This is a genomic window from Micromonospora sp. NPDC047793 (assembly GCF_040642635.1).
Lineage (GTDB): Bacteria > Actinomycetota > Actinomycetes > Mycobacteriales > Micromonosporaceae > Micromonospora.
Genome location: NZ_JBEYSG010000006.1, coordinates 283,645 through 341,315 on the forward strand (window position 1 = coordinate 283,645; position 57,671 = coordinate 341,315).

At 71.8% G+C, this 57,671-nt stretch carries 44 protein-coding genes (2 of these 44 only partly in view); 13 read left to right on the forward strand and 31 right to left on the reverse strand.

All coding sequences use genetic code 11. The annotated features are described in order from the left end of the window. Window positions 1–150: the 3' end of a DUF6351 family protein gene (locus ABZ738_RS15795; RefSeq protein WP_357213788.1), read on the forward strand. 1,947 nt of this gene lie to the left of the window's left edge; 150 of the gene's 2,097 nt are visible here — the last part of the coding sequence; its start codon lies off the left edge, out of view; it ends in the stop codon at window positions 148–150. Window positions 151–227: 77 nt separating this feature from the next. On the opposite strand, the gene ABZ738_RS15800 is transcribed toward ABZ738_RS15795, so the two are convergent. Further along, the gene (locus ABZ738_RS15800) at window positions 228–689 is read right to left on the reverse strand and encodes a MarR family transcriptional regulator (protein WP_131052760.1); all 462 of its coding nucleotides are present in this window, start codon (window positions 687–689) and stop codon (window positions 228–230) included. 83 nt (window positions 690–772) lie between these two features. Here ABZ738_RS15800 and ABZ738_RS15805 point away from each other — a divergent pair, with 83 nt between their 5' ends. Genes ABZ738_RS15805 through ABZ738_RS15820 form a run of 4 tightly spaced genes read left to right on the forward strand, consistent with a single transcriptional unit; the run spans window position 773 to window position 4,670 of the window. Next, window positions 773–1,699 carry an SDR family NAD(P)-dependent oxidoreductase gene (locus tag ABZ738_RS15805; protein ID WP_176094032.1) on the forward strand — a complete coding sequence of 309 codons (927 nt, stop codon included), beginning with the start codon at window positions 773–775 and terminating at the stop codon, window positions 1,697–1,699. Window positions 1,700–1,723: 24 nt separating this feature from the next. After that, the gene (locus ABZ738_RS15810) at window positions 1,724–2,605 is read left to right on the forward strand and encodes an amidohydrolase family protein (RefSeq protein WP_131054554.1); all 882 of its coding nucleotides are present in this window, start codon (window positions 1,724–1,726) and stop codon (window positions 2,603–2,605) included. 16 nt (window positions 2,606–2,621) lie between these two features. Further along, window positions 2,622–3,074, forward strand: a complete 453-nt coding sequence (locus ABZ738_RS15815) for a MaoC family dehydratase (protein WP_131054555.1) — start codon at window positions 2,622–2,624, stop codon at window positions 3,072–3,074. 54 nt (window positions 3,075–3,128) lie between these two features. Next, window positions 3,129–4,670: a long-chain fatty acid--CoA ligase gene (locus ABZ738_RS15820; RefSeq protein WP_131054556.1), complete on the forward strand. Its 1,542-nt coding sequence runs from the start codon at window positions 3,129–3,131 to the stop codon at window positions 4,668–4,670. Here the strand turns inward: ABZ738_RS15820 and ABZ738_RS15825 are convergent. From ABZ738_RS15825 to ABZ738_RS15905, 17 genes are all read right to left on the reverse strand, one after another. After that, window positions 4,576–5,463, reverse strand: a complete 888-nt coding sequence (locus ABZ738_RS15825; RefSeq protein WP_176094031.1) for a PaaX family transcriptional regulator C-terminal domain-containing protein — start codon at window positions 5,461–5,463, stop codon at window positions 4,576–4,578. The genes ABZ738_RS15820 and ABZ738_RS15825 overlap by 95 nt on opposite strands. Before the next feature lie 36 nt (window positions 5,464–5,499). Then, the gene (locus tag ABZ738_RS15830; protein ID WP_201272434.1) at window positions 5,500–6,300 is read right to left on the reverse strand and encodes an ABC transporter ATP-binding protein; all 801 of its coding nucleotides are present in this window, start codon (window positions 6,298–6,300) and stop codon (window positions 5,500–5,502) included. Then, window positions 6,293–7,117 carry an ABC transporter permease gene (locus ABZ738_RS15835; RefSeq protein ID WP_131054558.1) on the reverse strand — a complete coding sequence of 275 codons (825 nt, stop codon included), beginning with the start codon at window positions 7,115–7,117 and terminating at the stop codon, window positions 6,293–6,295. The genes ABZ738_RS15830 and ABZ738_RS15835 overlap by 8 nt, the downstream gene beginning before the upstream one ends. Next, entirely contained in the window at window positions 7,114–7,914 is an 801-nt protein-coding gene (locus ABZ738_RS15840; RefSeq protein WP_131054559.1) for an ABC transporter permease, read from the reverse strand. Before ABZ738_RS15840 ends, ABZ738_RS15835 begins: the two co-directional genes overlap by 4 nt. A gap of 66 nt (window positions 7,915–7,980) precedes the next feature. Further along, on the reverse strand, window positions 7,981–8,952 hold the full coding sequence (locus tag ABZ738_RS15845) for an ABC transporter substrate-binding protein (RefSeq protein WP_131054560.1): 972 nt from the start codon (window positions 8,950–8,952) through the stop codon (window positions 7,981–7,983). Window positions 8,953–9,105: 153 nt separating this feature from the next. Beyond that, window positions 9,106–11,907 (reverse strand): LuxR C-terminal-related transcriptional regulator, encoded by a 2,802-nt coding sequence (locus ABZ738_RS15850; RefSeq protein WP_357213797.1) that lies wholly within the window; start codon window positions 11,905–11,907, stop codon window positions 9,106–9,108. Between the two features lie 58 nt (window positions 11,908–11,965). Then, on the reverse strand, window positions 11,966–12,613 hold the full coding sequence (locus tag ABZ738_RS15855) for a TetR/AcrR family transcriptional regulator (RefSeq protein WP_131052916.1): 648 nt from the start codon (window positions 12,611–12,613) through the stop codon (window positions 11,966–11,968). Between the two features lie 120 nt (window positions 12,614–12,733). After that, entirely contained in the window at window positions 12,734–14,005 is a 1,272-nt protein-coding gene (locus tag ABZ738_RS15860; RefSeq protein ID WP_131052917.1) for an ABC transporter substrate-binding protein, read from the reverse strand. 14 nt (window positions 14,006–14,019) lie between these two features. Continuing rightward, window positions 14,020–15,066: a branched-chain amino acid ABC transporter permease gene (locus tag ABZ738_RS15865; RefSeq protein ID WP_357213887.1), complete on the reverse strand. Its 1,047-nt coding sequence runs from the start codon at window positions 15,064–15,066 to the stop codon at window positions 14,020–14,022. Between the two features lie 74 nt (window positions 15,067–15,140). Continuing rightward, complete coding sequence (locus ABZ738_RS15870) at window positions 15,141–16,019, reverse strand: branched-chain amino acid ABC transporter permease (RefSeq protein WP_176094024.1); 879 nt, start codon at window positions 16,017–16,019, stop codon at window positions 15,141–15,143. A gap of 16 nt (window positions 16,020–16,035) precedes the next feature. Continuing rightward, window positions 16,036–16,761 (reverse strand): ABC transporter ATP-binding protein, encoded by a 726-nt coding sequence (locus tag ABZ738_RS15875; protein WP_176094023.1) that lies wholly within the window; start codon window positions 16,759–16,761, stop codon window positions 16,036–16,038. Further along, window positions 16,758–17,585 (reverse strand): ATP-binding cassette domain-containing protein, encoded by an 828-nt coding sequence (locus ABZ738_RS15880; protein WP_131052921.1) that lies wholly within the window; start codon window positions 17,583–17,585, stop codon window positions 16,758–16,760. The genes ABZ738_RS15875 and ABZ738_RS15880 overlap by 4 nt, the downstream gene beginning before the upstream one ends. Before the next feature lie 234 nt (window positions 17,586–17,819). Continuing rightward, window positions 17,820–18,713 carry a dienelactone hydrolase family protein gene (locus ABZ738_RS15885; RefSeq protein WP_131052922.1) on the reverse strand — a complete coding sequence of 298 codons (894 nt, stop codon included), beginning with the start codon at window positions 18,711–18,713 and terminating at the stop codon, window positions 17,820–17,822. A 133-nt stretch (window positions 18,714–18,846) separates the two neighbouring features. After that, entirely contained in the window at window positions 18,847–20,958 is a 2,112-nt protein-coding gene (locus tag ABZ738_RS15890; protein WP_131052923.1) for a cellulose binding domain-containing protein, read from the reverse strand. Between the two features lie 245 nt (window positions 20,959–21,203). Beyond that, complete coding sequence (locus tag ABZ738_RS15895; RefSeq protein WP_131052924.1) at window positions 21,204–22,832, reverse strand: acyl-CoA dehydrogenase family protein; 1,629 nt, start codon at window positions 22,830–22,832, stop codon at window positions 21,204–21,206. Window positions 22,833–22,894: 62 nt separating this feature from the next. After that, entirely contained in the window at window positions 22,895–23,785 is an 891-nt protein-coding gene (locus tag ABZ738_RS15900; RefSeq protein ID WP_176094020.1) for a bifunctional helix-turn-helix transcriptional regulator/GNAT family N-acetyltransferase, read from the reverse strand. Between the two features lie 49 nt (window positions 23,786–23,834). Next, the gene (locus ABZ738_RS15905) at window positions 23,835–25,043 is read right to left on the reverse strand and encodes an MFS transporter (protein WP_254876858.1); all 1,209 of its coding nucleotides are present in this window, start codon (window positions 25,041–25,043) and stop codon (window positions 23,835–23,837) included. Window positions 25,044–25,497: 454 nt separating this feature from the next. Between ABZ738_RS15905 and ABZ738_RS15910 the strand changes: the two genes are divergently transcribed. The 4 genes from ABZ738_RS15910 to ABZ738_RS15925 all read left to right on the forward strand — a co-directional run bounded on the left by ABZ738_RS15910 (window position 25,498) and on the right by ABZ738_RS15925 (window position 34,118). Next, window positions 25,498–28,239 carry a beta-L-arabinofuranosidase domain-containing protein gene (locus ABZ738_RS15910; RefSeq protein ID WP_131052926.1) on the forward strand — a complete coding sequence of 914 codons (2,742 nt, stop codon included), beginning with the start codon at window positions 25,498–25,500 and terminating at the stop codon, window positions 28,237–28,239. 251 nt (window positions 28,240–28,490) lie between these two features. Beyond that, complete coding sequence (locus ABZ738_RS15915; RefSeq protein ID WP_357213807.1) at window positions 28,491–30,941, forward strand: family 43 glycosylhydrolase; 2,451 nt, start codon at window positions 28,491–28,493, stop codon at window positions 30,939–30,941. A 95-nt stretch (window positions 30,942–31,036) separates the two neighbouring features. Next, complete coding sequence (locus tag ABZ738_RS15920; protein WP_236145670.1) at window positions 31,037–33,442, forward strand: family 43 glycosylhydrolase; 2,406 nt, start codon at window positions 31,037–31,039, stop codon at window positions 33,440–33,442. 43 nt (window positions 33,443–33,485) lie between these two features. After that, window positions 33,486–34,118: a hypothetical protein gene (locus ABZ738_RS15925; RefSeq protein WP_357213811.1), complete on the forward strand. Its 633-nt coding sequence runs from the start codon at window positions 33,486–33,488 to the stop codon at window positions 34,116–34,118. A 74-nt stretch (window positions 34,119–34,192) separates the two neighbouring features. On the opposite strand, the gene ABZ738_RS15930 is transcribed toward ABZ738_RS15925, so the two are convergent. The 4 genes from ABZ738_RS15930 to ABZ738_RS15945 all read right to left on the reverse strand — a co-directional run bounded on the left by ABZ738_RS15930 (window position 34,193) and on the right by ABZ738_RS15945 (window position 40,190). Continuing rightward, window positions 34,193–37,189, reverse strand: coding sequence for a glycoside hydrolase family 95 protein (locus ABZ738_RS15930; protein WP_176093838.1), 2,997 nt, complete (start codon window positions 37,187–37,189; stop codon window positions 34,193–34,195). Between the two features lie 391 nt (window positions 37,190–37,580). Beyond that, entirely contained in the window at window positions 37,581–38,168 is a 588-nt protein-coding gene (locus ABZ738_RS15935; protein ID WP_357213814.1) for a hypothetical protein, read from the reverse strand. A 238-nt stretch (window positions 38,169–38,406) separates the two neighbouring features. Continuing rightward, window positions 38,407–39,168 carry an SDR family oxidoreductase gene (locus tag ABZ738_RS15940; protein ID WP_131052576.1) on the reverse strand — a complete coding sequence of 254 codons (762 nt, stop codon included), beginning with the start codon at window positions 39,166–39,168 and terminating at the stop codon, window positions 38,407–38,409. Continuing rightward, entirely contained in the window at window positions 39,165–40,190 is a 1,026-nt protein-coding gene (locus ABZ738_RS15945; RefSeq protein ID WP_131052577.1) for an alcohol dehydrogenase catalytic domain-containing protein, read from the reverse strand. Before ABZ738_RS15945 ends, ABZ738_RS15940 begins: the two co-directional genes overlap by 4 nt. Window positions 40,191–40,414: 224 nt before the next feature. Between ABZ738_RS15945 and ABZ738_RS15950 the strand changes: the two genes are divergently transcribed. Further along, window positions 40,415–41,110: a FadR/GntR family transcriptional regulator gene (locus ABZ738_RS15950; protein WP_131052578.1), complete on the forward strand. Its 696-nt coding sequence runs from the start codon at window positions 40,415–40,417 to the stop codon at window positions 41,108–41,110. Between the two features lie 17 nt (window positions 41,111–41,127). Here ABZ738_RS15950 and ABZ738_RS15955 read toward each other — a convergent pair whose 3' ends face one another. The 5 genes from ABZ738_RS15955 to ABZ738_RS15975 all read right to left on the reverse strand — a co-directional run bounded on the left by ABZ738_RS15955 (window position 41,128) and on the right by ABZ738_RS15975 (window position 47,026). Further along, window positions 41,128–42,003, reverse strand: coding sequence for an amidohydrolase family protein (locus ABZ738_RS15955; RefSeq protein WP_131052579.1), 876 nt, complete (start codon window positions 42,001–42,003; stop codon window positions 41,128–41,130). Beyond that, window positions 42,000–43,322, reverse strand: a complete 1,323-nt coding sequence (locus ABZ738_RS15960) for an enolase C-terminal domain-like protein (protein ID WP_236145671.1) — start codon at window positions 43,320–43,322, stop codon at window positions 42,000–42,002. The genes ABZ738_RS15955 and ABZ738_RS15960 overlap by 4 nt, the downstream gene beginning before the upstream one ends. A 74-nt stretch (window positions 43,323–43,396) precedes the next feature. Next, window positions 43,397–44,434, reverse strand: a complete 1,038-nt coding sequence (locus tag ABZ738_RS15965) for an ABC transporter permease (protein ID WP_131052581.1) — start codon at window positions 44,432–44,434, stop codon at window positions 43,397–43,399. Continuing rightward, window positions 44,427–45,968, reverse strand: coding sequence for a sugar ABC transporter ATP-binding protein (locus ABZ738_RS15970; RefSeq protein ID WP_131052582.1), 1,542 nt, complete (start codon window positions 45,966–45,968; stop codon window positions 44,427–44,429). The genes ABZ738_RS15965 and ABZ738_RS15970 overlap by 8 nt, the downstream gene beginning before the upstream one ends. Next, window positions 45,965–47,026, reverse strand: coding sequence for a sugar ABC transporter substrate-binding protein (locus ABZ738_RS15975; RefSeq protein WP_131052583.1), 1,062 nt, complete (start codon window positions 47,024–47,026; stop codon window positions 45,965–45,967). The genes ABZ738_RS15970 and ABZ738_RS15975 overlap by 4 nt, the downstream gene beginning before the upstream one ends. 897 nt (window positions 47,027–47,923) lie before the next feature. On the opposite strand from ABZ738_RS15975, the gene ABZ738_RS15980 reads away from it, so the two are divergent. Then, complete coding sequence (locus ABZ738_RS15980; protein ID WP_176093837.1) at window positions 47,924–49,291, forward strand: PHB depolymerase family esterase; 1,368 nt, start codon at window positions 47,924–47,926, stop codon at window positions 49,289–49,291. A 597-nt stretch (window positions 49,292–49,888) separates the two neighbouring features. Then, the gene (locus tag ABZ738_RS15985) at window positions 49,889–51,262 is read left to right on the forward strand and encodes an endo-1,4-beta-xylanase (RefSeq protein ID WP_131055841.1); all 1,374 of its coding nucleotides are present in this window, start codon (window positions 49,889–49,891) and stop codon (window positions 51,260–51,262) included. Window positions 51,263–51,339: 77 nt separating this feature from the next. Here the strand turns inward: ABZ738_RS15985 and ABZ738_RS15990 are convergent, their stop codons facing one another. The 3 genes from ABZ738_RS15990 to ABZ738_RS16000 all read right to left on the reverse strand — a co-directional run bounded on the left by ABZ738_RS15990 (window position 51,340) and on the right by ABZ738_RS16000 (window position 55,717). Beyond that, a complete protein-coding gene (locus ABZ738_RS15990) occupies window positions 51,340–52,329 on the reverse strand; it encodes a LacI family DNA-binding transcriptional regulator (RefSeq protein WP_176093836.1) in 990 nt (329 codons plus the stop codon). A 412-nt stretch (window positions 52,330–52,741) separates the two neighbouring features. Beyond that, the gene (locus tag ABZ738_RS15995) at window positions 52,742–54,829 is read right to left on the reverse strand and encodes an RICIN domain-containing protein (protein WP_357213823.1); all 2,088 of its coding nucleotides are present in this window, start codon (window positions 54,827–54,829) and stop codon (window positions 52,742–52,744) included. A gap of 333 nt (window positions 54,830–55,162) precedes the next feature. Next, window positions 55,163–55,717, reverse strand: coding sequence for a MarR family transcriptional regulator (locus tag ABZ738_RS16000; protein ID WP_176093834.1), 555 nt, complete (start codon window positions 55,715–55,717; stop codon window positions 55,163–55,165). A gap of 42 nt (window positions 55,718–55,759) precedes the next feature. On the opposite strand from ABZ738_RS16000, the gene pip reads away from it, so the two are divergent. After that, the gene (gene pip / locus ABZ738_RS16005; protein ID WP_131052425.1) at window positions 55,760–56,728 is read left to right on the forward strand and encodes a prolyl aminopeptidase; all 969 of its coding nucleotides are present in this window, start codon (window positions 55,760–55,762) and stop codon (window positions 56,726–56,728) included. 90 nt (window positions 56,729–56,818) lie between these two features. On the opposite strand, the gene araA is transcribed toward pip, so the two are convergent. After that, window positions 56,819–57,671, reverse strand: the 3' portion of a protein-coding gene (gene araA, locus ABZ738_RS16010) for an L-arabinose isomerase (protein WP_131052426.1). 650 nt of this gene lie beyond the right edge of the window; the window shows 853 of its 1,503 coding nt (coding positions 651–1,503); its start codon lies off the right edge, out of view — the gene reads right to left on this strand; the stop codon is at window positions 56,819–56,821.

The following is a 57,671-nucleotide window of genomic DNA, read 5'->3' on the forward strand; positions in this document are numbered from 1 at the left end:
CTTGCGCCGCTGGACCGGGCGGCGTACGGCGTCGACTTCACCGACGAGCAGTGGCAGCGGTTGCGGGCGGTCTTCCCGGACGGGGTCTGTGACTGGTCCCGGCCCGGCGTCGGTCAGGTCCCGTTGACCGGCACCTGGATCCGCTTCTGAGCGCACCGGTGTCGGGCGGTGTCATCCCCCGCCGCCCGGCACCGGCTCGCTCCGGCACCGCTCGGTCCGCCACCGGTTCAGTCCGGAAAGGCCAGCAGGCGCAGCAGTTGCGCCAGCCGGGCGTGGTCCTCGGGGGTGACCGCGGCCAGCAGGCCCAGCTCCACGGCGTGCGCGGAGGACTGGGCGCGGGCGAACAGCTCGCGCCCCTCGTCGGTGGCGACCAGGACGTTGGCGCGCCGGTCGGCGGGGTCGGTGCGGCGCTCGACCAGACCGCGTCTCTCCAGGTCGTCGATGAGCGCCACCACCTGGCTCGGGTCCAGCCGGAGGAACTCGGCCAGCTCCCGCTGGGTGGGCCGGGTGTCGTCGGCGGCCAGCGCGAGCACCGAGTACGAGCGGGCCTTCAGTCCGTGCTCGGCCAGGGCGGCGTTGGCCGCGGCGAGGGTGAGCGCGTTGGCGCGCACCAGCAGGAAGCTCAGATCCCGGCCGAGCACGCTGTCCCGCAGGCCGTCGGCCGGTCGGGCTCTCTCGGGAGGGGGCACGGCGACGATGATAGCAAGCCTTACCAATAATTGACTTTTTCAACGGTCCATGTTCCGATCGACCTCGACGCGAAGGAGTGCCCATGTCCCTGGACGGCAAAGTCGCAATCGTCACCGGAGCCGGACGCGGTCTCGGCCTCGCCTACGCACGGCAGTTGGCCGCGCAGGGCGCCGCGGTCGTGGTCAACGACGTGGACGAGCAGGCGACCGCCGACGCCGTCGCGGCGATCCGGGCGGCCGGCGGACGCGCCGTCGCCGTGGTCGCACCGGTCGGTCCGACCGAGACCGCACAGGCCCTGGTCGCCGCCGCCGTCGAGAGCTTCGGCCGACTGGACGTCCTGGTCACCAACGCCGGGGTGCTGCGCGACACGGTGCTCTGGAAGATGACCGACGAGGACTTCGACACCGTGATCGGGGTGCACCTGCGGGGCACCTTCACCACCGTGCGCGAGGCCGTGCGGCACATGCGCCAGGCCGGCGAGGGCGGGCGGATCATCTGCATCGGCTCCCCCACCGGCCAACGCGGCACCTTCGGCCAGACCAACTACGCCGCCGCCAAGGCGGGCATCGTCGGCATGGTCCGGACCTGGGCGTTGGAGCTCAAGCGAGCCGGCATCACGGTCAACGCCGTCGTCCCGGTCGCCGCGACCGCGATGACCGCCACGGTCCCCTACTTCGCCGCCGCGGTACGCGCCGAGGCCGCCGGGGAGCCGATGCCCGCCTTCTTCCGGCACGACCTCGGGTTCGGCACCTCCGACGACGTGGCCGGGCTGGTCGCCTTCCTCGGCTCCGACAGCGCCGCCGAGGTGACCGGCCAGGTGATCGGCGTGGGCGGCGACCGGATCCAGATCTGGACCCACCCGGAGGTCGCGCTGACCGCCCACCACGAGGGCGGTTGGTCCTACGACGCGCTGGTCGCCGCGTGGCCGACCGAGTTCGCCGCTGCGTCGCAGAGCGTCGGCGAGCGCTTCCCGGAGCTGCCCGAGGAGTTCCGCGACACCGCCTCCTGACCCGCCGGACGAAGGTTCCCGAGCATGTACCAGCCCGCGATCGACCTGGACGCCGTCACCGCGATCGACATGCACGTGCACATCGAGATCGACGACCACGGCCACGCCTCGCTGCCCGATCCGCTCGTCGCCGCCGCCTCGAAGTACTTCCGCACCGACGGCCCGCGTCCGGCGGTGGACGCGGTCGCGCAGTACTACCGCGAACGGAACATGGCCGCCGTGGTGTTCAGCGTCGACGCGCGGACGCAGCTGGCGCACCCGCCGCTGTCCAGCGCCGACATCGCCCGCGCCGCCGCCCAGCACGCCGACGTGCTCGTGCCGTTCGGCTCGGTCGACCCGCGCACCGGCGAGGCGGCCCTGGAACTCGCCGCCCGGCTGATCGAGGACGAGGGCGTACGCGGGTTCAAGTTCCACCCCACCGTGCAGGGTTTCGACCCGAGCCACGAGGAGTACGCGCCGCTGTGGGGACTGATCGAGCAGGCGGGACTGCCGGCGTTGTTCCACACCGGGCAGACCGGCATCGGCGCGGGACTGCCCGGCGGCTACGGCTTCCGGCTCGGGCTGTCCAACCCGATGCTGCTCGACCCGGTCGCCGCCGAGTTCCCGGACCTCCAGATCATCATGGCCCACCCGTCGGTGCCCTGGCAGGACGAGGCGCTGTCGGTGGCGACGCACAAGCCGAACACCTGGATCGACCTGTCCGGCTGGAGCCCGAAGTACTTCCCGGCCGAGCTGGTGCGCCACGCCAACTCGATCCTCAAGAACCGGGTGCTCTTCGGCACCGACTACCCGCTGCTCACCCCGGACCGCTGGCTGCGGGACGTGGCGAGCACCGACCTCAAGCCCGACGTGCTGCCCGGCATCCTGAAGGACAACGCCGCCCGGCTGCTGCGCCTGGCCGGATGACGACGGAAGGACCCCCGTGACCACCACCATCGCCTACGACCAGCTCGCCGGCCTCGGCGGCACCGACCTCGGGCAGACCGAGTACCGCACGGTCACCCAGGACCAGATCGACCTGTTCGCCGACGCGACCGACGACCACCAGTGGATCCACGTCGATCCGGAACGGGCCAAGGACGGCCCGTTCGGCGCGCCGATCGCCCACGGCTTCCTCACCCTCTCCCTCGCCGTGCCGTTCTGGACCGAGCTGCTCGACGTGACCGGCGTGTCCACGAAGGTGAACTACGGCCTGGACAAGGTGCGCTTCCCGGCACCGGTGCGGGTCGGGTCACGGGTCCGGATGCGGGCCGTCGTCGCCGAGGTCACCGAGGTGGCGGGCGGCTACCAGATCGCCGTCGACCAGACCATCGAGATCGACGGCGGCGGCAAGCCCGCAGTCGTCGCCCGGGGGATCTACCGCTTCTACGCCTGACCTGCCGGGACCACAGCCGCCCGGCCACCGCCCTCCACCACCAGGAGACTGCTGATGCACCACCAAGGGATCGGCGGCTGGCTGGCCAAGCGCCGACTCAAGTCACCGGAGAAGATCGCGCTCGTCCACGGCGAGCAGGCGACCATGACGTACCGGCAGCTCGCCGACGCCACGGACGGCGTCGCGGCGGCGTTGCGGCACCTCGGCGTCGGCAAGGGCGACACGGTCGCGTACCTGGGTGAGAACAGCCCCGAGTTCCTCCAGGTGATGTTCGGCGTCACCCGGCTGGGTGCCGCCTTCGTGCCGGTCAACACCCGGCTGGCGACCCCCGAGATCACCCACGTGCTCAGCGACAGCGGTGCGCGGGTGCTGATCCACGATCCCGAGTTCGCCGCCCGGGTGGCCTCGGTCGCGGCGGCGTCCCGCCCGGCGCACGTGGTGCCGACCGGCCCGGGGAGCGCCGAGACTCCGGGTCTGTCCCGGCTGGCCGCCACGGCACCCCGGGACGACACGCCGGTCCGGGTGACGATGCGGGACCCGGCCGCGATCGTCTACACCTCGGGCACGACCGGTCGCGCCAAGGGTGCCGTGCTGACCCACGGCAACCTGACCTGGACGGCGCTGAACTGCATCGTCGACTACGACGTGGTGTCGACCGACATCGCCCTGATGATCTCGCCGCTGTTCCACGTCGCCTCGCTCGGCATGGGCGCGCTGCCGGTCATCCTCAAGGGCGGCACCCTGGTGCTGGAGAAGGGTTTCGAGCCGGGACGCGCGCTCGCCCAGATCGCCCGGCACGGCGTCACCATGCTCAGCGGCGTGCCGACCACCTTCCAGCTCATGGCCGACCACCCGGACTGGGCCTCCACCGACCTGTCCACGCTGGGCAAGCTCACCTGCGGCGGCTCGGCCGTGCCCGTCCGGGTGCTGAACGCGTACGAGGAGCGGGGTCTGTCGTTCTCGCAGGGGTACGGCATGACCGAGGCGTCACCGGGGGCCACCTCGCTGCCGCCGACCATGACCCGCGCGAAGCAGGGCAGCGTGGGCCTGCCGCACTTCTTCACCGAGGTACGGGTCGCCGACGAGAACGGCGGCGCGGCTCCCGCCGGCAGCATCGGCGAGATCGAGATAGCCGGTCCGAACGTGTTCCGTGGCTACCACCGGATGCCCGAGGCGACGGCCGGGGCGTTCACCACGGACGGCTGGTTCCGCTCCGGCGACCTCGGCTACCTGGACGACGACGGCTACCTGCACGTCGCGGGCCGCCTCAAAGACATGATCATCTCGGGTGGGGAGAACATCTACCCGGCCGAGGTCGAGGTGCTGCTCGGCGAGATCGACGGGGTGACCGGCGTGGCGGTCATCGGCGTCCCGGACGAGCGCTGGGGCGAGGTGCCCTGGGCGATCATGACGATCCGCGAGGGCGCCGCCGTCGACGTCGACACCGTCCGCGACTTCCTGAACGGCAAGGTGGCCCGCTACAAGCTGCCCAAGAACGTGGTCATCGTGAACGAACTGCCGCGGACCGCGTCGGGGAAGGTGCGGAAGGCGGACCTGCGGAGCCGGTTCGGCGGGTGGTGGCAGCGCGAGTGGTGACCAGCGCGGCGAACTCGGCGGCCGAGGCGTCGGCCAGCCGCTCGTGCATCCGCCGATAGACCTGCGTCGACCGGGCCGCCGGCCACTGCGCGTCCATGAACTCGCGCGGAAGTCGCGGGTCGGCGCGCAGCAACGCGAGCCAGTCCGCCACCAGCATCGTGCGGACGGTCAGCGCGCTGGGCGCCTGCGTCGCCGCGTCCGGGTCGTCCCACACCTCGATGAAGGCCAGGTGTTCGCGCCGGATCGCCTCGATGTCCCAGGCCGCCCGGACGCTCTCGGCGATCGGGAACCCGGCCAGTTCGCGGGCGTGGAAGGCGATCACCGTGTTCGGCGGCAGGTCCTGGCACAACGGCTCGAGCGATCCGGCGAGGTCGACCTCGCCGGGTGCCAGCCACAGCCCGTCGCGCAGCGGCGCGAAGCCCTCCCAGGTCAGCGTGGAGCGCAGCCGGTGACGCAGGGTCCGCTGCCCCTCCGGGATGGTGAACGTGACGAGGGTCCAGCCGGTGCCCTGCGGGTCGAACGGGCGCGGGCCACGGACCCGCTCGGTCGCCTCGCGCAGCACCGCCACGCCGTGCTCGGTCAACGAGAACTGGATCTCCCGGCCGCTCTTGCTGCGGGCGAGGATGCCGGTCTGCACGAGTCGGTCGAGGGTGGCCCGCGTAGCCGGGGCGGCCACGCCGGCCCCCTCCAGCACCCCGATCAGGACACTGGCGCGCACCGGCCCCGGCTCGTCGTCGACGACGTGTTCACCGAAGAACGCGAGCAGCAGTTGCTTCGGCTGACGACTGCGCACAGTCCTCCCTCTCGGACGGCTCCGACCCGGCGACGGTCACGGGGCGACGGTCTGGGCGCCCTTGGCGCGCCGGATCTGGTCGTAGACGTGGGTCCGCAGCTCCGTGAAGCGGGGTAGCGCGCGAGTCGTGATCTGGTCACGCTCCGGCGGCAGGTCGATGGCGAGATCCTCCTGCACCCAGGTCGGCGACTTGGACAATACTAGAACCCGTTCGCCCAGGTAGACCGACTCGTCGATGTCGTGCGTGACGAAGACGATCGATATCTTGCGGGTCGCGTGCAACTCGCGCACCAGGTCTTCCAGGTCCGCGCGCGTCTGGGCGTCGACCGCGGCGAACGGCTCGTCCATGATCAACACCTCCGGCTCGTACGCGACCGCGCGGGCGATCGCCACCCGCTGCTGCATCCCGCCGGAGAGCTGCCAGGGGTGGCTGCGGGCGGCGTGCCCGAGGCCCACCGCCTCGATGGCGTCGGTGACGAGCCGCTCGCGCGCCGCCCGGGACAACTTCTTGTGGCGCAACGGCAGTTCGACGTTGCCCCGCACGGTCAGCCACGGGTAGAGGCTGCGGCCGTACTCCTGGAAGACGACGGCCATGGCGGGACTCGGGCCGGTCACCGGCGCCTCGTGCATCTCGACCAGCCCGCTGGTCGGTCGCAGCAGCCCGGCCAGGCACTTCAGCAGCGTGGTCTTGCCGCAGCCGGACGGGCCGACGACGCAGACCAACTCACCGGCGGCCATGGTGAAGCTGACGTCACCGATCGCCTCGACGTCCCCGGACGCGGACTCGTACACCTTCCGCAGGTGCTCCACCTTCAGCAACATGTTCCGGTCAGGCACGGTTGACCTCCCTGATTCCGTGGTACCAACGCAGCACCCGCCGTTCGACGACACCGAAGGTCGCGGCGAGCAGGACGCCGACGAGTCCGAGCAGGAGGATGCCGCTCCACATCTCGGCGATGAGGTAGTTCCGCTGGAAGTACGCGATCCGGTAGCCCAGCCCGGCGGACGAGGCGAACATCTCCGAGATCACCATCAGGATGAGCGCCACCGAGAGCCCCTGCCGGACACCGGCCATGATGCGCGGGCTCGCCGCCGGCAGCACGAGGAACCGCAGCCGCTCCCACCAGGTGATCCGGAAGGAGTCGGCGGTCTCGGACATGACGCTGTCGGTGGCCCGGACACCGTCGATGGTGTTCAGCAGGATCGGCCAGACGGCGCCGGAGACGATGACCACCACCTTCATCGTGTCGGTGATGCCCAGCAGCAGCATCATCACCGGGATCAGCACCGGCGGTGGGATGGCCCGGAAGAACTCCAGCAGCGGTTCCAGCAGTTCGCTCAGCCACCGGAACAGTCCGATGAGCGTGCCGAGGGCGACGCCGATCACGATCGAGGCGGCGATCCCGAGGGCGAGCCGATAGAGGCTGGGCAGCACGTCGTGGACGAACGCCGGGCCGATCCAGGTCTCCCGGAACGCCTCGAGAATGGTGAGCGGGCCGGGGAAGAACCGGTTCGTCGACACGGTCGACGCCGCGCCCCAGAGCACCAGGAGCAGGAAGGGCAGCCCGAGCGCATAGAGGAAGCTCGACGCGACACGGTGGGCGACACCCTGCCCGCGCGGCCGGGCGGTGGTCCGTTCGACACGCGTGGTCATCGGGGCTCCTCCCCACGGACGGACTGGTGCCAGGACAACGAGCGCCGCTCGACGAACCGGAAGACGAGGTTCACCAGGAGTCCGAGCAGACCGGTGACCACCACCAGGGCGTACAGGCCGACCGCGTCACCGGCGGAGCGGGAGAGCTCGATCATCCGCCCCAGACCGGGGTTGCCGATCACCATCTCCGAGGTGATGGCGAGGATGAGCGCCACCGCCGCGGCCAGCCGGACACCCGTCATCAGGTACGGCAGGGTGGTGGGCAGCACGAGGTAGGCCAGGCGCTCGCGCCGGGTGAGCCGGAAGCTGCGCGCGGTGTCCCGGGCCACCGCGTCGACGTCCGCGACCCCGTAGATGACCTGGACGAACACCTGCCAGAAGGACGCGTAGATGATGATCACGAGCGCGGCCTTCATCTGGATGCCGAACATCAGCACGGCCAGCGGGATGAGTGCCACCGAGGGGATCGGACGCAGGAACTCGACCATCGTGTGGGTCGCGCGACGCAGGACGGGCACCAGCCCGACGACGGTGCCCAGGACGAGCGCGGCGACCGTCGCCACGGTCAGCCCGATCGCCCACGAGGTCATGGTGTGGCCGAGCCGGCGCCAGAAGGCGACGTCGCGGAACTCCTCGGCGAGCCGGACCAGCACGTCGGTGACGTACGGCAGGTACTCCGAGTTGACCAGGCCGAGCGTCGGCACCAACTGCCAGACGACGAGGAATCCCGCCAGACCCGCGGCGCCCAGCAGCACCTTGCGCGGCGGGCGTGTCCGCCGGATGGATAGCACGTGCATGTCGCTCCCGTGGTCGGCGGCGACGCCCTTCCCGGCCGGTGACCGGGAAGGGCGGGACCGCGAGGGCTACTGCTGCTGGATGAGGCGGTCGAGGTTCGGCTGCCGGTCGAGCACCTGGTACTTCCCGGCGAGCGTGGCGAGCGTGGTCAGGCTCTCCCGGTCCAGCTCCCAGCCGAACTCCGGGAGCCGCACCGAGTCCGCCACCGGCTCGGGGAGCTGGAGGTTGTCCTTGATGGCCTGCCGGACGTCCGCCTCGTTGGCGGGGTCCTGCGCCCACTGGAGCGTCTCCTTCATGGCCGTCGAGAAGGCGGAGATCAGCTCGGCGTCGGACTCGGTCCGCTCCTTCGTGGTGATCGTGGTCAGGGTGGCGAGCCCCGGGACGACCGACTGGTAGGGCGCGACCACGAAGGTGTCTCCCCGGCCGCGCAGCTGCGTGACGAACGGCTCCGGCACCCAGGCGGCGTCGATGTTGCCGGCCTCCAGCTGGGCCGGGGTGTCCGGGAACGCGACCTCGACGAACTTGATCGTGGACGGGTCACCGCCGTCCTTCTCCACCGCGGCCATGATGGTCACGTCACCGGCCGCACCCAGGCTGTTCACCGACACCCGCTTGCCGGCGAGTTCGGCGGGCCGGGTGATGCCCGAGGCCGCCGACGCCACGACGGCGTTGATGTCGTCGCCGTCGGCGTACGAGGACGCGTAGTTGCCGATCATCACCACGCCGAGGTCCTGCAGGTCGGCCCGGAACGGACCGAACGGCTGGCCGATGGCGAACTCGATGTCACCGTTGATCAGCGCCGGGATCGCCTGGGCGCCGCCCTGCGCGGGGAGCACCTCGACCCCCAGCCCGTGCTTGGCGAAGATGCCCGCCTTGATGCCGCCCCACAACGCGGCGGTCTCGGTGATGGGCAGCGCCGCGACCCGCACCTGGCGCAGGTCGCCGTCGGCCGGCTCGGAGCCGGTCGCGTCGGAGTCGGTACAGGCGGTGAGAGCGATCGCGACGGCGGCGACCAACCCGTAAGTGATGACCTTCTTCATGGACGGGGCCCTTCCTGGGCGGGGGTGGTGGGGTGCGTCGACACGGCGGATGCCTCGGGGGTGCGGACGCGTTCGGGTGTGAGTGGGGTCACCCTGCCGTGGTGGCCATGGTCAGTCACCCGAGCACCAGATGTCAATAATTTCTGACGCCCGTCATGAATAGGTTGAATATTGCGGCGGTGTGCCGTCCAGCGCCCGGGTCAGCTCGGTGCGTGACCGCACGCCGAGCCGGTGGAACACGTTGCGCAGGTGGTGGTCGACGGTGCGGGTGGACAGGAACATCCGCCCGGCGATCTCCCGGTTGGTCGCACCCTCGGCGACCAACCGCGCGATGCGGAGCTGCTGGCCGGTGAGCAGCCGCTCGGCCGGACGCTGCGGCACCCCGACCGACTCCCCCGCCGCGCGTAGCTCGGCCGTCGCCTGCTCGGCCCAGGCGTGCGCGGCGAGCAGCACGAACGCCTGCCGGGCGCGGTGCAGGTACGCCCGGGCGTCGCGTGGACGGCGGCGACGCCGCAGCTCCCGCCCGAACAGCAACTCGGTGCGGGCCCGCTCGAAGGTGGCGACGTCGGCCGGGTGCAGTCGCAGGGCGGCCCGGAACAGGTCCTCGGCCTCGGCGCTGCCCCGGGGCGCCAGCAGTGCGTGGCACCGCGCGGACAGCGCCCGTCGCGAGGAGCTGGCCGTGCTGCCGACCCAGCGGTCGAAGACCGCCAGCGCGGTCCGGGCCTGCGCGGGCCGACCGGCGCCGACGGCCGCCTCCACCAGGTGTGGCGTGGCCATCACCTGCACCAGGACCTGACCCCGGCCGGTGCCCGGACGGGCCAGCGCGGTGAGCCGGTCGGCGGCGTCGGCGTACCTGCCGTCGACCAGGTCGAGCACGGACAGCGCCCACTGGGCCAGCGCGTACGGGCGGCTTCCCGCCGGGGCGCTGTCCCCGATCTCGGCCACGTACCGCAGCCCGGTGTCCCGGTCGGCGCGGACCGCGGCGAGCACGGCGAGCAGACCGAGGTGCACCTCGGCACTGGCGTGCTGGTCACCGGAGCGGGCCAGCAGCAACCCCTCGCGGCAACTACGGGCCGCCGCGTCGTGCCGACCCAACCAGTACTCGCTCATCGCCCGCAGTTCGAGGGCGCGCGGCAGCAGGCACACCTCGCCCCGGTTCCGGGCCAGGTCCACCGCACGGTCGGCGAGCCGGTGCGCGGCGGCGTCCACGGCCACCAGCAGGCCGGCGACGGCCGCACCGGTCAGCGCGGTCGGGGTGAGGGCGACGGTGGACCGGCCGCCCAGGACGACCGCGCGGCGCAGCAGCGGGCCGCCGCGCGTGTGCTCGCCCCGCAGTGTCGCGGCGACCCCCGCGATCATCGTGGTCAACAGTTCCGCCTCCGGGCCGTCGGCGTCGTGACGCGCCGCGGCCGGGTGACGTGCCACCTCGGCGTAGCGGTACTGCTCCCCGGAGAAGCACACCGCCTCGCCGGCCCGCAGCAGCGCGAGCCGGGCCGCCGCGAGATCGGTGCCGGTCAGCGCGTCGGCGGCGGCCAGCAGCACGGGCAGCGCGGCGGACGGCGCGCCGCAGCGCAGACGCATCTCGCCGCGTAGCAGCGCGGCCCGGCCGCCGGGGCCGACGTCCCGGGGCGTGCTCGGCCCGCCCGCACCGGCGGCCTCCTCCGGTGCGCCGGGCGGCGGCACCGCGCGCAGCAGGGCGCGGGCCTGACCGGTACGCCCGACCGTCCAGGCGTGCCGGGCGGCGGCGACCCGCCGCTCGGCGGCCAGCGCCGGGTCGTCGGTCAGCTCGGCCGCCCGGGCCAGCGCCGCCGCCGCGCCGACCGAGTAGCCGCCGTCGATGGCGACCGCCGCCAGGTCGGCGGCGAGGGCCGGGTCCGGGCCGTCGGCGGCGGCGGCCCGGTGCAGCACGCGCCGCAGCCGCTGACCGGGAGCGCCGCACGCGGCGGCGAGCAGCAGGTGCGCCGCCCGCCGGTCGGCCGCCGAGGCGGTGGCCTCGACCATCGCGCGGGCGAGCGGCCGGGCGAAGGCGACGTCACCGTACGGGTCGGTCCGCACCAGACCCGCCGCCTCGGCCGGAGCGAGCGCCTCGACGGCGGTGCCGGCGGCCCGGGCGGCACGGGCCAGCACGCCGGAGCCGATGTCGGCGGCGAGTGCGGTCAGCAGCAGGACGCGCCGGGTGTCGGCGGGCAGCCGGTCCAGCATGGCCCGGTACGCGCGGCCGAGGTTGCCGTCCGTGGGCGGCGCCCCCGGCAGCGGTTCCCGTCCGAGCCACTGGCCCGGGGTGAGCGCGTCGCCCAGGTCCACCAGGGCCTGCGGATTGCCCGCGCCGACGGCGGCCAGCGTGGCGAGCACCGGCTCCGGCGGCGGCGGGCCGGGGCACCGGTCGGCGAGCAGCGCACGGCTGGCGGTCTCGTCCAGCGGCGGCAGCCGGCGGCTGGGTATCCCGGCCACCCGGCTGCCGTCACCGGCGGTGAGCAGCAGGGTGACCGGCAGGTGCCGCAACCGCCGGGCCACGAAGGCCAGGATCCGGGCGGTCGGCGCGTCGCCGGTGTCCAGGTCGTCCATGGTGCACAGCAGCGGACGCTCCCGGGCGGCCCGGCCCAGGAGTCCGAGTACGGCCATGGTGAGGACGAGCTGGTCGTCGTCGCCGCAGCCGTCCCCGGTCAGCGCGCGGCGCAGCACCCGACGCTGCCGCTCGGGCAGGTCGACGGCGTGGTCACGGACCGGGTCGAGCAGCCGTTGCAGGCCCGCATAGGGCAGCTCCGCCTCGTCGGCCAGCCCGGCCGCACTGAGCACCGTCCGCCCGCCGGCGTGCCGGTGGGCGTACGCCAGCAGGGTGGTGCGGCCGGCGCCTGGCTCACCGTGCAGCAGCAACGCCGCCCCCGGTGGTGTGGCGAGCAGGTCCTGGATCTGTCGGCACTCGTGCTGCCGTCCGCAGATGAAGGTTATTTGCACTCGTGATGCATTAACCATGCATCGAGTCTCACCCACGTCGGGCGGCTTGGAAAGGGGGTCAGGGTTCGACGACGGTCCTGAACAGGGCCTCCACCGTGCGGGACAGCACGGCACGGGCGGCGTCCACGCCGAGACCGAGACCGTCGCGCAGCGTCGACCAGGCCGGCCAGGTGCTCGCCGCCACCACCGCGTGGACCAGTTGCTCCCGACCGGCACCGGCGCGCGCCAACTCGGCGGCGAACAGCTCCTCGACCTCGCCGCGCACCCGGGCCAGGTGTTTGAGCCGGTTGCGGCGGAGTTGCGCGGAGAAGGGCTCGCGCATCTGGGCGGCCCGTGCCGCCGGTGCGATCAGCTGCAACAGCCTGGCCCGCTGCCGACAGTACGCGTCCACCCGCTTGGCCAGCGGCAACGTCGGCGAGATCGGCCGCCAGGCGGCGTCCTGCTGGCGGAGCAGTTCCCGGCCACTCGCCTCGAACAGGGTCTCCATGTCCTTGAAGTTGGTCCAGAGGGTCCGCAGCGAGATCCCGGCCCGCTCGGCGATGCGCTCACCGGTCGGGCGCAGGTCACCCTCGGAGATCAGGGCGAGATGCGCCTCCACGATGGCCGCCCGGGTGCGCTCGGCCCGGGCGGTCCGTCCGTCGACGCGGCCTGTCGCCTCGGCCGCCGTCGGTGTCGCCGCCCGACCCGCTGCCTCGGCCCCACCCATCCGCGCCCGCCTCCCCCACCGTCACGTTCCGTTGTGCGAGCCGAGTCTAGACGCGTGCCACGGCGGGGGTTTGCGCCCGATATGCCGTGCCGTGTGTCCGGCGGGTCGGAGTATCGGCGGTCAGATCGTCGGCACCCCGTCGGCCGGGGGCGTCACCGGTGGCACGGTGTACTCCGCGACCGGCCCGTCCGCCTCGTCGGTCTGGTACGTCGGGCCGAAGTAGCGCTGCACGCCCCCGTCGACCCGGCTCAACCGGCCGCCGCCGTACCCGGAGTGGTCGGTGGCGGAGAACCGCAGCGGCGCCACACCCGGCCCCTGGTAGCCGCCCTCGGCGACGGCCGCCAGCAGCGCGTCCCGGGTGAGCTCGGGCCCGGCGGCCAGCAGCACCTGCACGAAGAGGTAACCCACCGCCATGCCGTAGATGACGTTGCCGTCGAGGTCCGCGCCGCCGTTGTACTCGGCGTTCACCCTGCTGAAGAGCTGGATCCACGGGTCGGCGGTGTCGGTCGGCATCGGCAGGTAGTTGAGCCCGACCATCCCCTCCAGCAGGCCGGCGGCGTCGCCGAGCTGGCGGGCCAGGGTCGGCTGGTCGGCGCCGACGTTCGAGACCAGCCACTGCGGCCGGAAGCCCAACCGGGCGGCCGTGCCGACGGAGAGCGCGGTGAAGCCGGGCACGGTGGCCAGGATGACGACCTCGCAGCCGGCCGCCTTGAACGCGCCGATCTGCGGTGCCACGTTGGTGTTGCTGGTGACGTACGTCTGGCGGGCCACGATCGCACCGGCACCCAGCACCTGCTCCACCCCGACCAGGGCGTCCCGCCCGAAGTCGTCGTCCTGCCCGAGGAAGCAGACCTTCCGGCCGGGCAGCGTGGTCCGGACGTGGTGGGCGAGGATCTTGCCCTCGACGGTGTAGTCCGGGTTGAAGCCGAACGTGCCCGGGTAGCGGTCGGGCTGGTCCCAGTTGCGGCTGCCGGAGGCGACGAAGAGGTCCGGGACGCGGTTGGTGTGCAGGAAGTCGAGCACGCCGGTGTGGGTGGGCGTCCCGAGGCCGTTGAGGATCGCGAAGACCCGGTCCTGGAGCACCAGTTGCCGGACCACCTGCTGGGTGTTCGCCGGGTTGTACCCGTCGTCCACGACCTTGTAGGTGATCTTCCGGCCGTGCACGCCGCCGTTGGCGTTGACGTGGTCGAAGTACGCCTTCGTGGCGGGGGCGATCTTCGAGTAGCCGGCCGACGCCGGACCGGTGAGCGGCATGTGGGTGCCGACGACGATCTCCGTGTCGGTGACACCGGGGACGGTGCCGGCGGGATCGTCGCCGCCGCAGGCCACGGAGCCGGCCAGCAGGACGACGGCGGTGGCGGTGGCGAGGGAGCGCCGGGTCGTGGATCGCATGGGACACCGACCTTTCATCGGTCCGGTGGTGCGGGGTGGTGGGTGGGGTGTGTCGGCCGTCGCTTCCGCAGCGCCCGGCCCAGGCGGGACAGCGCGCCCTGCACGCCACCGGGCGCGGCGATCATGACGACGATCAACGTGCTGCCGAAGATCGCCAACGGCAGGTTGCCCTCCAGCCGTCGGGCGGTCGTCGGGGCGAGGGTGAGCAGGTCGGTCACCGAGTGCGCGAGGTCGGGCAGGGCGACCAGCGCGACGGCGCCCCACACCGCGCCGGCCAGGCGACCGAGACCGCCGATGACCACGGCCATCACCAGGAACAGCGACAGGGTCAGGCCGAACGCGCCGGGCGACACGCTCTGCGCCAGCACCGCCAGCAGGGCACCGCCGAGACCGGCGGCGGCGGCGCTGACCACGAACGCCACGACCTGCGTACGCGCCACGTGGATGCCGGCGAGGCGGGCGGCCACCTCGTCGTCGCGTACCGCCCGGAAGGCACGGCCGTACCGGCTGCGGACCAGGTTCGCCAGCAGCACCAGACAGAGCAGTGCCGCCGGGGCGGCCAGCCACACCTGCCACCGTTCGTAGGGGAAGGCGGAGCCCAGGGCCGCCGGGGCGGGGGCGGTCGGCACCGTCAGGCCCTGTTCCCCGTTGAGGAGACCGTCGAAGGTGACCGCCGAGGCCGGCACCACCACCGCGACGGCCAGGGTGAGCCCGGCCAGGTACGGGCCGCGCAACCGGGCGGCGGCCACCCCGACGACCGCTCCGACGAGCACGGTGACCAGCACCGCCACACCCAGCGACACCGGCAGCAGGGCACCGGAGGTGAGGCCCCGGTCGACGAGGGCGTGCTGGCACAGCGCGACGGTGTAGGCGCCGACGGCCATCAACGCCCCGTGCCCCAGGGAGAGTTGCCCGCACAGTCCGGTCAGGACGGTCAGACCGGCGGTCGCGCAGACGTAGGCGGCCACGGTGGCGAGTTGGAAGTTGCGGAACGGGTCGAGCTGGTAGCTGAGGACCAGCACCGCCAGTGCGGCGACGAGCGCGACGGCGAGGTGTCGCAGCAGGGTGGGCACCGAGCGGGGTCCGGCGGGCGGGTCGACGGCGGGACGCGGCGGCGACGCCACCCGGGTGGCGCTCACACCCGCCTCGCGTTCACCGGGGCGAACAGGCCACCGGGTCGCAGCAGCATCACCGCCAGCAGCAGGGCGAGCACCGCGAGGGGAATGAGGTCGCCACCGGCGTACCCGCTGACGTAGGAGAGCAGCAGGCCCACGCCGAGGCCGCCGACGACGGCGCCGGGCGGGCTGTCCAGCCCGCCGACCACCGCCGCGGTGAACGCGGTGACGAAGACCAGGTCCATCGCGTGCGGGTGCAGGCCCAACTCGGTCGGCACGACCAGCATCCCGGCCAGGGCACCGACACCGGAGGCCAGCGCCCAACCGAGGGTCCGCATCCCGGCCACGTCGACCCCGAGCAGCCGGGAGACCTCGGGCGCGAACGCCGCCGCGCGCATCCGCAACCCGACCGCCGTCCGGGTGAAGATCCAGACCAGGGTCGCGCCGACCACGCCGACGGTGGCGAGGACGAAGAGGTCGTACGGCGAGAGCACGGCCAGCCCGCCGGCGGTCAGCGCGGTCCGGCTGAACGGTGCCTGGACCGGCAGGTACTCGTTGCCGTGGATCATGCCGAGGACGGCCTGGATCAGCAGCACCAGCCCGAGCGCGACGATCACCGGGTTGAGCGGTGACCGGTGGTCCACCAGCCGCATCACCGCCACGTCGACGAGTGCGCCGAGCAGCACGCCGGCGACCAGCGCGGCGACGAACCCCGCCCAGTACGAGCCGGTGGCGGCGGTCACCGCGTACGCGACGTACGCGGCGGCGACGGCCATCGCCCCCTGGGCGAAGTTGACGATGCGACCGGCCCGCCAGATGAGCACCAGGGCGAGGGCGAACGCCGCGTGGACCGCCCCTCGGGACAGGCCGTCGAGGGTGAGGAAGAGGAAGCGGTCCAACGATCCTCCTTCTGCGTCAGAACCCGAGGTAGGCGTGGCGCAGGTCGGTGTCGGCGCGGAGCCGGTCCGCCGGGGCGGTGAGCACCACCCGGCCGAGCGCCATCACGATGCCCTGGTCGGCGACGGCGAGCGCGCTGCGGACGTTCTGCTCGACCAGCAGCACGGTCAGCCCGGTGTCGTCGCGGAGCCGCCGCAGCAGCGCCATGGTCTGCGCCACGACCCGGGGTGCCAGGCCGAGCGACGGTTCGTCGAGCAGCAGGAGCCGGGGTCGGGCCACCAGGGCCCGTCCGAGCGCCAGCATCTGCCGTTCACCGCCGGAGAGCTGGTGGCCGAGGTGGCGTCGCCGCCGGGCCAGCGGCGCGAAGAGGTGGTAGACCTCGTCGAGGGCGCGGGCGGCGTCCGCCCGGTCCGCCCGCCACAGCGCGCCCAGCCGCAGGTTCTCCTCCACCGTCAACTCGCCGATCACGCCACGCCCCTCCGGCACGTGCGCCACGCCGCGCCGGACCAGGTGCTCGACCCGGGTGCCGCGCAGGTCCTCACCGGCGAAGCGGACCGTGCCGGCGGTGGGACGCAGCACGCCGGACAGGGCCCGCAGCAGAGTGGTCTTGCCGGCGCCGTTGGCGCCGAGCACGGCGGCGATGGTGCCGGCGGCGACCCGCAGGTCCACATCGTGCAGCACCGGCACCGGGCCGTACCCGACGGCCAGCGCCTCGACGCTCAGCAGGGCCGCCGGCCCGCTCACGACTCGGCCCCACCGGGGCGCGCCGCGTCCTGCGGCACCGTCGCCGCGTTCTGGGGCACGGCCGCGCCGAGGTAGGCGTCCAGCACGGCCGGGTCCTCGCGGACCTGCTCCGGCGTTCCGGTCGCGACGACCCGGCCGAAGTCGAGCACCACGATCCGGTCGCAGACCGCCATCACCAGGTCCATGTGGTGTTCCACCAGCAGGACGGCACAGGGGTCGGTGGCCCGGTGCGGGAGCGCGCGAACCAGGTCCGCCAGGGCGTCCACGTCCTCGCCGCCGAGCCCTCCGGCGGGCTCGTCGAGCAGCAGCAGCCGGGGGCGGGCGGCGAGTGCCCGGGCCAGGCCGACGCGTTGGCGGATGGCGAGGGGCAGGGTGTCGGGTGCCGCCGGGGCGTACCCCGCGACACCCAGTTCGTCCAGGACGGTCATCGCGTGCCGACGCAGCCGGCGCTCGTCGCGGTCGCTGCGGGGCAACCCGAGCAACGCCGGTAGCAGGCCGGTCCGGCTGGTGTGCGTGGCACCGGCCATCACGTTCTCCAGCACGCTGAGGCCGGTGAACAGGCCGGTCCCCTGGAGCGTCCGGGCGATGCCCAGCCGGGTGAGTCGGTGCGGTGCGGGCCGGAGCGGTCGACCGTCCAGGGTGAGCGTGCCCCGGTGCGGGGCGACGAAGCCGCAGACCACGTTGAACAGCGTGGTCTTGCCGGCGCCGTTGGGACCGATCACGCCCACCACCTCGCCCGGGGAGACCCGCAGCGAGACGTCGTCGAGCGCCGTGAGGCCGCCGAACCGCACGCCGATGCCGTGCATCGCGAGGCCGTCGGTCATCGACCCACCTCCTCGCGTCGGCGCCAAACTAATTACACTCGGAGTGTACGTTTCACAAAGTTGACGTCAAGCCCTCGCCGTCCGTGACATCCGCGCAGGCAAGGCCGCCGCCCGATGCGACGGGACGTGCCATCAGTCGGCCTTTGTGCACTGTCCATGCACAGCGAAGCCGCCGATCGGCGGACCGGCGGCGCCCGTCCGGGGCGGCCGGCGACGGCCGCCCCGGCGTCGGTGTCAGTGCGGGCAGGTGCTGCGGTACTCCTCGACGGCCAGGCCGCTCGGTCCCGGGCAGAGGAACTGCTCGTACCGGGTGTCGTCGTCTACGAACCGCTTGAGCCAGGACACCGCCTGCTTCGCGGTCGGCGTGTTCACCGTGTTCGGGAAGAAGTGCCCGGCGTTGTTGAGCTCCAGGTACGCCTTCTCCGCCGAGGCCGGGATGCTGGTGTAGAAGGGCTCGGAGTGCGAGGCGACCGGGGCGACGCCGTCGCTCTCCGCGCCGATGATCAGCGTCGGCACCCGCAGGTTCGACCAGTTCTTGCTCAGGTTCCAGGGTGCCAGCGGCACGGCGGCCTGCAACGACGGTCGGCTCGCGGCGGCCTCCAGACTGCCACCGCCGCCCATCGAGTGACCGGCCACCGCCAGCCGACTGGCGTCGGCCCGGCCGCGTACCGAACTGCGCTGGGTCAGGTAGTCCAGCGCGGCCAGGAGTTGGCGCCCCCGGCTGGCCGGCTGGTCGAGACGGGTGATGGTGTCGATGCCGATCACCACGAACCCGTGCGAGGCGATCCGGGGGCCGAGCCAGTCCAGGCTCGACCAGGAGGCGGTGTAGCCGGGCGAGATGGCGACCGCACCGAAGGTGCCCTCGCTGGTGCTGGTCGGATAGTAGATCACGCCGCCACCGAAGCCGCTGACGCTCAACGAGGAGACGCTCGTCGAGGAGGTGGCGAACGGGCCTCGGCTCGCCTCCAGGATCGCGTCGGTCGGTGCCGGCCCGCGCTCGTACGGGCTGGCGGCGTGGGCGGGCGCGCCGGTGGCGACGAGGCCGCCGGTGGCGGCCAGCACGGCGGCCGTCGCCAGCCGGGCCACCAGGGGACGGAAACGGGAACGGGTGGTGGTGGAGGATCGCACGTCGGGCACTCCCTCGGTCCGGGCGGTATCGACTGCGATCAGTGTTCGAGATGTCCGACCAGCACCGCATCGGCAAAATCGCCAGTCATCGGGGTCGCCGGTGGACGCTGCCCACCGGCGACCCCGGCCCGGTTCACCGCACCGAGCAGAGCGTGCCGTTGAGCCGGAAGGCGGTCGGCGTCACGTTCGGGCCGCTGTACGCCCCGACGAACCCGGTGCCGACCGTCCCCCCGGCGGGGATCCGGCGGTTGTCGTCGGTGGCGGTCACCCGCACGGCGGTGCCGACCTGTTCCCAGTTCGCGTTCCAGCCGCTGCTGACCTGCTGCCAACTCGTCGGCCAGGTCCAGGTCAGCGTCCAGCCGTCGACCGCACTCGTCCCGGTGTTCGCCACCTCGACGTCGGCCACGTAACCGTTGCCCCAGTCCGTGGTGCTGGCGAAGCGGACGGCGCAGGTGCTGCTCGCCGGGCTGCCGGTGGTGAAGGTGAGCGGCGGGGACGACCAGGAGACCCGACCCGTGGTGTCACGGGTCAACACGTTGACCGTGTACCGGGCGCCGGGGGCGAGGTTGTCCACGGTGAGACTGGTGCCCGAGGTCTCCCCGAGCTGTTCGCTGACCGCGCCGTACTGCCGGTACACCTCGTACTTGGCGATCGGGGCGGCGCCCCGGGTGGCCGCCGGCCAGGAGATGGTCGCGCTGCGGTGGGTGACGTCGTCGACCGTGGGTCGGCCGGGTGCGCCCGGCTGACCGCCCGGCGCGGCGGCCGGACGCACCACGAGCGTGGTCAGCGAGTACGGCGGCAGGGTCCGGCTGGTCGCGCTGCCGGACTGCGCGGTGGTGACGGCGGTGGCGCCGTTGGTGTGGGTGTGCACGGTCGGCGCGGCGGCCGACGGGGCGAACCCGGCGTAGTCGACGCTGACCTCCCGCGCGTTCTCCGGGTCCTTGTTGATCAGCAGCACCGCGACCTCCCCGTTGGCGCGGCGCACCGCGTGCGCGGCGACCAGCGGGTCACTGGTGCCGGCCCGGATGAACTGGTCGCCGGTCCGCGCGAACCGGCTCATCATGGTCAGCCCGTGGTACGACGCGAACGGCGTGTTCAGCGGCGGCTCGCAGACCGACCCGTCCGAGGTGCAGGTGCCGCTGGAGAGCATCCCGAAGTCGCCGTAGTCGGTCTGCCCGGCCACGGTCGTCACCTTGCCGATGCCGTTGCGCACGTTCCACCACTGCACGGTGAAGACCCCGTTGGCGAGCAGCGCGCTGTAGGCGTCGGCCAGGAACAACGCGGCCGGTTGGCTGGTCATCCCCTCGGCGGTCACGTTCACCTCGGTGAGGCTGATGCCGATGCGGTCCGCGTCCGGTCCGGCGTACCGGCTGATCTGCTGCCGGAGCAGGTGCACCGCGTCGGTGATGTGGCTGGTCCGGGGCAGCGACTCGGCCGGGCTGCCACCCGGGTACCAGTGCACGTCGACGAAATCGATCTTCGGTCCGGCGATCGACAGGACGGTCTGGTTCCAGGGTCCCGGGTCGGCACCGGCGGTCAGCCCGTCCGGCCAGTTCGCCGGCATGGTCAGCACCGCGCCGACCTTGATGTCCGGATCGACGGCCTTCATCGCGTCGGCGTACTCGACCACCAGGTTCGCGTAGTACGTGGCGCTCTTGTCCGGGTGCTCGTCGGCCTCCCAGGCCGATCCGTAGTGGCCGTTGCCGTAGTTCTCGTTGCCGACGGCCCAGTAGCGGGCGCCGTATCCCTTGGTCACGTTGGCGTACCGCACCCACTCGGCCGCCTCCTGCGGCGTGCCGGTGCCGTAGTTCGCGATGATCATCGGCTGGGCGCCGGCCCGGCGTACCCCGGCCATGAAGGTGTCGAAGTCGGTGTTCGGCGCGACGTACCCACCCGGTGCGGTGTGGTCACGCCAGTGGTAGATGTCGGCGTACGAACCGCCGGGGTACCGCATCATCTGCACGCCGGCCGCGCGCAGCAGGTCCGACGTCTCCGTGGTGCCCAACTGCGAGTCCCAGATGGCGTGGTTCACGCCGAGGGCGGTGTCCGGCACGGCGGCCAGCCCGGCCCGCGCGTTCACCGTCACCGCCACCGGTGCCGTCGCCGCGCCGACGCTGGGCGGCGCGACACCGAGCAGCGCGCCGGTGGCGAGCAGCAGGCTCGCCGCCAGGGCCGCTCGGCCGCGCCGGGAGAGTCGCAACGGCGGGTTCAGGGGTCGAACACCGTGCCTGTTCGAGATGGTCATGGTCGTCCTTCGTGTGTTCACGGCGGCGACCCGCCCGGCCCGGCGTCCGAGGCAGGCAGCTCCGGACGCGGGCGGACGCCACGACAACAGCTCGTCCGCCGCCTCCCGGGAGGCCGTGGCGGCTCCGGGTGCCCCTGAGGCGACGGTCAGCGCGCTCACGCGACCGGCATCGACGCATCAGAATCCCACACGCTCCGACGTGGACTCAACGACGCGCCGGACCGATTCGGTGGCGACGTCGGCGGTCAGGCCACCTTGGGGGTGGCCCGGTCGATGATCGCGGCGAAGTCGACGCCGGCCGGCAAAGTGCCGTACGCGTGCCCCCGGTCGACGCCGAGGCGGGAGGCGCAGAAGGCGTCGGCGACGGCCGGATGACCGTGGCGCACCAGCAGCGCGCCCTGCACCACCAGGGCCAACTGCTCGACCACCCGACGGGCCCGCACCTCCAGGTCCACCGGGTCGTCCAGGGCGACCTGGAGCTGGTGCACCGCCGCGTCGAGCCGGGAGTCCGCCCCGGCCGCCATGCCCACCTCGGCCTCGAACGCGGCCCGTACCTCGGGTTGCCCGGTCAACGCCCGCAGCACGTCCAGCGCGGCGACGTTGCCGGAGCCCTCCCAGATCGAGTTGAGCGGCGACTCGCGGAACAGTCGGGGCATCCCGGACTCCTCGACGTAACCGTTGCCGCCCAGGCACTCCAGGGCCTCGGCGGCGTGCCCCGGCCACCGCTTGCAGACCCAGTACTTGCCGACGGCCAGGGCGATCCGCTTGAACGCCGTCTCCACCGCGTCACCTCGCACGGAGCGGTCCGTCGCCCCGGCGAGGCGCATCATCAGCACGGTCGCCGCCTCGGACTCGACCGCCAGGTCGGCCAGGACGTTGCGCATCAGCGGCTGGTCGGCGAGATAGCGGCCGAAGGCCCGCCGGTGCGCCGCGTGGTGCGCCGCGGTGATCACGCCCTGCCGCATCCCGGCCGCCGCGCCGATCACGCAGTCCAGCCGGGTCAGGTTGACCATGTCGATGATGGTGCGGACACCCCGCCCCTCGTCACCGACCCGCCAGGCGACCGCGTCGTCGTACTCGACCTCGGCGGAGGCGTTGGACCGGTTACCCAGCTTGTCCTTCAGGCGCATCAGCCGCATCGGGTTGCGGCTGCCGTCGGGCAGCACCCGGGGCAGCAGGAAGCAGGTCGGTCCCTCCGGGGTCTGGGCCAGCGTCAGGAACAGGTCGCTCATCGGTGCCGAGGTGAACCACTTGTGCCCGACCAGTCGGTAGCTGCCGTCGGCCTGGGGGCGCGCGGTGGTGGTGTTCGCGCGGACGTCGGAGCCGCCCTGCTTCTCCGTCATCGACATGCCCGCCAGCAGTCCCCGCTTGCCCAGTGGCTCACGCAGCCCGAAGTCGTACACCCGGGCGGTGATCAGCGGCTCGTAGCGGTCGGCCAGCTCCGGTGCGTGCCGCAGCGCCGGCACCGCGGCATAGGTCATCGAGATCGGGCACCCGTGACCGGCGTCCGGCCGCCACGTGTAGAACCCCGCCGCGCGGGCGACGTGTGCGCCGGCGCGCGGGTCGGCCCAGGGCGCGGCGTGCAGCCCGTGGCCGACGGCGGTCCGCATCAGTTCGTGCCAGGACGGGTGGAACTCCACCTCGTCGACCCGGCGGCCGTAGCGGTCGTGGGTGCGCAGCGTCGGCGGGTGTTCGTTGGCCAGCCGACCGTGCTCGGCGGCGGCCTCGCCGCCCGCCAGTCGGCCGAGTTCATGCAGGTCTGCCGTTGCCCAGTCGGCGCCCTCGCGGGCCAGTCCGGCCAGCAGCGCCGGGTCGTCGGCGACGTCGTGACCGACCAACGGCGGAACCTGGTTGAACACCTCGTGCGTGGCCACGTGCGGGACTCCCCTCGGCGGTGCGGGCGCGAACCATCATCCAGTTTCCCGAGGCGGAGCCGTCAACCCTGGCCCGTGGCCGTCAGGGACTTGGCGAACCAGTGGTGCGCGTACGGGTTGGCGTTGTAGCGCGGGATCTCGTGGTAGCCCGCGCTGCGGTAGAGCCGGATCGCCTCGGTGAGAGCGCCGTTCGTGTCGAGGCGTACGGCGTCCGCCCCGCCCGCCACGGCGTGCCGCTCCAACTCGGTGAGCAACCTCCGGCCGACCCCGAGTCCGCGTACCGACCCGGACACCCACAGGCGTTTGATCTCGGCGGGCGCGCCGGGGTCGAAACGCAGTCCGCCGCAGCCCACCGGTTCGGTGGCGAGCGTTGCGACCAGGAACAATCCGTCCGGCTCGACGAGGTCGGGCTCGTCGTCGCCGCCCGGGTCGAAACCCGCCTCGAAGCGCTCGTCCAGCTCCCGCACGTACGCCCGCAGGCAGGCCCGCGCCCGGGGGTCGCGGGGATGACAGGGTGCGATGTCGACCAGTGACGCCATCAGCAGCCGCTCGACCTCGGCCATGGCGGCGGTGAGCCGGCCGCGCTGCCCGTCGGTCAGCGGCGCGAGCATCGACCAGGCCAACTCGTCGGACCTGCGGTCGAGCAGGTTCCACTCGGCGTGCCCGTCCTCGGTGAGGCGAGCGGCACGGACGCGCCGGTCGCCGTCGCCGGGACCGACCACGACGAGCCCGGCCGCTTCCAGGGTGCGGAGCAGCCGGCTCAGGTGACCGGCGTCGAGATCCAGCCGGGTACGCAGCGCGGCCACCTCGGCTCCGGCCGGACCGATCTCCCAGAGCAGCCGCGCCTGCCCCAGGGGCCGGTGGCGGGCGAGGTAGTCGTCGTCGAGTGCGCCGACCCGTTGGGTGACGGTGCGGTTGAAGCGCCGCACCACGTCGACCAGTCCACGATCCACGATTGCTGACTTTAGTCAGGTGATCTGGACCGCACCAGGACCGGCCCCGTCATCCGCGCAGCACCGGTGAGGCCAACGCGGTCAGGGCGGACACCGTGAGCGCTCCGGCGCAGCCGTGGAGCACCAGCGAGGCGTCCGCGATCTCGGCGACGGTGCCGAGCAGCGCCGTGGTCAGCAGCAGCGGCAGGCTCTGCACTAGTACCAGCACGGACTGCACCCGGGCCAGGTGTGTCGCCGGGGCGGCGGCCAGGATCAGCGGGCCGACGTGGGTGGCGAACAGGCCCGACCCGACGCCGACGGTGGCCGCGGCGGCGACCGACCATCCCGGCGCGCCGCCCACCGCCAGGGCGACCATCCCGACGGCGGCCGTCAGCAGTCCGGCGACCGCCGTCGCGCCCGGCCGGGATGCCGCGCCCCGCACCAGCACCGTCACTGCGACGACGGCGGTACCCGCAGCGAGGCCGGCGACGACCGTGCCGGTGGCCGACGGTGACCACGCGCGCTCGCGGGCCAGCAACGGCAGCACCAGGGACGAGACCGGCAGCAGGAACCCTGCGGCGGCTCCGGTGAGCAGCAACGTGGGGCGCAGGGCGGGGTGGGTGGCGGAGACGCGAAGCCCGTCCAGGGCGGCCCGCCACACCGGTGCCGCCTCCGGACCGGACGCGGATGCGTCGTCGGTCGACCGGTACCGGCGGTGGAGGGCGACCAGGATCGACAGCATCACCGCGAAGGTCGCGGCGTTGACCAGCGCCGCACCGGCCAGGCCGACCGACGCGAGGAGCAGACCGCCGAGGGCCGGGCCGGCGAACAGGGCCAGTTGACCGGCGAGCTGGCGTGCCGACATCGCGGGCGCCAGGACGGCCGGCGGCACCAGGCGACGCGGCATCGACCCGCTGCTGGGCAGGTGGAAGGCGTCCACCACGCCGGTGGCCAGGGCGGCGATCAGCAGCGGCGGGCGCGGGTCGGTCGACGACCAGGCGGCGAGGGCCAGCGACAGGGTCACCACCACCATCGCCGCGTCGGAGACGATCATGACGCGCCAGGGTCCGACCCGGTCCGCCACCGCACCACCGGCCATCAGCAGCAGCGCCCGGGGCAGGTTGATCGCGGTCAGCACCAGGGCGGCGAAGCGACCGCCGTACCCGGCCGCCACGAAGGCCATCGCGAACGCCAGGGCCTGTACGCCGACCAGGCTCACCGCGGTCCCGCCGAGCCAGGCCCAGTACGTGCCGGGCACCGTCGCCCGACCACCCGCCACTTTCACGTTCCCCCCCCGTCGACGGGACCGGCGGCGCCACCGGGTGCGGCGCCGGCCCGGCTTCCCGGCACGGAGAGTGCGGCCTCGACCGGGTCGAGGGTCAAACGGCTCCGCGGCTTCGCAGGCACCCGGCCGCAGGCGCGTTGCCGACCGGTTTCCGGTGCCATCTCCCGGAAATCGGAGGCTTGCGCACGTGTTAACAGACCGCTACGTTAGCGCTAACATCGAACTAGGTGCATAGGTTGTCGGGCCTCGGCGGCAAGACGTCCGAGGCACCCACGTCGTCACGGACCGCACACGACGCCGCCCCCGTGACGGGTCCGCCCGTGGCCCGCCGCCGGGGGTTCGACACCGGCACCCCCCGCCCGGACATGGCCTCCCGTACGGCTCGACCGGCCGCCACCCCGCCCCCGGACGAGCCCGACCGACGCCCGTCCCGACTCCGGAGGTCCTGATGCCCCACCCGTCCCTGAACCGTCGTCACCTGCTCCAGGCCGCCGGCGTGGCGGCCGTCGCCGGCACCGTCGGCCCCGTGCTGGGCGGCCAGGCCGCAGGTGCGGCGATCCCTCCGGCCCGGCCCGACATCGGCGTCTCCGCGTACGCCTTCGACCCGGGTCAGGTCCGGCTGACCGCGAGCCGGTGGCTGGACAACCAGAACCGGACGCTGACCTACCTGCGTTTCGTCGACGTCAACCGGCTGCTCTACAACTTCCGCGCCAACCACCGCCTCTCCACCGGCGGCGCTGCGGCGCTCGGCGGGTGGGAGGCGCCGTCCTTCCCCTTCCGGACCCACTCCCAGGGGCACTTCCTGACCGCCTGGGCACAGATGTGGGCCGTGCTGGGCGACACGACGTGCCGCGACAAGGCCAACCTGATGGTGGCCGAGCTGGCCAAGTGCCAGGCCAACAACGCGGCGGCCGGGTTCAACACCGGATACCTCTGCGGCTATCCCGAGTCCGACTTCACCGCCGTGGAGAACCGCACGCTCAGCAACGGCAACGTGCCGTACTACACGATCCACAAGACCATGGCCGGGCTGCTCGACGTGTGGCGGCACATCGGCAACACCCAGGCCCGCGACGTGCTGCTGGCGCTCGCCGGCTGGGTGGACTGGCGTACCGGGCGGCTCAGCTCCGCGCAGATGCAGGCCATGCTGGGCACCGAGTTCGGTGGCATGAACGCGGTGCTGACCGACCTGTACCAGCAGACCGGCGACGCGCGCTGGCTGGCCGCTGCCCAGCGCTTCGACCACGCCGCCGTGTTCAACCCGCTCGCCGCCAACTCCGACCAGCTCAACGGGTTGCACGCCAACACCCAGATCCCGAAGTGGATCGGTGCGGCCCGGGAGTTCAAGGCGACCGGCACCACCCGGTACCGCGACATCGCCGGCAACGCCTGGAACCTCACCGTCAACACCCGCACCTACGCGATCGGCGGCAACAGCCAGGCCGAACACTTCCGGGCACCGAACGCCATCGCCGGGTACCTGCGCAACGACACCTGCGAGCACTGCAACACGTACAACATGCTCAAGCTGACCCGGGAGCTGTGGCTGCTCGACCCGAACCGGGTCGCGTACTTCGACTTCTACGAGCGGGCGCTGCTCAACCACCTGATCGGGGCGCAGAACCCGGCCGACGCCCACGGCCACGTCACCTACTTCACGCCGCTGCAACCGGGTGGCCGTCGCGGCGTGGGTCCGGCCTGGGGCGGCGGCACCTGGAGCACCGACTACAACTCCTTCTGGTGCTGCCAGGGCACCGGCCTGGAGAGCAACACCACGCTGATGGACGCGATCTACTTCCACAACGGCAGCACGCTGACGGTGAACCTGTTCATGCCGTCGGTGCTGACCTGGTCGCAGCGCGGCATCACGGTCACCCAGTCCACCAGCTTCCCGGCCGGCGACACCACCACGCTGACCGTCACCGGCAGCGTCGGCGGATCGTGGACGATGCGGATCCGCATCCCGGCCTGGACGCAGGGCGCGACGGTCAGCGTCAACGGCACGGCGCAGAACATCGCCACCGCACCGGGCACGTACGCCGCGCTGACCCGCAACTGGTCCTCGGGCGACACGGTGACCGTCCGCCTGCCGATGCGGGTTGTCGCGGAGCCGACCAACGACAACTCGACCGTGGTGGCGCTGCGGTACGGCCCGACGGTGCTCTCCGGCAACTACGGCAACACCGCGCTGTCGGCGCTGCCCGCCCTGGTGACCGCCTCGGTGACCCGCACCAGCAGCACGGCGCTCACCTTCACCGCGACCGCGAACGGCGCCACCGTCAACCTGATCCCGTTCTATGACGCGCACGGCCACAACTACACCGTCTACTGGAGCGCCGGCGGCCAGGGCGGCACCGGTAGTGCGACGTTCCGGCTGGTCAACGTCGCCAGCGGACTGGTCCTCGGGGTCGAGAACATGTCCACCGCCGACGGCGCCCCCGCGCTGCAGTGGGGCGACACCGGCACCGCCGACCACGACTGGCAGCTCGTGGTCGACGGCGCGGCGGTGCGGTTCCGCAACGCCCACAGCGGCAAGGTCCTCGGCGTGCAGGACATGTCCACCGCCGACAACGCCCAGGTCCTGCAGTGGGGCGACACCGGCACCGCCGACCACCGGTGGACGGTGGTGGACGTGGGCGACGGCTCCCACAAGATCCGCAACGGGCACACCGGCAAGCTGCTCGCCGTCCTCAACGGCTCGACGGCCCAGGGCGCCCGGGTGGTGCAGGACCCGGACAACGGCACGCCGGACAACCAGTGGCGGTTCCTCCCCAACGGTGCGCGACGGATCCAGAACGTGGGCAGCGGCCAGGTGTTGGGCGTGCAGAACATGTCCACGGCCGACGGTGGTCTGGTGATCCAGTGGGGCGACACCGGCACCGCCGACCACCTCTGGACCGCGCTCGTGGACAGCAACGGCTACCTGCGGTTCCGCAACTCGCACAGCGGCAAGGTGCTGGGGCTGGAGAACAGCGGCACCGGGGCCGGCACGCGGGTGGTGCAGTGGGCCGACAACGGCGCGGGAGCCAACCGATGGCGGCTGCGGTACGGCTCCGCCGGCGCCTTCCGGATCCAGTCCGGCACCGGCGGACGCGTTCTCGGCGTCAGCGGTTCCTCGTCCGCCCAGGGGGCCCAGATCGTGCTCGCCGACGACACCGGCGGCAACGCCAACCTCTGGCGGTTCGTCTAGCCAGGACGGTGCGGGTGTCGAGGCGCGTCAGAGCCACCCTCGACACCCGCACCGGACGGCCCGGCCCATGGGAGCGCGCCCAGTACGCATCGACGACGGTGTTACGCGGACATTTCAGACGAGTATCGCGGAAACTCTTGACGATCCATGTTAGCGCTAACAAGCTAGGGGCCCGTCACCTCGCCTCTGGAGCTCGTATGCAGGTGTTCGTCGGCTCTCGCACGCCCCGCCTCCGGCCCCTCCTCAGACGGATGCTCACCGTCGGCCGTCGCGCCCCGGCCCAGCGGTCCCGCGCCGCGATCCGGCGTCGGCGGGCCACCGCCCTCACCGCGACCGCCGCGCTGCTCGGCGCCGGACTGGTCACCACCGGCGGCACCGCGCAGGCCGCCGAGCCCTGGTCGCCCCGATCGTCGTACACCTCGACCGACCGGGGTGACGGCACCTACACCGTGCCACTGCTCCGGGCAGACGTGCCGGACATCGGCGTCGAACGGGTGCCGGCCGCGGAGAACGCCGAGGGCCGGGACATCTACTACATGATCAGCACCACCATGCACCTGAGCCCGGGTGCGCCGATCATGAAGTCGTACGACCTGGTGAACTGGGAGATCGTCAACTACGTCTTCGACCGGGCGAGCATCGGCGACTCGTTCTCGCTGCGCAACGGCCAGAACTCGTACGGCCAGGGCCAGTGGGCGTCGTCTCTGCGCTACCACGACGGCATGTTCTACGTCGCCTTCAACACCAACAACCTCGGCGGCGCCTACATCTATCGCACCGACGACATCGAGAACGGCGCGTGGCAGCGCACGGCCCTCGGTCGCGGCCTGCACGACCCGTCCCTCTTCTTCGACCACGACGGTACGGCGTACATCTTCTACGGCAACGGAAACATCAGCGCGGTGCGGCTCAACTCCGCACTGACCGCCGTCGTGCAGGACTACCCGAACGTCTTCACCGCCAACGACTACGCCGGCCGGCCCTTCATCGGCGGACTCTTCGAGGGCGCCCAGTTCCACCACATCAACGGCTACTACTACGCCGTCATCATCACCTGGCCCTCCGGCCAGGGACGTCAGGTCGTCATGCTCCGTTCGCCGGAGCTGCTCGGGCGCCACACCTCCGAGGGCGGGGTCAACACCTACGAGGCGCGCGGCGTGCTCAACTCCAACGGCTTCGCGCAGGGCAGCCTCGTGCCGATCGCCCGAGAGGGTGGTCAGACCGACTGGCACGGCATGTTCTTCCGGGACACCTTCCCGATCGGCCGCATCCCGGCGCTCATCCCCGCGACCTGGTCCGAGGACGGCTGGCCGACCTTCGGCACCAACGGTGTGGTGCCGGTGGAGGGCGCGTTCGCCAAGCCGATCGCGCTCAGCCCGGAGCAGGAGCGGTTCGAGCGGCAGAAGTCCATCGTGGTCTCGGACGACTTCGCCAACGACGCACCGCACAGGGCGTACATGGACGAGGAGTGGACCGCCCCGACGCCGGAGATCGAGGAGGAGATCAGGCCCAACGGATCGCGGCTGGACATGGCCTGGGAGTGGAACCACGCGCCGGACAACCGCCACTGGTCGCTGACCGACCGGGCGGGCTGGCTGCGGCTGACCACCGGCAAGGTGGTCACCGGCGGCTACGTCTACACCAAGCTCTCCAACCGCGCCGAGCTGGCCTGGTTCGAGGAGGCCCGCAACACGCTGTCGCAGCGGACCTTCGGGCCCCGACAGTCCGTCGAGACCAGGATGGACATCTCCCGGATGACCGACGGCGACGTCGCGGGTCTGGCCGCCTACAACCGGGGCTTCTCGTACGTGGCGGTCAAGCGTGCCGGTGGGGTGAACACGCTCGGCGTGGTCAACCGGGGGCAGCCCTTCGCCGTCGACCTCGACCAGGCGACGCTGGAGAACTTCCTGCCCGGCACGACGGTGCCGCTCGGCGACGCGACCGAGGTGCACGTGAAGGCGGACCTCGACTTCGCCTCGCCCACCGGGCAGCTCTGGACCACGTTCCACTACAGCCTGGACGGGGTGACCTGGACGCAGATGGGCAACCGGGTGGGTCCGCAGACGCTGGACGGCAGTCTGGCCCACTTCATGGGGCACCGGGTCGGCCTGTTCAACTACGCCACCCAGCAGACCGGTGGTCAGGTCGACTTCGACCACTACCTGCTCAGCGACACGCTCACCGCGCAGAACCGGCCGTTGGACACCGGCGCGCTGGACGCGGCCATCGCGTACGCGGCCACGCTCGACGAGTCGGCGTACCCGGCCGACGCCTGGGCCGCCATGCGTGCCACGCTCGCCGCCGCCACGACGGCCCGGGCCGGCACGTTCGGCACCCAGAACCAGATCGACGCGCCGGAACGGGCGCTGAGCTACCAGTTGGCCCGGCTCGGGGTGCTGCGCAGTGCCACACTCCCGGTCACGGTGACCGCCCAGACGCGGTGCGTCGGCGGTAAGGCGTACGTGGCGGTGCAGGCCCGCAACGACCACGACGCTCCGGTGGACGTGGTGCTGGAGAGCGCGTACGGCCGGCGATCGGTTCCGGACGTGGCACCGGGTGCCCATGCGTTCCAGCAGTTCGCCGCCCGCGGCGCCGCCGCCCCGGCGGGTACGGCGACCGTCCGGGTGACCGGGACGGTCGACGGCAGGGACGTGACCACCGTCCGCACCGCGGCGTACCCGGCCACCACCTGCGGCGGCTGATCCCCACCCATCCGATCTGCCCCGGAGCCGGTTCCACGCCGGTTCCGGGGTGCCGATGAACTCCCCTGCCCGTTCCACTTCAAGGAGGACATCTCGTGACACCGCGTCCACGAACGGGGGCCCGCCGACGGGTCGCCGCCATCGCGACGGCCGGCGTGATGCTCGCCGGATTCGTCGCGGCGGCACCGGTCCAGGCCGCCGACACGAATCTCGTCGTCAACGGCGGGTTCGAGAACGGCCTGGCGAACTGGTTCGTCAACAACGGCAACGCCACCGACAGCGCGACCCTCTCCCTCACCACCGACGCCTACTCCGGGTCGAGCGCGGTGCGGGTCACCAACCGGACGACCACCGGGTCCGGTCCGATGCAGGACCTCTCCGGCAAGGTCCAGGCCGGGCAGACGTACACGTTGAGCGCCCGACTCAAGTACGAGAACGCGGCCTCGCCCGCGACGAAGCAGTTCTTCGCCACCATGCACTACGGCGGCTCCACCTACACCAACCTGGTGAGCGTGACGGCGACCCGGGGACAGTGGGCGCACGTCAACGGGCAGTTCACCATCCCGGCGAGCCAGGGCGTCGGCACCGCGCGCCTGTTCTTCGAGACCCCGTGGACGAGTGACCCGGGCGCCGATGCGAACCTGCACCTCATGGACTTCACGCTCGACGACGTATCGGTGGTCGGCGCCGCGCCGCCGCCGCCCGCGTCCAAGACCATCGAGGTGGTCGGCAAGCTGCCCGGTGAGCACAACCCGTTGATCGGCCACAAGTTCGGCGCCGACGGGTACGGCTTCGTCCACGACGGCCGGGTCTACATGTACATGACCAACGACACCCAGGGGTACGCCCCGAACCCGACCACCGGTGTCTCGCCGGGCATCAACTACGGCGACATCAACCAGATCACGGTGATCTCCACGACCGACATGGTCAACTGGACGGACCACGGTGAGATCCAGGTCGCCGGGCCGAACGGCGTGGCACCGTTCACGAACAACTCGTGGGCGCCGGGCATGGCTAAGAAGATCGTCGACGGGCAGGAGAAGTTCTTCCTGTACTACGCCAACGGCGGCGGCTCCAGCAACGTGATCACCGGTGCGTCGCCGGTGGGCCCGTGGACCAGCGAGCGCACCAGCACGCTGATCGACGGCCGCACCCCGGGTGCCGAGGCGGTCGCCTGGAAGTTCGACCCGGCGCCGTTCGTGGACGACGACGGCGAGGCGTACCTCTACTTCGGCGGCGGTCCGGCGGCGACCAGCATGCCGGCGGCCGAGCGGTTCAACAACCCGAAGAACCTGCGGTCGATCAAGCTCGGTGACGACATGGTGTCGACCGAGGGCACGGCGGCGGTCGTGGACGCCCCGGTGGCCTTCGAGGCGGCCCAGGTGTTCAAGCGCGACGGCAAGTACTACCTGTCGTACTCGTCGCACTTCGGCGGCAACGACTTCGGTGGCAACCAGACGCCGCTGCCCGGGTACCCCGGCGGCGGTCAGATCGGCTACATGATCTCCGACGACCCGATGGTCTGGCCGAAGGAGACCTACGCGGGCGTGCTGTTCCCGAACCAGTCGCAGTTCTTCGGCACCGGCACCGGCGGCAACAACCACCAGTCCGCCTTCGAGTACGAGGGCAAGTACTACTTCACGTACCACGGCCCGACGCTGAACAAGCGCATCAACGGCAACACCACCCAGGGCTACCGCAGCCCGCACATCCAGGAACTCAGCTTCAACGAGGACGGCACCATCCGGCAGGTGGTGGGCGACTACGCCGGTGTCGACCAGGTCCGGAACTTCGACCCGTACCGGGTGTTCGAGGCGGAGACCTTCGGCTGGAGCAAGGGCATCGCGACCGTGAAGATCGACGGCGGGTCCGCCCAGTTCGGCGACGAGGCACCCAACCTGGTCGTCCGTGACATCGACAACGGCGACTGGACCGCGCTCTCCTCGGTCGACTTCGGGGCCGGGGCCAGGAGCCTGACCGCCAAGGTCCGGCCGCTGGTGGCCGGCGGATCGATCCAACTGCGGCTCGGTGACGTGACCGCCCCGGTGGTGGCGACCATCCCGGTCGACGGGCCGATCGGCGAGTGGACGGAGCTCAGCACCGAGCTCGACGGCGTGGCCGGCGTGCACGACGTGTACTTCACCTACGCCGGACCGGCGGGTGGCGACCTGTTCGAGATCGACACCTGGGCGTTCGAGGCGGCCACCGCCGACCTGCCGGTGACGGTCAGCGCGCAGACGCGGTGTGTCGGCGGTAAGGCGTACGTGGCGGTGCAGGCGCGCAACGACCACGACGCTGCGGTGGACGTGGTGCTGGAGAGCGCGTACGGGCAGCGGTCGGTGTCGGCCGTGGCGCCGGGCGCGAGCGCGTTCCAGCAGTTCAACAGCCGGACGGCGGCGACGCAGGCAGGCACGGCGACCGTCCGGGTGACCGGGTCGATCGACGGCAGGGACGTGACGACGGTACGCACCGTCGAGCACCCCGCTGCCACCTGCTGATCATCCCTACCCACTGTCGATCACGAGTGACGCGGAGATGCAGATGAGAACGGACAATCGCAGGCGGCTGTTGGCGGCGGGTGCCGCCGGGGCCCTGCTGGTCGGGTCGGTGATGGCGGCTGCGCCCGCCTCGGCCGATCCGGCTGACACCGGTGACGTGACGGTCACGGTGGAGATCGAGGAGTTGGTGGAGCCGGGCGTGCTGGCGATGTCGATCGCGGGTGACTCGGTGGCGTTGACCGAGGACGGGTCGACGTTGCTGGTGCGGCAGTTCGTCGGTGGTCTGCCGACGGTGACGGTGACCGACACCCGGACCGCCGACGAGGTGCCCTCGGGTGCGGCGTGGGCGGTGCTCGGTAGTGCCACCGACTTCACCGGGGCCGACGGTCAGGAGCCGATCGGTGCCGGGCACCTGGGCTGGAAACCTCGGTTAATCGACGGTGGGGACACCGGTCTGGTCAGTGAGGGTGAAGAGGTCGTCACCGTGTTGGACGAGCCGACGCAGCCGGGCAACAACGTGGGTCTGGTCGACCAGGAGTTGCTGGTCTCCACGTTCGACTCGGGTGCGGTCGCCGGTGGGGCATACTCGGTCGACGCCGACCTGTTCCTGCGCACCCCGGCCGACGTGGCCGCCGGCGCGTACACCTCGACACTGACCCTGTCCCTCTTCGAGTGATCCGCTGAGGGCGGGGCCGCCGGTCCACGGCGACCCCGCCCTCGTTTCCCGTCGCGCCGCCCCGGACCGGCGCGTCAGGCCGCGATGGCGATCGCGAAGATGTGCATGGTCGGCACGTTGGCCGCCGGGCGGGCACTGATGTTGGGCAGCTCGACCCGGACGACCGCCTTGTTCTGCACCGTCACGCCCACGAAGTAGACGCAGGCCGCCGTGTTCTGCCGCTGGTTGCCGGGCCGGTTCTGGTAGGCGCTGACCACGGCCGCGGTGGCCCCGCTGTGCGGCCCGCCGTACCAGTCCGGGGTGCTCAGCGTGAAGGTCTGACGGGTGCCGTCGGCGTACACCACCGTGCCGGTGCCGGACACCGCGCCGTACGTGCCGGTGGCGAGGAAGCCGAGCGTACGACCGGTGCCGGTGACGCTGATCGACTGCCCGGAGGCGATGGCGTTGTCCGCTCCGCCCGCCGCGACGCTGGGCCAGCGGAAGGTCACCCCGTTGCGGCTCAGGGTGGCGCCGGGGGTGACGCCCGCAGCGGCCAGGGCCTGCGCGGAGAGCGAGGCACCGTTGCCGTCGAAGTTGCCGACGCCGGTGTTGGTGTCGTTGGTGGTGCTGACGTTGGTGAAGCTCTGTTCCAGCGTCGGGAGGGCGACGCCCTGCCCGGTGGCCCGGTAGGTGCGACCTGCCTGGACGGTCACCTCGACCAGGTCCGACTCGATCCGCGTGGTCCGCGCGGGCGTGCCGTCGGCGACGTCGACCACCGTGTACGTGGTGGCGAAGAGCCGTCCGCGCAGGCGTACCGTGCCGGCCCGGTCCGGCCGGACGAGGACCTCGCTGGCCTGGCCGTTGGTCCACGCGATGCCGACGGTGTGTCCGCCCCGGCCACGCAGGCCGGATACCCGCCCGTTCGGCCACGCGGTCGGCAGGGCCGGCAGGACGTGCAGTTCACCGGCATGGCTCTGGAGCAGCATCTCGGCGACCCCGGCGGTGGCGCCGAAGTTGCCGTCGATCTGGAACGGCGGGTGCAGGTCGAACATGTTCGGCGCGAGCCGGGCCGGGGTGGCGAGGAAGCGGATCAGGTCGTGGGCGCGGTTGCCCTCCTCCATCCGGGCCCAGAAGTTGATCTTCCAGGCGAGTGACCAGCCGGTGCCGTCGTCACCCCGGATCTCCAGGGTGCGCCGGGCCGCCTCGAACAGCTGCGGGGTGCCGCGCCGGGTGATCTGGTTGCTCGGCGCGAGCCCGTACAGGTGCGAGATGTGCCGGTGGTTCCGCTCGGTCTCCACCCAGTCGTAGAGCCACTCCATGATGTTGCCCCGGGAACCGACCCGCGTCGGTGCCAACCGGTCCCGGGTCGCGCGGACCTGGGCCCGGAACGTGGCGTCCACCCCGAGGATCTCGCTGGCCCGGGCGCAGCCGTCGAAGAGGTCCCGCAGGATCTGGTTGTCCATGGTCGGGCCGGCGCACACGCTGGCGTCCGTGTGGTGGCCGATCTCCGGCGAGTTCGACGGGTTGGTGACCAGGTAGCCGAGGGACGGCTCGGTCACCAACGTGTCGAGGAAGAACTGCGCGGCACCCTTCATCGCCGGGTAGTTCGCGCGCAGGAACTCGACGTCGCCGTTGAACAGGTAGTGGTCCCAGATCAGGGTGGCCAGCCACGCACCGCCGGTCTGCCACATGCCCCAGAACGCGCCGTCCACCACCGAGGTGGCCCGCCAGGCGTCGGTGTTGTGGTGGGTGACCCAACCGCCCGCGCCGTACTGCACCTGCGCGGTGCGGGCACCGCTGACCGCCAGGTCGCGGACCATGTCGAAGACCGGTGCGTGGCACTCCGCCAGGTTCGTGGTGTTGGCCGGCCAGTAGTTCATCGGCAGGTTGGCGTTGATCGTGTACTTCGAGTCCCACGCCGGGGTCAGCGAGTCGTTCCAGATGCCCTGGAGGTTGGCCGGCTGGGTGCCCGGCCGGGAGGACGAGATCAGCAGGTACCGGCCGAACTGGAACAGCAGCGCGGAGAACTGCGGGTCGTTGACGCTGTTGTGCTGCGCGATCCGCACGTCGGTCGGCTGGTCGGCGGCGGCGGTCCGGCCGAGGTCGAGACTGACCCGGCCGAACAGCGCCTGGTAGTCGGCCACGTGCCGGCTGCGGAGTTGGTCGTAACTGCTGGCCCGGGCGGCGGTCAGGTGGCGCCGCGCGATGCCCTGGTAGTCCCCGCCGACGTTGCGGTAGGTGACGTAGCTGGATCCGATCGAGATCAACAGGGTCACGCTGGTGGCGTTGGTGACCCGCAGCGTGCCGCCGGAACTCGTCACCGTGCCGCCGCTGACGGTCGCGTTCGCCAGGGCGTGGAACCGCACCGCGCCGGTGACGCCCTCCTGGTTGCCGGAGACCCCGTCGAGGGCGATCGTGGTGCCGTCAGGGCTGGACAGCGTGGTCCGCTGCGGGCTGTCGAAGGTGGCGGTGAAGGAGATCGACCCGCTCCGGTCGGCGGTCAGGCGCATCGCGATGACCTGGTCCGGCGCGCTGGCGAACACCTCGCGCTGGTAGCGGACGCCGTTCATCAGGTAGCTGACCGAGCTGGTCGCGGTGGTCAGGTCGAGCTGCCGCTCGTACTGCGACGCCCCGCCCGAGGTGGGGAACGTCAGCCGCAGGTTGCCGACGAGCTGGTACGCCAACTGCCCGACCGGGTTGCCGAGCATGTTCTGGTTGATCAGGTTCTGCGCCTGCGTCCACTGGTTGGCGAAGACCAACCGCCGGATCTCCGCCAGCGCCCCCGACCCCCGGGTGTTGCTCGGGTCGTGGGGGCCGCCGGCCCAGACGGTGTCCTCGTTGAGTTGCAGCCGTTCGGCGTCGACGTTGCCGAACACCATGGCACCGAGCCGACCGTTGCCGATCGGGAGCGCGCGCAGCCAGTCGGTCCCGGCGGACTCGTCGTACCACAGTGCCAGGTCACCGGCGGCGAGCACCTGGGCTGGTGGGGCGGAGTCCGCGCGGGCCAGGGCGGTCCACGGCAGCGGCAGCAGGGCGCCGCTCGCGCCGGCCGCGCCCATCTTGAGAGCCTGCCGTCGGGTCAGGTCTGACATCGATCCTCCAACCGGTGGCCCGAGGAGCCACGCCGGTGCGCGGGAACAGGGTGGAAAGCCGACATGCCGGAGCTGTTCGGTGACGTCGGGCGGGACGTGTCGGGCGAGACCCGAGCGCCACGGAGACAGCCAGACATCTGATGTGTTTCGCGAAGGTTACTCCGGGACGACAAAATAGGCAATGGTCGATGATGATGCCTGACGCCCACGGGCAATTCACTACCGATCACACCGATGTGCAGGCACAACGGAGTGGCCCGCGCCCGTCGCCAGACTTTCTCGCGTGGCCGGGCCGATCAGCGACGACACGGAGGGGCGCCCCGACGAGGGGCTGAATACATCACATGTATCGCCCCGGGGCGGGGTCGGCGGAGTGCGGAGCCCGCCGCGATCAGCGCCGGGCGGCCGTACCACCTCGGGCGGTCGTGCCCGGTCGGGCGTCACCGAGCCGCGCCAGGGCCGCGTCACGGTCCACGGCGGATTCGGTGAGGGCGAGCCGCCGCACGTGGTCGACGACCCGGTCGGGGAACCGGTAGCGGCTGCCGCACCGGACGAGCAGGCGGCGCTCGCGCAACTCCCCCAGACCCCGTCGGACCTGCACGAGGGTCAGGTTGCACAGCGCCGCCGCCGCGTCGGCGTCGAAGTCCGGGCCGGGATGCAGGCCGAGGTAGCGGACCAACCGCTGCCCACGAGCGGGCAGATCGCGGTAGGCCAGGTCGAAGGCGGCGAGCAGGGCTGCCGCCGGGTCGACGCCGACCGACTCGTTTGCCAGGTCGAAGGGAGAGGTGGCGGCCTCTCCGGTCCGCTGGTCGACGACCGGCTCCGCGCCGCCGACCTCGTCGATCATGGTGCTCAACAGACGTTCCATCCGGTCGGCGCGGTCCACCACCACGGCGGTGTCGGACGGTCGGACCGGGCTTGCCGACGGGCGCCGGTCGGTGCGGACGCCCATGGACGCGGCGGTGGCAGGTACGCGCATGACAGCCCCCCTTCCTCGTCAGACATCAGGTGGCGTGGCGGCGGACGTCCGTCCCGCACGCGAACCTGGCCCGCCGGGGCGTCGCGGTGACCGGCTCGGCCGGCCGGGACGGTGGACGCCGAGCACCCGGGTGAGCACGTCGCGAGTGAGGGGAAGTCTGCACTCTTGCTGACGAAAAGTAGTCTGTGAGCGATAACATAGCAAGGAGTAGATGTTCTTGCGATGAGGTGGACGCACCTCATCGGGCCAGCCAACCTCCGTCGACCGGGATGACGGCGCCGTGCACGTAGGCGGCCGCGTCGGAGGCGAGGAAGACGGTGACTCCGGCGAGGTCGTCGGGGCGCCCCCACCGCCCGGCCGGGATCCGTTCCAGGATCGCCCGGTTGCGCTCCGGCTGGTCCCGCAGTGCCCGGGTGTTGTCCGTGCCGATGTAACCCGGCGCGATCGCGTTGACGTTGACCCCGTGCGGCGCCCACTCGTTGGCCAACGCGCGGGTCAGACCGGCGATCCCCGACTTCGCGGCGGCGTATCCGGGCACCGTCACGCCGCCCTGGAAGCTCAGCATCGACGCGGTGAAGATGATCTTCCCGCTGCCCCGCCGGACCATCTCCCGGCCCAGCTCCCGGGCGAGGACGAACGGCGCGGACAGGTCGACTTCGAGCACGTGGTCCCAGTCGGCGTCGGAGTGCTCTGCGGCGGGCGCGCGACGGATCGTGCCGGCGTTGTTGACCAGGATGTCGACGGGCCGGTCGGCCCCGACGAGCCAGTCGCCGAGCGCGCGGACGGCGGCGCGGTCGGACAGGTCCGCCCGGTACGGCACGAACCCGCGCCCGTGCGCCGCCACCCGGTCGGCCACCTCGCTACCGGTCTCCTCCAGCGCCGCGCTCACCCCGATCACGTCGGCTCCGGCAGCCGCCAGGGCCTCCGCCATCGCCAGTCCGATGCCGCGTCGGCACCCGGTCACCACGGCCAACCGGCCGCTCAGGTCGAACAGGTTCACGTGTCTCCTCCACAGTCGACGAGCACCTTCACGTCACCACCGGCGGCGAGCGCCTCGAAGGCCCGCGACACGTCGGCCAACGGCACGATCCGGGAGACGAGCCGGTCGGCGGGCACCTGACCGGTGTGCACCAGGCGGACCGCCTCGGCGTAGTCCCCGCGTTCGTAGACCCGTACCCCGATCACCTCCAGCTCGCGCCAGAAGATCCGGTGCAGGTCCACCTCGCGGGGGGTGGGGTGGATGGCGACGACGACGAGCCGTCCCCGGACCGCGAGCAGGTCGGTCGCGGTCCGGACACCGGCCGCCGAGCCGGAGACCTCGAACACCACGTCCGCGCCGGCCTCGGCGGTCGCCTCCCGGACGTACCGCGCGACGTCGACCGTCGCCGGGTCGACGGCGGTGAGACCGAGGTCGGTGGCGAGTTCCCGGCGGCGCGGGTCGAGTTCGAGCACGGTCACCTCGGCACCGGTGGCCCGGGCGACCGTGCCGATGAGCAGACCCACCGGCCCGGCGCCGATGACGACCGCGTGTTCGCCGGCGACGAGCCGGGAGCGGCGCACGTCGTGCACCGCCACCGCGGTCGGCTCGACGAGCGCGGCGTGGACCAGCGACAGGTCCGCTGGCAGCGGCACCAGGAGCCGCGCGGATACGGTCCACGACCGTTGCATCGCGCCGGGCGAGTCGATGCCGACGAAGTCGAGCCGGTGGCAGATGTGCGTGTGTCCGGCACGGCAGGCGGGACACTCACCGCACCAGTCCAGCGGCATCACGGTGACCGGGTCCCCCACCCGGAATCCCTCGACGCCCGCGCCGACCTCGGCCACCCGGCCCGACATCTCGTGCCCGATCACCGCCGGTACGCTCACCCGCTGGTCCATCGCCCCGTGCGCGATGTGCAGGTCCGTGCCACAGATCCCGGTGTACGCGACGTCGAGGCGCACCTGGCCGGGACCGGGCGGCACGACGGGGGTCTCCTCGACGACGAAGGTCTGCTCGCCGACGTACTGTGCGCTGCGGTTCACGCCGCCTCCTCGGGTCTCTCCGGTGGGCTGTTCTTCTCCCGCGAGCCGCTCGGCCGGGCCCGACCGAGTGCACCTGCCAGCGGTGGATCGCTGGGACGCCGAGGGTGCCGTGAGGGCACCAAACGTCCGACGTCTCTATAGTGGTGAGGGCTGCCGGTGTCTGCCACAGGCGGTGGCGGACCCATGTCGACGCCCCAGCGCGGGCCGGTCCGAAGGGGGCGTGGATGGCACTCACCGACGACGCGATCGCCAGGATCCGCAGCATGATCCAGAGCGGGGAGCTGCCGCCGGGCGCACGGCTGCCACCGGAGCCGCAACTGGCCGCGCAGATGGGGCTGTCCCGCAGCGGGGTCCGGGAGGCGGTGAAGGTGCTCGAATCGGCGCGGGTGCTCGACGTGCGTCGCGGCGACGGCACGTACGTCACCAGCCTCGCCCCGCGCCTGCTGCTGGAGGGCCTCGGCGTCGCGGTGGAACTGCTGCGCGACGACACGCTGCTGGAGGTGATGGAGGTCCGCCGGATGCTGGAGCCGGTGGCGACCGGCCTGGCGGCGCTGCGGATGACCGACACCGACCTCGACGAGCTCGCCCGGATCCTGGAGGACATGCGGGCCGCCGCCGACGACGCCGAGAAGCTGATCCAGTTCGACACCGCCTTCCACCACACGGTCATCGCGACGACCGGGAACGAGACCCTCACGTCGCTGCTGGCCGGGCTCTCCAGCCGGACGCTGCGGGCGCGGGTGTGGCGCGGGCTGATCGAGGGCAACGCGGCACACAAGACGATCGACGAGCACCACGCGATCTATCTCGCGCTGCGGTCGCGTGATCAACTGCTCGCCCAGGCCAGCGCCCTGATGCACGTCAACACCTCGGAGGCGTGGCTGCGTACGGTGCTCGCCGCCAAGGCGGCGGACGCGTGATGCCCGCACGACGGGGTTCACCCGGCCGCCCCGTCGGGCTGGGACCGCCGGGGCAGTCCGTAGGTCCGCAGGGCGGTGCCGGCGAAGACGTCCTGCCGTTCCCGGGCCGACAGCGGCGGTAACGCGGCCTCCAGCGCCCGACGGACACCCGGGTAGTCCGACCTGAGCAGACACACCGGCCAGTCCGAGCCAAACATCAGACGATCCGGGCCGAACTCGTCGATCGCGACCGCGACGAACGGGCTCAGGTCGGCCGGTGACCACTCCGGCCGGGCCTCGGTGACCAGGCCGGACAGCTTGGCGGTGACGTTCGGGTGGTCGGCGAGCGCGGCGAACGGGTCGCGCCAGGCCCGCAGACCCGCCTCTCCCGCGTCGATCCGGGGCTTGCCGAGGTGGTCGAGGACGAACCGGAGCTGCGGTACGGCCCGTGCCGCCCGGGCCGCCGCCGGCAACTGGTCGGCCCGGATCACCAGGTCGAACACGAGCCCGGCATCGGCCACCTCGACGAGGCCGCGCCGCACCTCGGGCCGGTCGAGATAGTCGGGGTCTGCCTCCCCCTGCACCTGCGGGCGTACCCCGACCAGCAGCTCACCGCCGCGCAGCCGACGGTAGCCCGCGACGGTTGCGGAGACGTCGCCGGCCGCGATGTCGAGCCAGGCCACCACGCCGAGGATGGCCGGTGTGTCGGCGGCGTGGCCGAGGAACTCGGCGGCCTCGTCGGGATGACAGCGACCGCCCTCCACCAGCACGGTGCCGTCCACGCCGGTCGCGGTCAGCTCGGTGGTGAGGTCCGCCGGGGTGAACGGTCGACGGATGGCGGCCAGTGCGGGATCGTCCAGCCAGTCGTAGCCGTGGTCCGGCTGCCACAGGTGGTGGTGCGCGTCGATAATCATGCCGGCGCTCCCGCCACGACCGGCGCGGTGGTCCACTCCGGGCCGTCGGGGAACCGGTAGTCGGTCAGTGCGGCGGGGACGATCTCGGCGCTCATGCCCGGCACGCGCGGTGCGAGGTAGCGTCCATGCTGGACGCGGACCGGGTCGGCGAAGTGCTCGTGCAGGTGGTCGACGTACTCGATGGCCCGGTCGTCCGTGGTGCCGCTGAGTGCCACGAAGTCGAACATGGCCAGGTGCTGCACCAGCTCGCACAGCCCAACACCTCCGGCGTGCGGGCAGACCGGCACCCCAAACTTCGCGGCGAGCAGCAGGATCGCCAGGTTCTCGTTGACCCCGGCGACCCGGCAGGCGTCGATCTGCACGACGTCGACCGCGTCGGCCTGGAGGAGCTGCTTGAACATCACCGCGTTGTGCACGTGCTCACCGGTGGCCACCTTGACCGGGGCGAGGGCCTTGCGCACGGCGGCGTGCCCGAGCACGTCGTCCGGGGACGTCGGCTCCTCGATCCAGTACGGTTCGAAAGGCGCCAGCTCCCGCATCCACCCGATGGCCTCGGGCACCCCCCAGATCTGGTTGGCGTCGACCGCGATGCGGACGTCCGGCCCGACCGCGCGGCGGGCGATACCCATCCGGCGTACGTCGTCGGCCAGATCCCCGCCGACCTTGATCTTGATCAGCCGGTACCCGTCGTCGACCGCCTCCCGGCAGAGCCGGGCGAGCTTCTCGTCGTCGTAGCCCAACCAGCCCGGCGTGGTCGTGTAGGCGGGATAGCCCTCGGCCAGCAGGCGCTGCTCCCGGGCGGCGCGCCCGCCCTGCGCGGCCCGTAGCAGGTCCAGCGCCTCGTCCTCGGTGAGCGCCTCGCGCAGGTAGCGGAAGTCGACCTGCGCGACGATCTGTTCCGGGGCGAGGTCGGCGAGCAGCTTCCACAGCGGCTTGCCCGCGCGGCGGGCGGCGAGATCCCACACCGCGTTGACCAGCCCGCCGGCCGCCATGTGCACCACTCCCTTCTCCGGGCCGAGCCACCGGATCTGGCTGTCGCCGACGAGCCGCCGGGCCAGCGCGCCGGGGTCCGCGAGCACCTCGTCGACCGGCTGACCGACCACCATCGAGGCGAGCGACTGCACGGCCGCGACCTGGATCTCGGTGCCGCGCCCCACGGTGAAGACCAGTCCGTGTCCCTCCGCGCCGGCCGATGTCCGCAGGATCAGGTACGCGGCGGAGTAGTCCGGGAACGGGTTCATGGCGTCCGACCCGTCGCGGTGCCGGGACGTGGGGAACCGTACGTCGATGGTTTCTACGGACGAGATGCGCTCACTCACCGAAACTCCTGGGGGTCGAACAGCTGGCCGGGTCGGGCCCGGCTTCGGGTCTGGGGTGCGGCGGACCGCCGGCCTCATGTCTGCGCCTTGCCTCCGGTGATGCGGGAGACCACCAGGGCCACCAGGATGACGGTGCCGTTGAGGAAGTTCGTCCACTGTGCGGGCACCCCGGCCAGGGTCAGCACGTTGATGATCATGAACAGCAGCAGGACACCGGTGAAGGCGCCGAAGACGCTGCCCTTGCCGCCGTTGAGACTCACGCCGCCGATCACCGCCGCCGCGAAGACCTGGAAGATCGCGCCGCTGCCCTGCGCCGCTGGCACCGCCGCCAGCCGACCGCTGATCAACAGGCCGGCGAGCGCGGCGAGGACGCTGGCCACGATGAGGGCGACCCACAACACGCGGTCGGTGCGGATGCCCGCCGCCCGGGCGGCGTCGGCGTTGCCACCGATGGCATAGAGCGCCCGGCCGGCACGGGTGTAGCCGAGAACCACGATGCCGACGGCGACCAGCAGCAGCGACACCCAGATCGACGCCGGCACCCCGGCCCAGGAGGCGGAGCCCAGATAGGTCATCGACTCCGGCAGCGCGAAGAAGGTCTGGCCGCCCGAGATGCCGGTGAGCAGGCCACGCAGGACGATCAGCATGCCCAGCGTGACGATGAAGCCGTTGAGGCCGAAGCGGACGATGAGCAGGCCGTTGAAGGCACCGACGAGCGCGCCGACGAGCAGGACCACCGGCACCGCCCAGGCGTCCGGCACCACGTCGAGCCCGAGACCTCGGGTGAGGGCGGGGTCGATGACCAGCCATGCGGCGATGCCGGGCGCCAGACCGAAGGTGGACTCCAGCGACAGGTCCATCTTGCCGGTGATCAGCACGATGGTCTGGGCGAGCACCACGATGGCGATCTCCGACATGCTCTGCAGCACGTTGATGATGTTGTCGCTGCTGAGGAAGACCGGGTTGACGATCGAGCCGACGACGGCGACCGCGATGATCGCCGGCACCAGCGCCAGGTCGCGTAGCCGGGCGACGGCCAGACTCCGTGAGGCGGACCTGGACGGTGGTGGTGCCGCCGCCGGTGGGGTGGTGGGAGTCAGCGTCTCAGACATGGTGGAGGTCCACCCCTTCCATGGCGGCTACCAGATCGTTGTCGCGCCAGCCGTGTGCCATCTCGCCGACGACCCGGCCCTGGAACATCACCAGCACCCGGTCACAGATCCGCAGGTCGTCGAGTTCGTCGGAGACCACGAGCACGGTGGTCCCGCCCCGACGGACCTCGTCGACGACACCGAGGAGCGTCTGCTTGGACCGCACGTCGACACCGGCGGTGGGGGTGATGAGCACCAGCACCTTGGGCTCGCTGGCCAACGCCCGACCCATCACCACCTTCTGCTGGTTGCCGCCGGACAGGTCGGAGACCGGCACTTGCGGCCCGGACGCCTTGATCGCCAGATCGGCGATGGTGCCACGGGCCAGCGCGTCGCGTCGGGCCGGTGAGATGAGGCCCCGTCGCGCGACCCGGTCCGGCACGGTCATCGTGACGTTCTCCGCTATGGACAGCAGCGGCACCAGCCCCTCCCGGTGCCGGTCCTGCGGCACCAGGCCGACGCCGGCGTCGAGCGCGTCCGGCACGCTGCCCGGACGCAGTGTGCGGCCGTCCACCACGACCGATCCCCCGGCCGCGCGGGCCAGGCCGACGATCGCCTCGGCGACCTCGACCTTGCCGCTGCCACCGCCGCCCGCGATGCCGACCACCTCGCCGGCCCGGGCCTCGAGCGACAGCTCCACACCGGAGGCGGTGGTCAGGTCACGCACCGACAGCAGCACCGGCGCGTCGGCCGCGAGCGGTCGGTGGTCCGCCTCCGGCATCGTCACGTCCTCACCGGTCATCGCGGCGACCAGGTCCGGCCGGCGCAGCTGCGCCACCGGGGCCGTCAGGATGTGCCGCGCGTCGCGGAAGACCGTCACCTGGTCGCAGATCTCGTAGATCTCCTGCAGGTGGTGGCTGATGAACAGGAACGTCACACCCTGGGCCCGCAGGTCCCGGATCCGGGTGAACAGACGGTTGATGCCCGCGCCGTCGAGCTGGGCGGTCGGCTCGTCGAGGATGATGAACCGGGCGCCGAAGGAGAGCGCGCGGGCGATCTCCACGAACTGCCGCTGTTCGACCGAGAGCGACGCGGCGGGCTGGCGTACGTCCACCTCGACCGACCACGTCGCGAGCAGTTCCTCGGCCTGCCGGCGCAGCCTCGACCACTGGATCAGCCCGGCCACGCCCCGGGCGTGGCGGTTGAGGAACAGGTTCTCCGCCACGGTGAGGGTGGGGATGATCGTGGACTTCTGGTAGACGCAGGCCACCTGCCGGCGCCAGGCGTCGCGGTCACCCAACGGTGGAGCGGGCCGGCCGGCGAATGCCACCGCGCCACCGTCGGCGGCCTGGAGTCCGGTGAGGATGCCGACCAGCGTCGACTTGCCGGCGCCGTTGCGCCCGACCAGAGCGTGCGTCTCGCCGGGCCGGACCACGATGCCCGCGTCGAGGAGGGCCACCGTCGACCCGAACCTCTTGGTGATGTTCACCGCCTCGACGACGGGCCGGGTGTCGCCGGCCGGCCCGTCGGCCGAGTGGTGTGGGACGGTGTTCATGCGTTGTTGCCCCACAGGGAGGCGTCGTCGAACTTCAGCGTCGGCTCACCCGCGACCGGTGCGCCGTCCACCGTCACCAGCGGCGCCGGGAGCTGGTCCTCCAGCAGGCCGTCGCGCACCTGGATGATGGTGCTGCCGTGGTCGGTCGGGCCGGGCTGGAACGTCTTGCCGTCCATCGCCGCCTTCACGTACTCCAGCCCGTACTTGGCGTACAGGTCGGCGGGTTGGCTGACGGTGGCGTCGATGAGGCCCTCGCCGATGTTCTTCAGCTCCTCGGGGATGCCGTCGTTGGAGACCACGAAGACGTGCTTCGGGTCGCTCGGCGGCACCTGGAGGCCGCGCTGCTTGAGGATCTGCAGCGTGCCGGACAGGGCGAACGAGGACTGCATGTAGATGCCCTTGACGTCCGGGTCCGAGGCGAACCGGGTCTGCAGCTTCGACGCCGCCACGTCGGCCTTCCAGTCGGTGGCCTCGCCGAAGACGGTGATGGCGGGGAAGTCCTTGCGCATGCACTCGTTGAACGCCTCGGTGCGGTCCCGGCCGTTGATCGAGTCCAGGCCGCCCTGGAGCATCACGACCTTGCCCTTGCCACCGAGCTTGGTGCCGAGGAACTGGCAGGCCTTGATGCCGTAGGCGCGGTTGTCGGCACGGACGACCATGAACACCTTGCCGGTGTCCGGTCGGGTGTCGATCGTGACCACCGGGATGTCCCGGCTCTCCAACTGCGTCAGGGTGGGCGCGATGGCGGCGGTGTCCTGCGGTGCCATCACCACGCCCTTGACCCCTTGGCTCATGAACGCCTGGGTGTTCGAGATGAGGTTGGCGATGTCGTTCTGCGAGTTGGTGGTCTTGATCTCGACGCCCAGCTCGTCGGCGAACTGCGGCACGTACCTGATGTAGGAGTTCCAGAAGTCGGTGTCGGATCGCGGGTAGTCGACGCCGACGAGCTGCGTCGTCCCGCCTGAGCCGGTACCGTCCGCGCCGCACCCGGCGGCGAGCGTGGCCGAGGCACCGAGCAGCACGGTCAGCCCCACGCTCAGCAGAGCTCTACGTTCCATGGTGTGTCCTCCGTATCGGGATGCCGTCGACGGCGGAGCCGCCGCGACCACCCGGGCGCGGCGACGGACGTCCGACGGAGCAGGTGCGATCAGGCGGCGGTGACGTCCACGGGAGACAGCCGCGGTCGTCGCCGCAGGTGTTTCAGGGCGAGCCGGAGGCGATGCCGCCGCGACCGTCCGACATCGGGCCGTCGGCGGCGTTCGTGATCCGCGGACGGGTGGCCGGGGCGAGCCGGGGACGGGACATGGGGATCCCTCCAAAACACGGACGGCGTAGGGGTGGTGTCGCTGGCACGGGCTTAGACATCAGACGTTATTCGTTTCGGGCGCACAGCGTCAACGCCTAGATCGCCCGCCAGGGCCGGTTTTTCGGCAGGAGGCGCGGCGGGCAGGCAACGCGGAGGGTCGCGATACATCACATCAATTCGGCATCACGGCGTACGCTCACCCACGGGCCGCCAGATCGGGCGCGCCGGGCCGATGTTGGCGATCACACCACGGTGATCGATCGATGCCACGTCAGCACATCGACGCCTCTGCGAACGTTAACATCGACGCCCCTCGTGTTGCTAGCGTGTTTCGCGTCGGGTCGCGGCAGGCCCGAGAGGCCCCGCGTCCAGGGATGCCGTCAGCGCCGCCCGAGCAGCGGCCGACTGAAAATATCGATCAATGTCATCTTGTTGCTGGCGCTCTCGGCGCGACTCCATACTTTGGCTTGCGCGCGAGCCGCGAATCGGCACGAAAGTGTCATCGTCACGGCGAGGTGAGCGGATCCCTCCGCAGGGCAGCACCTCCCGCACCGCGACGCCCGGTCCCCGCCCCCCGGTCGATGTCGGCTGACCCCGACGTCCACCGTGCCCGGGTTCCGGCGTCGACCCAACCACCGGAGAGGTGAACATGACCCGAACGAGAGCGGGGCTGCTGGCATCCCTGGCCACCGCGTTACTTCTCGCCGTGGCGGGCGTCGCCCTGTCCCCGTCACCGGCCGTCGCCGCGTCGCTGGTCGAGGTGACCAGCTTCGGCAACAACCCGGGCAACATGCGCATGCACATCTACGCGCCGGACAACCGGCCGGCCAATCCGGCGATCGTGGTCGCCATGCACGGCTGCGGCGGATCCGGCACCGGCTTCTACTCCAGCAGCGAGTTCGCCCGGCTCGCCGACCAGTACGGCTACCTGGTCATCTACCCCACCGCGACCCAACAGGCCGGTTTCGGCAACTGCTTCGACGTGTGGTCGGCCGCCTCGAAGCGCCGCGACGGCGGCAGCGACCCGGTCTCCATCATGTCGATGGTCAGCTACGCCCAGCGGCAGTACGGCGGCGACCCGCAGCGGGTCTACGCCACCGGCAGTTCCTCCGGCGGCATGGCCACCCAGGCCCTGCTCGCCCTCTACCCGGACGTGTTCAAGGCCGGCGCGGCCTTCATGGGCGTGCCGTTCAACTGCTTCGCCAACGCCGCCGACTTCCCGCCGACCAACAGCCAGTGCGTCAACGGCCGGATGGACCGCACCCCGCAGCAGTGGGGCGACGCGGTGCGGCAGGCGTACCCCGGCTACAGCGGTGCGCGTCCCCGCATCCAGCTCTGGCACGGGACCAACGACACGCTCATCCCGTTCCAGCTCCTGCAGGAGGCGGTCGAGCAGTGGACCAACGTCTTCGGGTTGAGCCAGACGCCGACGTCCTCGGACACCCCGCAGGCCAACTGGAACCGGCGGCGGTTCGCCAACTCCTCCGGCACGGTCCAGGTCGAGGCGTACAGCATCCAGGGTGCCGGGCACACCCTGCCGTCGACGGGCATGGCCCGGGCCGCCATCGACTTCTTCGGCCTGACCTCCACCCCCACCACTCCCCCGCCCACCACCCCACCCCCGACCACGCCGCCGCCCACCACCCCACCTCCGACCACCCCGCCGCCCACCACGCCGCCGCCCACCACTCCGCCGCCGGGCGCCACGACCTGCCGGGTGCAGTACTCGGCCGACTCGTGGAACAACGGTCTCGTCGGCACGGTGACCGTCACCAACAACACCCCGAACCCGGTCAACGGCTGGACGTTGCAGTGGACCTGGCCGAACGGCCAGCAGGTCACCAGCGCGTGGAACGCCACGGTGACCCAGAGCGGCAGCCAGGCGACCGCGCGCAACGTCGCCTGGAACGCCACGATCCCCGGTAACCAGAGCGTCAGCTTCGGCTTCCAGGCCACCCACAACGGCACCAACAACCCACCCACCGGCTTCACCCTCAACGGGCTCGGCTGCCAGTGAGCGACGCCGGCCGACGAGCCGGGCCCCGGTCGCACCACGACACGGGCGCGGCGACGTCGACCGGTGCCGGCACCCGGATCTGATCGACACCTGACGGCGACCCGGCCGTCACCGAGTACGCGGCCCGGTGCCGCGGGCGCGCCACCTGCGCCCGTGGCACCGGGCCCGCTCGTTGTGCTCGTGCACACCCGCCGCACGCCGCGTCCCGGAGCGGACGCCGCCCGACCAGGCGACCAGAGCATATTTACTGCTGTCACTTGAGCGTGTTATCGATAACATGCTAACTTCCGGTCGAGGGGTGCAGGGCACGCTCCTTCGAGGTCATCGACCCGGCCGGCAGGGCACGCCGGCCGATCGCGGCACCCGCCGGTGACCTGTCCGGGCCCGCCGACAAGGCGCAGCGCGCCGGCCGTCCGAGCCGCCCCGACCGCAGGTGGCACCGGATCCCATGCACCACGGCCGGGCCACCGCGCCCGCACGAACTCCACCGATCGCCCCAGCACCCGACGGGCCGAGCCTTGGCCGCCCCCGGGTGTGGTCGCCGCTCGTCCCGTGTCGGCCGAGAGGCGTACCGACCACCACCACGAGAGGTCTGTCATGAATCACAGATCCACCGACGACAGGGGCCCGACGATCCGGCCGCGCGCCCTGCTCTTCTCCATCGTGGCGGGCACCGCGCTGCTCGCCTCGACCATGCTCGTCGCTCCGGCCGCCAACGCCGCCGCCAGCACACTCGGCGCGGCGGCGGCCCAGAGTGGGCGCTATTTCGGCGCCGCCACCAACTCGTTCATGCTCAACGGTCAACACGTGACGATCCTCAACCGCGAGTTCAACTCCATCGTGGCCGAGAACGAGATGAAGTGGGACGCCACCGAACCCCAGCAGAACGGCTTCAACTTCACCGGCGGCGACCGGCTCGTCGCACACGCCCGGGCCAACGGCATGTCGGTACGCGGGCACGCCCTGGTCTGGCACGCCCAGCAGCCGGGCTGGGCACAGAACCTCTCCGGCACCGCGCTGCGCAACGCCATGACCAACCACATCACCCGGGTCGCCGGCCACTTCCGGGGCCAGATCCACTCCTGGGACGTGGTGAACGAGGCGTTCGCCGACGGCGGTGGCGGCGGTCGGCGTGACTCCAACCTCCAGCGCACCGGCAACGACTGGATCGAGGTCGCGTTCCGGACCGCGCGCACCGCCGACCCGAGCGCCAAGCTCTGCTACAACGACTACAACACCGACGGGGTCAACGCGAAGTCGACCGGCATCTACAACATGGTGCGCGACTTCAAGGCCCGTGGGGTGCCGATCGACTGCGTGGGCTTCCAGTCCCACCTGGGCACCACGCTCTCCAGCGACTACCAGGCCAACCTGCAACGCTTCGCCGACCTCGGCGTGGACGTGCAGATCACCGAGTTGGACGTCGCCCAGGGGTCCAACCAGGCGAGCATCTACGAACGGGTCACCCGCGCCTGCCTGGCGGTGGCCCGGTGCACCGGCATCACCGTGTGGGGCGTACGCGACAACGACTCGTGGCGGCGCAACGAGAACCCGCTGCTCTTCGACGCGAACGGCAACAAGAAGCCGGCGTACCAGTCGGTGCTCAACGCGCTGAACAGCGTCAGCGGGCCGAACCCGACCACCCCGCCGCCCACCACCACCCCGCCCCCGTCGACCGGTGGCGGATGCACCGCATCGGTGTCGCTGAACTCGTGGAACGGCGGCTTCGTGGCCACCGTCAAGGTCACCGCCGGCAACTCCGCGATCCGTGGCTGGAGCGTACGGGTCGCGCTGCCCGGCGGCACCGCGGTCACCGGCACCTGGAACACCCAGGCCAGCGGCAGCAGCGGCACGGTGAACTTCGCCAACGTCGGCTACAACGGCCAGGTCGGTGCCGGCGGCAGCACCGAATTCGGCTTCCAGGGCACCGGAACGGGTCCGTCCGGTACCCCCACCTGCACGGCGAGCTGACCACCCACCGGCAGCGGGTCCGGTCCGGCATGGCCGGGCCGGACCCTGCCTGCCGCACGGGTGCACGCCGGACCGCCTCAGCGGACCGGTGGCCGCCCCACGCTCTGCCGGGAGACCAGGGTCGGTGCGACCGTCTCGCGCAGCGCGCCCCCGCTGGCCGACTCGATCTGGGTCAGCAGCATCTCCAGGCTGGCCCGGGCCACCGCGTCGAAATCCGGCCGCACGGTGGTCAGCGGCGGGATGAAGTAGGCCGCCTCGGGCACGTCGTCGAAGCCGACCACGCTGATGTCGTCCGGCACCCGGCGACCGTGCTCGTGCAACGCCCGCAGCACCCCGAGCGCGAGGTGGTCGTTGGCGGTGAAGACGGCGGTGACGTCGGGCATCCGGGCCAACATCTGCCCGCAGCGGTAACCGGCGGCGGCGGACCAGTCCGCCGGCACCAGCGGTGGGATCTCCGCCCCGGCCGCGAGCAGGGCCTCCCGCCAGCCCTCGATCCGGCCCGCGCTGTCGAACCAGTCGGACGGACCGGAGACGTGCCACACCGTACGGTGCCCGGCCTCGAGCAGGTGCTGGGTGGCGGCCCGGGCACCGGCGGCCTGGTCCACCGTCACCAGTGGCATCGGTCGGCGCGGATCCCCGTCGACGGTGACCAGCGGGACGTCCTTCGGCAGCCGCTCCAACGCCTCGCCGGCCGACTCCACCGGCGCGATCACCACGATGCCGGCGACCCGGTGGGCCAGGTGCCGCTCCACCGCCGCCGAGATGGACCGGTGGTCGAGGTCCCGGACGCTGCCCACGCTGACCGCGAAGCCGGACTCGGCGGCGACCTGTTCCAGCGCGGTGAGCAGCGACGCCGGGCCGTAGAGGGTGGTGTTCTGGGCGACCACGCCGATCACCTGCGAACGACCGGTGACCAACGCGCGCGCCGCCCGGTTGGGGCGGTAACCGAGCTCGGCGATGGCGGCCTGGACCCGCAGTCGGGTCTGTTCGCGGACGTTCGGGTGGCCGTTGAGCACTCGTGACACCGTCTGGTGCGAGACACCAGCGAGGCGAGCCACGTCCGTCATCGCAGGATCGCGTACGGCCATCTCAGACTCCCCGCATGTCGGTCGGCGCCGCGACCGGTCGACGCTGACTGGAACGGCTAAGGGTACAAAGATCCCCTCTCGCGGTACCCACACCGGCCCGTGCCGTCCGAGTGGAGAGCGCTCGATCACGCACAGTCTACGTCAGCGCCGATCCCGATCGTTGCCAGGCCGTGGGCCGAGTCCGCGTCGCGCCGAGGGCTCCGGCGTCCGACCCGGTCGACGGCGTACACCGGGATTCCGCATGACGTGCTGTGCCGGGACGCGGGTGGTGCCCGGCCGGTCGCCGGGCACCACCCCCTCGGTCACCGGAGCGCGGTGACCGTCCGTACCGGCGGGCGGCGCGGTCGGAGGTACGCGCCGCACCCGCCCCGAGGGCGCCCTGACATCGAGGTCAGGGCGTCGTCAACTCGAAGCGTCGCACCGTCACCGCACCACCAAGGGCGCTGGTGGCGAAGTTGAAGATGCCGAACCGGTACCCCATGAAGAACGTCCAGTTGTTGTTGAGCGTCAGGGCGTTGCCCAGCGAGACGAAGTTGACCCCGTCGGTGCTGTACGAGAAGCGCGCCTGCCGCCCGGAGCCGGGTCTGATGTCGGCGTTGGCCCGTAGCCAGATCCGGCCGCCGGACACCGCGGCACTGGCGATCTCGCTGCCGGTGCTCGTGGTGCTCCAGTTGCTGCCCATGGTGAGGCCGTTGGTCATCACCACCCGGGTCGCGCCGTTGTCGCGGCGTACACCGATCCAGGCCGAGTTGTCGCGCAGCATGGCCAGGCCGGTGCGGTCCCCGTCGCGCATCGTGGAGTAATCCAGCTCGACCGTCGCGGTCGAGGTGGGCCCCTGGATACGGTGCGTGACGGTGTTGCGGGCCCGGTAGAGGTCGTTGGTGACGGTGGCGGTCTGCAGGCGCAGTCCGTTGTTCACCGAGAACCGGCTGGTGTCGGGGTTGTGGTTCCACTCCCACTGCACGCCGAGCTGGGTGCCGGCGAACGTGTCCACCCCGGTGAGCGGCTTGACCGGCCGCAGCGGCAACGGGTTGGGGTAGTTCACGCCCCACGCGCCGTTGACCGTCTGCACCTGCGGCCAGCCGTCGGCGGTCCAGGTGATCGGCGCCAGCGTCGGCATCCGGCCGCCCGGGTACGCGTCGGTGAACGCCATGTAGTACCAGGCCCCGTTCTGGGTCTGCACCAGCCCACCCTGGTGCGGTACGCCGCCGCCGGAGATCGGCCCCTGCATGTTGAGCAGCACCTGCCGCTGCTCGTACGGGCCGAACGGGCCGTTGGTCGACTTGAGCACGTACTGGCCGTTGGCCGGACGGGTCAGCCAGATGTAGTAGGCGCCGTTGCGCTTGTAGAAGCGGGCCCCCTCCAGCGTGCCGATGCTCGACGGCGTCTGGTAGACCTGCTGGGCCCGTACCTGGGAGCGTCCGTCGGCGGAGAGCTGCGCCACGCTGATCGTGCCGTTGCCGTACGCGACGTACATGGTGTCGTTGTCGTCGATCAGCATGCCGGCGTCGTAGTAGCAGTTGGGGATGGTGGCGTGCCGGCTCCAGGTGCCGTCCACGGCGGAGGCGGTGTAGATGTGGGTCTGGGCGAAGTCGATGCAGCCCGCCCAGTAGTACGTCCGGTTGCTGGGTCGGTAGTTCAGCGTCGAGGCCCAGATCCCGTTCACGTACGCGTGTTGCCCGCTGGGCAGGTCGTACTTGGTGCCGAAGTCCAGCCGGGGCACCGAGTGCCCGGCGAACTCCCAGTTCACCAGGTCGTACGAGCGCAGCACCGGCGCGCCCGGCGAGTAGTGCATGGTCGAGGCGGACATGTAGTAGACGTCGCCGACCCGGATGATGTCGACGTCGGCGAAGTCCTGCCAGACCACCGGGTTGGTGAAGTTGCCGCCGGGGGTGCCCGGGTTGCCGGTGTCGCCGACGCGGACGAGCTGCCACTGCTGGTTGGTGCCGCCCCAGTCGTCGTACTGCACGATGTTGCCGCCGTCGGCGGTGGAGGCGTTCTGCACCTCCATCGCCTTGTTGCTGTTGCGGTTGATCAGGCGGACGTACCCGCCGTCGGAGTCGGCGAGCCGGAACTGCTGGTTGGTGCCGTTGCCGTCGCTCCACTGCACGATGTTCGCGCCGTTGGCGGTGGAGAAGTTGTAGACGTCCAGCACCTTGCCCGAGTGCCGGGACTTCAACCGGTAGTAGCCACCACCGGAGTCGACGAACTGCCACTGCTGCTGGTTACCGTTGTTGCGCGTCCACTGGGTGATCCGCGCGCCGTCGTTCGTGGCCAGGTTGTACACGTCCAGGGCCTTACCGCTGTTGCGGTTGACCAACACGTACCACGCGTTGGTGTCGACCGTCGCCGCCGCGGCCGGCGACGGTGCGACCGCCACCAGCGTGCCGCCCACCACGACCGCCGCCACCGCCGCGACGGCCCGGGACAACCACCCGCGCCGACGCGGAGCGACGCGGGGGACCTCGAAGGTACCCATGATCCTCCTTGGGAGAAGAGAGCCGAGCGACCACAGGAGACGGTCGCGGGGTAGATGCGTCCCGCGTGGTGTGATCGCTAACAACCGCCGCCGTGCCCACGTGCGGCGTGGTGATCGCTTGCGCCGAAGCGGAACGCGCCTGGCCCGGTCGACCGCAGATATCGTCCGTCTTCACTATCGACTGTGAGCGATAACAGATCCTTAGTCAAGATGTAACACCGACGACTTGCGCGGGGCCGGATCACGCGCCCGGACACGACGAAGCCACCGCCCGACGGGGCGGCGCGGACGCGTCGTCCACGCCGGGCGGTGTGGCGGCAGGGATCGAGCCGATCACCGTCGACGCGGCGGGTGCGGCGGGCCGCCCGCGCGGCGACCGCCCGCCCCGGCGGCCCCGCCCCGAACACCGAGCAGGCCAGGGTCGGCAGCGATGATCCGGTCGCGCATCGGGCGGCGGGCGAGCGCGGCCAGCGCCTCGTCCACGAGCACGTGCAACGGCATGGACAGCTCGGTCTCCAGCTCGCGGGTCGCCGTGGTGGTGGCGGCGACCTCGGCCCGCAACGCCGGCAGGACGCGCCGCCCCTCGTCGGTGAGCGTGACCATCCTGGTGCGCGCGTCGCGGCCGGGGATCGCCTCCACGAGCCCGGCACGCGCCATCGCGGCGACCGTCTGACTGGCCGCCGAATGGGTCACGTCGATCGCCGTCGCGACGGCCCGGATCGAACACGGCCCGTCGTCGGCCACCACCAGGAGCACCGGCGCGAACCGCGCGCGCAGACCGGGGAGGCCGATCTCGGCGTACACCTGGCCGATGCCGCCGTCGAGCAGCTCCATGAGCGTCGCGAGTCTCGTGCCGAGGACGCCGGGACCGGGATCGGAGGTTGCCATGGCGGGTACTGTAACAGCGCTGTCATATCGCGAGGAGCGCACATGATCGAGCCGTACGACACCGGGATGCTCGACGTCGGCGACGGCAACCAGGTCTACTGGGAGGTCAGCGGCAACCCCGAGGGCGTACCCGCCGTCGTCCTGCACGGCGGTCCCGGCAGCGGCAGCACGACCCGGCACCGACGGGCACTCGATCCGGAGCGGTTCCGCGTCGTGCTCTTCGACCAGCGCAACTGTGGGCGCAGCACGCCGTCGGCGGCCGACCCGAGCACCGATCTGAGTGCCAACACCACCGCCCATCTCGTCGCCGACATCGAACGGCTGCGCGAGCACCTCGGCATCGCCCGCTGGGTGGTGTACGGCGGGTCGTGGGGCGCGACGCTCGCGCTGGCGTACGCGACGCACCATCCCGACCGGGTACGCGGCATGGTGCTGGTCGCGGTGACCATGACCCGACGCTCCGAGGTGGACTGGTTGTACCGCGGCGGGGGCCGGTTCTTCCCCGAGGCGTGGCAACGATTCGTCGCCCACGCCGGCGTGCCGGGCTACGCGCTGCCGACCGACAGCCAACCACCGATCGAACCGGTCCTGCTGCGCTACGGCCAGCTCCTCGCCGACCCGGACCCGGCGGTACGGGCCCGGGCCGCAGCGCAATGGTGCGCATGGGAGGACGCGCTCATCTCCGAGGAGAGCAACGGCCAGCCCGGCCAGTACTCCGCCGGGGAACTGCGACAGCGGCTGACGATGACCCGCATCTGCGCGCACTACTTCGGCAACGGCGCGTTCATGGCCGACGGCGAGATCCTGCGCGACGTCCCGAAGCTGACCGGCATCCCCGGTGTGCTGGTGCACGGCCGCAACGACGTGAGCGGACCGGCGATCACGCCGTGGGAGATCGCGCAGGCGTGGCCCGGGGCACGTCTGCACGTCGTCGGGGACGCCGGGCACACCGGCAGCGAGACCATGCGGCGCGTCCTGTCCGAGGCGGCGGACACGATGGCGCGCACCTAGCAGGCCCGAACCCCCGCCACAGGGGAAGCGGGCGCGTGCGTCGGTGCCGCCCAGCGGAGGGGCGTCACCGACGCATCGCGGACGGCGCGGTCAGAAGCCCCGGGCGAGGCGGTAGTACGCCTGGTTCCAGCGAAGCTCGTCGGCGAAACGACGAGACTCGGTGTTCGCGTCGATGACGACCAGCTCGGTACGGCTCATCTCGGCGAGGTCGTGCAGTTCCTCCACGCCGACCGCGTGCGAGAGCACGGTGTGGTGCGGGGCACCGGCGGTGATCCACGCCTCGGCCGACCCGGCCAGGTGCGGGCGTGGCCGCCACACCGCCCGGGCCACCGGCAACCGGCGCAGCGGCTGCGGCGGGGGCACCACGTCCACCTCGTTGGCGACCAGCCGGAACCGCTCCCCCATGTCCGCCAGCCCGAGCACCACCGCCGGTCCCGGCTCGGCGTCGAAGACCAACCGGACCGGGTCCTCCCGACCGCCGATGCTCAACGGGTGGATCTCCACGTTCGGCTTGTCCGCGGCGATCGTCGGGCACACCTCCAGCATGTGCGCGCCGAGGATCAACTCCTCGCCCGGCGTCAGGTCGTAGGTGTAGTCCTCCATGAAGGAGGTGCCGCCCTGCGCGCCGGCCGACATCGCCTTGAGCGTGTGGACCAGCACCGAGGTCTTCCAGTCACCCTCGCCGCCGAAGCCGTAGCCGTCGGCCATCAGCCGCTGCACCGCGATGCCGGGCAGTTGGCGCAGGCCGCCGAGGTCCTCGAAGTTCGTGGTGAAGGCCCGGAACCCGCCCGCGTCCAGGAAGGTCCGCATCCCCAGTTCCAGCCGTGCGGCGTACCGCAGCGAGTCGTGTCGCTCACCGCCGGGACGCAGCTCGGCGGCGACCCGGAAGGTGTCGTCGTACTCCTTGACCAGGTCGTCGATCTGCGCGTCGGCGACCTCGTCG

Excerpts from the sequence above, each read along its gene's own strand:
- ABZ738_RS15980 (WP_176093837.1), top strand. The coding sequence starts at position 47,924 with ATGACCCGAACGAGAGCGGGGCTGCTGGCATCCCTGGCCACCGCGTTA.
- ABZ738_RS15840 (WP_131054559.1), bottom strand. The coding sequence starts at position 7,914 with ATGCACGTGCTATCCATCCGGCGGACACGCCCGCCGCGCAAGGTGCTG.
- ABZ738_RS15915 (WP_357213807.1), top strand. The coding sequence starts at position 28,491 with ATGCTCACCGTCGGCCGTCGCGCCCCGGCCCAGCGGTCCCGCGCCGCG.
- ABZ738_RS15990 (WP_176093836.1), bottom strand. The coding sequence starts at position 52,329 with ATGACGGACGTGGCTCGCCTCGCTGGTGTCTCGCACCAGACGGTGTCA.
- ABZ738_RS16000 (WP_176093834.1), bottom strand. The coding sequence starts at position 55,717 with ATGGCAACCTCCGATCCCGGTCCCGGCGTCCTCGGCACGAGACTCGCG.
- ABZ738_RS15935 (WP_357213814.1), bottom strand. The coding sequence starts at position 38,168 with ATGCGCGTACCTGCCACCGCCGCGTCCATGGGCGTCCGCACCGACCGG.
- ABZ738_RS15820 (WP_131054556.1), top strand. The coding sequence starts at position 3,129 with ATGCACCACCAAGGGATCGGCGGCTGGCTGGCCAAGCGCCGACTCAAG.
- ABZ738_RS15975 (WP_131052583.1), bottom strand. The coding sequence starts at position 47,026 with ATGGAACGTAGAGCTCTGCTGAGCGTGGGGCTGACCGTGCTGCTCGGT.
- ABZ738_RS15985 (WP_131055841.1), top strand. The coding sequence starts at position 49,889 with ATGAATCACAGATCCACCGACGACAGGGGCCCGACGATCCGGCCGCGC.
- ABZ738_RS15880 (WP_131052921.1), bottom strand. The coding sequence starts at position 17,585 with ATGACCGACGGCCTCGCGATGCACGGCATCGGCGTGCGGTTCGGCGGC.
- ABZ738_RS15995 (WP_357213823.1), bottom strand. The coding sequence starts at position 54,829 with ATGGGTACCTTCGAGGTCCCCCGCGTCGCTCCGCGTCGGCGCGGGTGG.
- pip (WP_131052425.1), top strand. The coding sequence starts at position 55,760 with ATGATCGAGCCGTACGACACCGGGATGCTCGACGTCGGCGACGGCAAC.
- ABZ738_RS15845 (WP_131054560.1), bottom strand. The coding sequence starts at position 8,952 with ATGAAGAAGGTCATCACTTACGGGTTGGTCGCCGCCGTCGCGATCGCT.
- ABZ738_RS15835 (WP_131054558.1), bottom strand. The coding sequence starts at position 7,117 with ATGACCACGCGTGTCGAACGGACCACCGCCCGGCCGCGCGGGCAGGGT.
- ABZ738_RS15860 (WP_131052917.1), bottom strand. The coding sequence starts at position 14,005 with ATGCGATCCACGACCCGGCGCTCCCTCGCCACCGCCACCGCCGTCGTC.
- ABZ738_RS15855 (WP_131052916.1), bottom strand. The coding sequence starts at position 12,613 with ATGGGTGGGGCCGAGGCAGCGGGTCGGGCGGCGACACCGACGGCGGCC.
- ABZ738_RS15965 (WP_131052581.1), bottom strand. The coding sequence starts at position 44,434 with ATGTCTGAGACGCTGACTCCCACCACCCCACCGGCGGCGGCACCACCA.
- ABZ738_RS15805 (WP_176094032.1), top strand. The coding sequence starts at position 773 with ATGTCCCTGGACGGCAAAGTCGCAATCGTCACCGGAGCCGGACGCGGT.
- ABZ738_RS15930 (WP_176093838.1), bottom strand. The coding sequence starts at position 37,189 with ATGTCAGACCTGACCCGACGGCAGGCTCTCAAGATGGGCGCGGCCGGC.
- ABZ738_RS15970 (WP_131052582.1), bottom strand. The coding sequence starts at position 45,968 with ATGAACACCGTCCCACACCACTCGGCCGACGGGCCGGCCGGCGACACC.
- ABZ738_RS15955 (WP_131052579.1), bottom strand. The coding sequence starts at position 42,003 with ATGATTATCGACGCGCACCACCACCTGTGGCAGCCGGACCACGGCTAC.
- ABZ738_RS15925 (WP_357213811.1), top strand. The coding sequence starts at position 33,486 with ATGAGAACGGACAATCGCAGGCGGCTGTTGGCGGCGGGTGCCGCCGGG.
- ABZ738_RS15890 (WP_131052923.1), bottom strand. The coding sequence starts at position 20,958 with ATGACCATCTCGAACAGGCACGGTGTTCGACCCCTGAACCCGCCGTTG.
- ABZ738_RS15810 (WP_131054554.1), top strand. The coding sequence starts at position 1,724 with ATGTACCAGCCCGCGATCGACCTGGACGCCGTCACCGCGATCGACATG.
- ABZ738_RS15910 (WP_131052926.1), top strand. The coding sequence starts at position 25,498 with ATGCCCCACCCGTCCCTGAACCGTCGTCACCTGCTCCAGGCCGCCGGC.
- ABZ738_RS15950 (WP_131052578.1), top strand. The coding sequence starts at position 40,415 with ATGGCACTCACCGACGACGCGATCGCCAGGATCCGCAGCATGATCCAG.